Origin of the sequence: Labrys sp. (in: a-proteobacteria) (assembly GCF_047605565.1) — a bacterium.
GTDB classification, from domain to species: Bacteria; Pseudomonadota; Alphaproteobacteria; order Rhizobiales; family Labraceae; genus Labrys; species Labrys neptuniae.
Window position 1 is genome coordinate 115,344 of the sequence record NZ_JASGFM010000003.1, and the last position, 56,909, is coordinate 172,252.

A 56,909-nucleotide genomic window follows, 5' to 3' on the forward strand; every position below is an offset into this window, starting at 1 on the left:
TCGCCGTGGTCGCGGCAACTGGCAGCTTTACACTGGCAGCGGAGCAACTGAACTTGAGCCAAAGTGCGATCAGCCGGCAGATCCAGCAGTTGGAACACTATTTCAGCTGCAGCCTGTTCGAGCGGCATACGCGCAAGGTCGTCGTGTCGGCGCAGGGACAGGCGCTGCTGCCTATCGTCGAAAGCCTGATCCTGTCGTTCAAGAACTCTTTCGAAGCCTTGCGGGCCCAGTCACGGACATTGACGGTGCGCATGACGCCGACCTTCGCGCGGAGGTGGCTGCTTCCAAGACTTCCGCTTCTCAAGCAGGCTCATCCGGACCTGAGTATCAGCATCGACACGGCCTGGTTTATCAGGCCGACCTTCGGGTTGGGGGATGTCGACATGGTGATAACCTATGGCAATGGCACGTCGCCAGGCATGGATGTCATTCCCCTCCTGGAAGAACGCCTGACGCCGATGTGCGCGCCGAGCGTGGCCGCCGCGCTCGGGTCGCCAGCCAATCTGCACAACCTGTCGCAGTTCACCTTGTTGCATTCGAACGTGCGCCATAGCGATTGGGTTCTCTGGCTGCGGGCGGAGGGGCAATATAATTTCAAGGCCTTCAGCCACCAGGTTTTCGATACCCATGATTTTGCCCTTACTGCCGCCGCTGCCGGCTTGGGCGTCGTCACGGGAGATCTGGGCATGGCAGTGGAGGATCTCAGGCGTGGCGATCTGGTGACACCCTTCGATCGGGTCGTGTCGAGCGGCTACGGCTACTTTGCCTTCTATCCGGCCCAGGAGGACGCCAGAAGGAAGGTTGCGGACTTCGCCGATTGGCTGCGTAAAGCCTGCGCCAGCTTCCAGGACTAGTGCCGGCTCTGCCGCAGCCGCGATGTGAAGTCGCGACAAGGCTACGTGTTTAGTCCCGGCATTTGGTGGATTTGAAACAGGGTGGAAGGCCTTGCGGGTCATTTGCGATGCCGGGGCCGAGCGTGTTCAGCTATGAAGCAGGCGGAAAACAGATTTACGCTTGACGGCCTCCCTACTAAAAGGTAGACAAATCCCATGAGCAATCTCTCGACGACGTCTGACGATATCCTGGCCTCTGCGCGCTCCCTCATCATGAATGGGGGGTATAACGGTTTCAGCTACGCCGACATCGCTGAAGTCGTTGGGATCCGCAAGGCCAGTATTCATCACCATTTTCCAAGCAAGGTGGACTTGGTCCGTACGCTCGTGCGGCGATATCGCGAAGAAGCCGAGTCAGGTTTGGCGGGGCTTGAGCGGAATGTGCGCAGTCCTGTCGAACTCCTCAAAGCCTATGCGGGCTTCTGGGCCAAGTGCATTGAGGATGCGAGCATTCCTTTTTGCGTTTGCGCTCTGCTCGCCAGCGAGTTGCCGGCGCTGCCCCCGGAAGTGGCGGTGGAAGTGAGGGCCTTTTTCCGGTTTCTATCGGGTTGGCTGACGTCAGTCTTGGAGCGTGGCTCGAATGAGGGTGTCTTGAAGCTGTCAAGCGAGCCGCGGATCGAGGCTGAGGCGTTCATGGCGTCCGTGCATGGAGCCATGCTTTCAGCGCGCGCTTACGGAACCCCGGACGTGTTCGCCACCATTCTGGCGCCCACCTTGGAGCGGCTGTCGTCGCCTGCTGCTTGACAACGCTCGGGGCGGAATAGTCTGCCCCGCGCAGAAATTATATCCAATAAACTACCAACTAGTAGGAAGTTATTCAATGATCAAGAACTTTTTCCCGGCGCTCGCCCTTGGCCTGTCGGCTCTCTCCTCGGCGGCTGTGCTGGCATCGCCCGTGCATGCCGAAGATAAGAAGGCAGGGCAGATCCATGTCCGGGGCAGCATCCTCAATTACAGTGGGTCTATCCTCAAGGTAAAGACCCGCGAAGGAGAGACACTCGATGTGGCCCTTGCTGATGGCTGGAAAGTATCCAGCGTGGCGAATGCAAAGGTAACCGACATCAAGCCTGGCGATTTCGTCGGTATTGCATCGCTGCCCAAGAAGGGCGGTGGTGACGGCGCGCTGGAGGTGCTCATCTTCCCGCCAGCACTCAAAGGCACAGGAGAGGGCAGCTACGGCTGGGACCTCAAGCCCAACAGCAGCATGACCAATGCTACCGTGGCGGATGCGGTCAAAGGTGTCGATGGCCGGACGGTCACGGTGTCCTATCATGGCAAGGAAAAGAAGATTTCCATTCCGGACGGCACGCCGATCGTGACCTTTGCGCCGGCGACCGCGGACGATCTTGTTCCCGGCGCTGTCGTCTTCGTACCTGCCGAGAAGGCTGGAACCGGCACTATCGCCCATCAGGTTCTTGTCGGAAAGAATGGCGTAGTTCCGCCCATGTGAAGCGCCTCGCCGCCGATCGATCCGGTCACTCCGCCGGTTCGATCGGCGCGCCTGAAAATGCCGCCTGACCCGAGACCCATGAATGCCAAGAACCGAGGGCGTCTTCATGAACGGAAATGCCAGCAATGATAACGCCCGATATCGGCGAACGGTATTCATCCGCCGTCACTCCCTCAGCACGCGGCTCACGCATTGGCTGAACGCGCTGTGCCTGAGTTTCCTCCTCTTGAGTGGACTTCAGATCTTCAACGCTCATCCCGAATTGTACTGGGGCCATTATGGGGGAGACGGGGATCGTGCCGTCCTGACCATCGGTTCGGAGGGCGAGGGCGCCCAGACACGCGGTTTTTTGCGTGTCGCCGGCATGCAGTTTGCGACGACCGGGGTTCTGGGGGTGTCGGACGTGGAAGGCGAGCCGATATCGCGGGCTTTCCCGCCATGGGCCACGATACCTTCGTTTCAGGATCTGGCGGCTGGAAGGCGCTGGCATTTCTTCTTTGCCTGGCTGTTTCTCCTCAACGGCATCTTTTACCTCGGCTTCAGTGTCTTGAGCGGCCACTTCAGGCGAGATCTGGCACCGACGACGCGAGAACTTTCACCGCGCCATCTGTGGCGCGAAGTCCTTGATCACGCCCGCCTTCGCTTCCCCGAGGGCGAAGACGCAAGACGGTATAACGCGCTGCAAAAGCTCACTTATCTCGCCGTGATTGTCGTTCTGCTGCCCCTGATGGTCCTTACCGGCCTGACCATGTCGCCCGGCATCGACGCAGCTTTTCCCGCGCTGGTCGACCTCTTTGGCGGGCGCCAATCCGCCCGAACCATCCACTTCATCACGGCATCTCTTCTGGTGCTGTTCGTCATCGTCCACATCGTGATGGTCGCGCTGTCGGGCGCTTGGAACAATCTTCGCTCGATGATCACTGGCCGCTACGCCATTCACGAAAAGAGTCCCAAATCATGAACCAACTTCTCACCCGTCGCCGGTTCCTGATTGGCAGCATGCTTGGAGCCAGTGTCCTGGCTCTTCCCGGCTGTGACGCGTTGGAGCAAAATGCCGATATTGGTGCCGTCCTGCGTTCAGCGGAGAAGCTGACGATGAAGGCTCAACGGCTGCTTCAGGGGCATGATGCCTTGGCGCGTGAATTTGCCGAGAGCGATATTTCGCCCTCTTTCCGCGTCAATGGCACCAATGCTCCCGACAGCGACGAATATGTGGAACTGGCGGAGGGTAAGTTCCAGGGCTGGAGACTGAAGATAGGCGGCTTGGTGGAGCGACCCCAGGAGATATCGCTCGCGGACCTCAAAAAGCTCCCGGCGCGCACTCAGATCACCCGCCATGACTGCGTCGAGGGTTGGAGCGCCATCGGCAAGTGGACGGGTGTTCCGCTCCTGAGCCTCCTGCGCTTGGCCGGCCTGAAGCCCACGGCGCGCTACGTGGTCTTCCATTGTGCCGACGAGCTCGAGAAGACGCTCGATGGAAGTGGCCGGTACTATGAGAGCATCGATCTCATCGACGCGTTTCACCCGCAGACCATCCTTGCCTATCAAATGAATGGGCAGGACCTGAGCATAGGCCATGGCGCCCCGCTGCGCCTGAGGGTCGAACGCCAATTGGGTTACAAGCAGGCGAAATACATCATGCGCATCGAACTCGTCGACAGCTTTGCCGGCCTATGGGGCGGAAACGGCGGCTATTGGGAGGATCGAGGATACGAGTGGTACGCGGGGATCTAATCCATGCGCGCTCCGAGTCCGGCGAATGTTCTCTTCGCTTCGGTGCGACCCATGTGCGTTGCCGGCAAATGAGCCCTCGAGATCAGAAATGAGAGCAGCGATAGGGCGCGGGGACCAGCCTCCCCGATCAAACCGATCGACAGGGCATTTCAGCACGCTGACATCGACCAACAAACCAACCTTTTTCAACACTTCATAGGAAATTATCATGCCTACCGATCAAAAGAGCTTAGCGGCGAGCGACAAAGACCATTGGTTGAAGCGATATTATTTCGCCCGAGCCGTGTTTTCTGGAATCTGGGTTGCAGCGGCATTGACCGCCGGTCGTCATTCTTTTCCCGTCGCGGCGGCCCTGCTCATCCTATATCCGGCCTGGGACGCAGCGGCCAACTTCGTCGACGCAGCACGAAACGGCGGCTTGGCAAATAACCGGAGCCAAGCGATCAACGTGGCCGTCAGTTCGGTGATGATCGCTGTCGTGATTATTGCGCTCACGATGAGCATGAATTGGGTTCTCGGCGTCTTTGGTCTCTGGGCTATCTTTTCGGGTCTCCTGCAACTGGGCACGGCGCTTCGCCGCTGGAAGACGCGTGGTGGCCAGTGGGCCATGATCCTGAGTGGCGGCCAGTCTGCCGTGGCAGGTGCCTTCTTCATCGCTCAGGCGCGAATGCCGGAACTGCCGTCGATTGCCGACATTGCAGGATATGCGGGCCTCGGCGCTTTCTATTTCCTGGTTTCCGCTCTATGGCTCAGCTTCAGCGAGATGCGTCGTGCAAGAGCATAGTGCGGCCTGTCGCCCGACTATTGTGGGCGATACGAGCTCCGGACGCAAAATCGCGGCTCCGACCGGGCGATCAGTTCAGATCAGCGCCGATTAGCGTCCTGTCAGTGCACCGGGAGAGGCCGCAGGCGGAGCACGGCGATGCCTGAGCATCTCGCGACGAAATCAGGTCGCCGTGCGCCAGTCGATCGGCGCGGAGCGTCTGTCGTCAGCCCCATCCTATCATCCGATGGTCATTTCGGTAGACAGTCGGCGTTGCCTCCAAATGAGGTGAACGACTATGATAGGCAATCGACAGAAATGCATGTTGTTGACCTTGCCCTGGCCTCGATCGCCGAGTGATGCCGGATGCGCAGGCCGAGCCTCGCGCATCTTCCTTTTCTTGCTCGTGACGGTTGGCGTGAATGCTGTCGGGGTGACCGGCGATCGTCGGCAAGGCGCCTACCAGCCCTGCTCGATTGGCAGAACGAAGAGTTCCGCAACGTTGACATGGGCCGGTGCCTGGGCCGCAAACAGAATGGTCTCGGCGACGTCTTCGCCCTGCAGGAAGGTCATCTGCTTGGCAAGATCCTCCATCTGCTGGCGGTAGCCGGCGTCTGTGATCTGGTCATAGAGCTCGGTGGCGACGGCGCCGGGCTGGATGCAGGTGACGCGAATATTGTGCTTTTGCCCGACCTCCATGCGCAGGCCATCGGAGAAGGCGGTCACCGCGTGCTTGGTGGCGCAATAGACGGAGAGCCCCTTGAAGACCTTGCGGCCGGCGATCGAGGACGTATTGAAGATGTGCCCAGAATGCTGCTCGATCATCTGCGGCAGCACCGCCGCCGTCGTATTGAGCAGGCCCCCGACATTGACCTCGACCATGCGGTGCCATTCGGCGGTCTTGAACTGGTCGATATCGGAGAGCGGCATCAGTCCTGCATTGTTGAAGAGAATGTCGATCGAACCGTAGGCTTCGACCAGCATCTTGACGCCGGCCTCGACGGAGGCCGGATCGACCACGTCCATCGGGATGACGAGAGCTTCGCCGCCCTCCTTGGCGATGTCGGCTTTCAGCGCTTCGAGGCTATCGGTCCGCCTGGCGGCGATGCCGACCTTGACACCCGCACCTGCGAGCTTGAGGGCCGTTGCCGCGCCAATACCGCTCGATGCGCCGGTGATCAGGGCGACCTTTCCACTGAGGTTGGTCATGACGTGTCTCCTTGTTGACTTCGAACCCGATCCGGGGAGCGGAAGGGCGTTCGCTTTTCGGCAAGGAGGAATCTAGAAAACCTTGGTCTTTCTCTCTCCCGGCCCCTTGCGGAGGCTGTCGGGATCTTGCTCGTTTCTGACTTCTGACGAGCTTGGCGCCTCAGCCGCGACGGTAGTCGCTTGGCGACAGGCCCGTTTCACGACGGAAGATCTGCGCGAAATGGCTGGGACTGGAGTAGCCGACGGCCATGCCGATCTCGAGGATGCTGGAGTCGGTTTCCTGCAGCAATTGCTGCGCCTTGGCCACTCGCTGGCGAATGACGTAGAGCGAGGGAGAAAGGCCTGTCGCCCTCTTGAAAAGCCGACTGAAATGGAACTCGCTCATTCCCACCTCATGTGCCAGGCCGTTGAGATCAAATGGTTGATCGAGCCGGGCTGTCATCAAGGCAGTCGCCCGTCGCAGTTTCGAGCCAGGCAGGGCGTTTCTGACGCGCCTATCGGTATCTGCAACCGCATAATGGCGGACCAGATGCACAGCCAGGCCCTGGGCCAGGCCTTCAACAAACAGCGAGCTTGCTTTTTCTGCCATCGCCAGTTCGCCATGAAGGAGGCTCAGGATATGCGAGAGCGTGGTGTCGCTGCCCCCGGAGACGTCCTTCACGGTGACGTCACTGCAGGCTTTTCCGAGAATCCCTCGCACGACCCTCTCGAAGAGTGGGACCGAGAGATAGAGGTGCATCACCTGAAAGGGTTGATCGCCATCGGCCTGCCATTGCAGTTCATAGGGAGTGGGTGACCTCGTCAGGAAGAAATCGCCCACGCTCACGCGACTCGTGGCCCATTCACCGCCAAGATCCCGTTCTGCGACGGTGGCGCTGCCCGACACGACCCAAACGATCAGTGGCTCGGCGACGGCAGGAACGAGGAAAGAGTGTTGCGTGCGATTGCGCGAGAAGACCTGCACGAAAACGTCTTTCCATGCCGGTCCGTCGCCGGTGATCAACCTGATACCGCTGATGTGGTTTTCGAGCCCGATTGGAGAGGTGCGCTCAGGGGGCGGAGCGGCTACGTCCTTCAAAGTCAACATCGTCTCCGTTTTGTTGGGTATCGGATGCGGTCGCAAGCGCCGTGGGCTCATCGCATGTGTTGAAGGCTTCCCTTCCGCTCGTCGAGCGGCCATCCACCTGCTTCTTCCTGGTGCCAATGCCGGGAACACGGGAACGCTTCCTCCGGTAGTCGAGCTCGGATATCTCGCTATAAAAAACTCAAGCTCACAACGCAGCTTCGCATCAGGAATGGCGCGATCGAAAATCAGACCGCCAGGCGCGAAGGCCGATCGTGTTGCAATGCGATTTTAGAGCCGGTCACGGGACCGGTATGTCCCGATATCCAGAACACGATCGAGCTTGTCGATGAGAAGCGCAAGGTCCTGACCTCTCAAAGCACTACAGCATCGGACTTGATTTCGGAATCGAGTCCGATGCTGTAGGTTATTGTTGTCGCATCGCTTTTTATGAAAACCGGCGTCCACTTTTCGGTGCGATGCTCTAGCCAGCCAAAGCCATGTCGATGGCAGCCTCGCAATGGATCAGCGTGGTATCGAAGACGGGGGCGGAGACGTTACTCTCGTTGAGCAACATGCCGACTTCCGTGCAGCCGAGAATCAAGCAATCGGCGCCGTTCACAATTAAACGCTCTGCGATCGCCTCATAGATCGAACGGCTCTCCTCTGTCGTCATGTCCTTGCAAAGTTCATCGTAGATGATGCGATGCACCTCGGCGCGGTCGGCGTCAGGGGGAATAACAGGTTGGAGCGCGGCCGCCTTGAGGCGATCAGTGTAGAAAGTCTGCTCCATGGTGAAGGCGGTCGCCATCAGGCCAGGCTTGGTGAGGCCGGATTTGACGATCCGATTTGCGGTCGCATCCGCGATGTGAATCAAGGGGATGTTCACGCCGCTCATCATCTGGTCAGCCAGTTTGTGCATCGTATTTGTCGCCAGGACGAGAATATCCGCGCCGCCGCGTTCCAGTGCTTGCGCCTCGACGTTCAATCGGCGCCCAGCTTGATCCCATTGACCGTTGACTTGCAGCGTCTCGATCTCTGCGAAGTCGAGCGATCGGATCAAGAGTTGCGGAGAGTGCAAACCACCAAGGCGTTGCCGTGTGATCTCGCAGAGCCTGCGATAGTAGATCTGCGTCGATGCGGCAGACATTCCTCCCAATATGCCAATGATCTTCATGTGTTTTCCGAAAAAATCCGATTTATTACGAAATTCCATATATAATTTAGATATTTATACAAAATTCTTCAATCATATCTCATCTCAAGACCGCCCCATGGGAACATATTATTGTTTCTGAGCCGTTTGCGCGCGGCTGTATCGGGCTTCCAAAGGCTTCGTGTCTTGAAGCGCGGTTTCCTGCGGTGGCACGCTTGTTCAACCACCACGCAGCAACCGATTTCAGGAAGCAAGCCAGGCATGGCTACGCGGCGGATCACCTATGGAAATTGCACTACAGCACGAAACCACCTGTTTCCAGCCCGTGATGCCAGGTCCGGTAAACATCGATAGGCTAAGGGGAAACACGATGTAGGAGCAAATCCTGCCCGAGGCAATCACCGCGACGCGCAAGCCCCGTCCGGCGCAGGATTTATTGCGTTGAGGCCAGGCCTTGCCGCCGCTCCGGCCCAGCCAGCCCAGGATGGTGCCCAGGTCGCCGCGCAGCGTTGCATGGAGACCGCTCCATCAAGGGTTGGCTGTCGCCACCTGTCCCCGTGGCGCAGACGATCTCCGCCACATCCTGCAGGGCCGTAAACGTGACAAACAGCCTCCGAAAAGCAGATCGTCCATCCTTGCCAGGTGGTTTGCCCCCAGCCTCAACTCGGCTGTCGAAGCTTATAGTTGGGACGCACATAGGCGAGGGCGAAGCCAGCCTTGCCGTTGCATATTCAAATTGGCGCTTCGAGGTGCCCGCCGGTACGGCGGGTCGATGGCGCTGGAGTGCCGATGACCCCGGGGGGCTTGCTCTGACACAGGCGCTATCGCCCTGCCTTAAGGGATCTCGTGCCGAATATGGTCGCCCATGAGAGCCGCTGCTTTCGCAGGAGCATGATGGCATCGATCACCACCACGATCACGAGGACGAGACCGATCACCGAGCTTTGCCATTCGGAGGGGACCTCGAAGAGATTGAAGGCATTCGTCATCAGGCTGATGAAGCCCACACCCAGCATGGCCCCGATCAACGAGCCCTTGCCGCCGGCAATGCTGCCGCCCCCCACGAGGCAGGCGATGATGATGTTCATCTCCAGCCCGACGCCGAGATAGCGATTGGCCATGCCGATGCGGGCCGTGACCAGCACGCCGGCCAGCGATGCCATCAAGCCGGAAAAGACGAAGACGCCGATGCGCAGACGGGTGGCGTTGATGCCGATCATGCCGGCCGCTTCGGGATTGCCGCCGAGGAAATAGAGCCGCCGCCCAAGTATGGTACGGCGCAGGATGAACTCGCCGGCAATCACCAGCCCCAGCGCGAAGATGAACATGCCGTAGATCCCGAAAACCTGGCCGTTACCGAGCAAGGTGAAGGCGGCCGGAAATTCGGTGAAGCCGCCGAGGCCGGTACCGATCAGCATGACCTCGACCAGCCCGCGAACCATGTACATCATGCCGAGCGTGGCGATCAGGTGGTTGATCCTGAAGACCGCGACCAGAACGCCGTTGGCAAGCCCGATCACGGCACCGACCGCGAGGCCGCAGACGATGGCTCCGGCCATGCCGAAGCCGGCCGACAGCGCATAGGCCGTAACGATGCCGGACAGGCCCATGACCGCCCCGACCGACAGGTCGAACAGGCCGGTGATGAACAGCACCATCATGCCGATGGCGATGATCATGTTCGGTGCAAGGCTGGTCTGCAGCGAGTCGAGATTGTTGGCATTGAGGAAGGCCGGTGCGCCGAAGGCCAGCAGCAGCACGAGTGCGGCGACCACGCCCAGCGTGATCGCCTCCTGCTCCAGTCGCCAGCGCTTCAGCAAGGGCATCGTCTTGGGGGTGGCGGAACGGGTGGCCATTTCTGTCTCCCTCAGACGCGATGACGGTTGAGAAGCGTGTCGATCGCGACGGTGGCGATCAGCAGGGCTCCCACGACGAATTGCTGGAAGACGGGTTCGATGTCGTACATCGCCATGCCGTTGATGATCACGGCGAGCAGGAAGAGGCCGAGCACCGATGCGGCAGCGTTGCCGCGCCCGCCATAGAGGCTGGCGCCGCCGAGGACCGCCGCAGTGATCATGCTGAATTCGAGCCCGACCCCCATGTTGGAATCGGCATGGGTGATACGCGAGGCGGTGTAGATGCCGGCGATACCGGCCATCAGGCTCGATGCCACGAAGGCGAGCACCTTGATGCGGCCCGTGCGGATGCCGTAGATCGTCGCCGATTGCAGGTTTTCGCCGATGTAGCACATCTGCCGGAACAGCACGCTACGCCATTGGAAGAGCAGGGCGGCAATCACCAGGACGATCATGGCGATGATGGTGAGGTTGACGCCGAAGAAGGCTTGGCGGGCCAGGCTGCGAAATTCGCGCGGGAAGATGTTGCCGCGCAGCGTGGTGGTCATCACGCCGACGATGCCGCGCACGATCAGCATGGTGCCGATGGTCAGCATCAAGGAATTGATGCGAAAACGCACGACCAGGAAGCCGTTGACCAGGCCGACCAGGGCGGCGGCACCCAGGGCGAGTGCGATGGCGAGCGGCAGCGAGAGGCCCTGCAACAGGAGATAACCCGATAGGACGCCGGAAAGGGCGTAGACCGCGCCGACGGAAAGATCGATCTCGCGCAGCACCATCACATAGGTGAAGGCGAGCACGACCAGCGCCTCGATCGAGACGGCGAAGGCAAGCGAATAAAGATTGCTCGCCGTCAGGAAATTCTCACGCGTGATGGCGAGAAAGGCGCAGAGCGCGAGGGTGATCACCAGGAGCGGGATCGTCCCGAGGCGGGCGCGCCGGCGGGCAGGGGTCGAGGGCGCAGCCGCGGCAAGCGGAGCTGTCTCTTGCTGGCTCATCCGATCCTCACTTGTTGCCGGCGGCCAGGGCCATGACCTGCTCTTCGGTCATCGCCGTGCCGGTGAGCCAGCCCGCGACCCTGCGTGCGCGCATCACCAGGATGCGGTCGGCGAGAAGCAGGATCTCGGGCAGCTCGGATGAAAACACCAGGAGGCTGCGCCCCTCGTCGGCCAGGCCGGTCAGCGCCCTGTACACATCCACCTTGGCGCCGACATCGATGCCGCGCGTGGGCTCGTTGACGATCATGATGGTGGGATCGCAGGACAGGCAGGCGCTCAGCATCACCTTCTGCTGATTGCCGCCGGAGAGCTCCCGGGGCGGGACATTGGTGCCGGCGACGCGGATGGCGAAACGCCTGATCGCTTCGCCGGCCCGCGCCACCAGGCTCCTTTCGTTCAGAAAGCCCAGACGCGCGAAACGGCGCAATACCGGTGCCGAAACATTGTCGGCAATGCTGCGCTGCATGAAGAGGCCGGCATCCTTGCGGTTGGCGTTGAGATAGGAGACACCCGCCGCCATCATGCGGCGGGGTTCGAGCGAGGCGACGGCCTTGCCGGAAATTTCCATCTGCCCGCCCTCGATAGGATCGAGGCCGAAGAGGGAGCGCGAGAGCTCCGCCGTGCCGGAGCCCTCGAGGCCGTAGACGCCGACGATCTCGCCGCGGCGCAGCGACAGGGAGACGTCCTCGAAACCATCCTGCCGCCTTGCCCCCTCGACCTTGAAGACGATTGGCTCCTCGCTTGCCCTGGCCGGGCGGTCGCGGTGATGCACTTCTGCCAGCTTGCGGCCCACCATGCGGTTGACGAGATCGCTTTCCTGCAGACCCTGGTTGTCGAGCGTCTCCACCACGGCGCCATCGCGTAGGACGGTGATGCGGTCGGAGATGCGCATGACGTCGCCGAGACGGTGGGAGACGAACAGGATCGTCTGTCCCTTGGTCCGGAGCCTGGCGAGCAGGTTCAGGAGGATGCCTGAATCATGCGCGTTGAGGCCGGAGGTCGGCTCGTCGAGGATGACGATCTTGCGCTCGACATTCACGGCCCGCAGGATCTCGATGATCTGGCGCTGGCTGGGCGTGAGCTCCAGCACGCGGGTGCGTGGATCGATGTCGAGCTCGAACATCGCCAGGAGTTCAGCCGTGCGCCGATTCATTCCGGTGACGTCCACGAGACCGCCGCGCAGCGGCGGGCTGTCGACGAAGATATTCTCGGCCACCGTCATGTTTTCGAAGACGGCGAGTTCCTGGTGCACCATGGCAATGCCGTGCCTGGCGGCATTCGAGGGCAGGAACTCGGTGACGGTCTCGCCATCGATGATTACCGTGCCGGTCGTCGGGGTGACGTCGCCTTTGATGATCTTGAGAGTGGTGCTCTTGCCGGCACCGTTCTCGCCGAGGAGCGTGTGAATCTCGCCCCGTCGCACGGAGAAGCTGATGCCGCCGAGGGCCTTCACCGCACCGAACGACTTGGTGACATCCTTCAGCGAGAGGACGATGTCCGCCATGGCTGGCATTCCTGACTTGATGATCCGAAGCGGTCTTCGCGAAGGGCCTTCGCCCGCAGACGCACGCTCTGCAGGCGAAGGAGCGGGATCCTGCGAAGCCCGGGCCTATTTGAACTTCGGCATGTTGGCGGCCAGGAAGTACTGGATGTTGTCCTTATCGATCACCTGCGTTCCCATGTAGATATATTGCGGGAAGGGGATGACGCCGGCTGCCTTGTTGTCGCTGGAGATCGGCACGGTGGCGAGGCCGACCTTCTCGTCGTTGTAGGCTTCGAGCAGTTGGATCGCCATATAGGCCTGCAGTGCCGTCTTGTTGACGATGGTGGCATCGATGTCGCCGCTCTGGACGCATTCCAGGACCGGCGCCTCGCGGTCATGCACGATGACGGTGAGAGGCTTGATGTCCTTGTCGAGCTCCTCGGCCGCCAGGCAGATACCGGTCCCGGACGAGGAATCCAACCCGATGACGCCGGTCATGTCCTTATAGGTGTTGAACATGGTCTTGGCGGCGTCGATCGCGGTCTCGGTGGTCGCTTTGTCGTCGACGCGGCCGAGCAGCTCCCATTGCGAATTGGCCTTGAGGTAGTCCATCAGGCCCTTGAACTTGGCGTCCGTGTTGGAGGCTCCCCAATTGCCGGAGACCACCAGCTTGCCTGTCTTGCCCGCCCGCTTGATCAATTCCTTGGCCGTGTCCACGCCGGCCTCGTAATTGTCCAGGCCCACGAAGGTCAGGGCGCCGCTGTCGGGCGTTACCGCCTCGATCACCACCACCGGGATGCCCTGGCTCATGGCACGCTTGATCGCTGGCACGGCGCCAGGCTCCCACAGCGTGGTCACGATGCCGTCCGGCTTCTTGGCGATGGCCTGTTCTACCGCTTCGGCATGCGCCACCGGATCCCAGCTCTGCGGGCCGAGCGTGACGATGTTCACGCCGAATTTCTTGGCGGCATAGTCCATGCCAAGTAGAGAATCGAGAAGATAGGGGTGCCCCTGCAATTGGGAGGCGTAGTAATACGTCCTCTTATGCTCCTGAGCTGCGCTCTGGCCACTGAAAGTGGCGGCTGACAAGGCAAAGGCCGCTGCAGCCAGGCAGGAATATAGTCTTTTCACGAGCTTTCTCCCTCACAATTTCTTGCCGCTTCCCACTTTGCGGGGAAGTTCGATAGGCCGAAACGCTAGCATCGGCGGACCTGGGTGTCTAGAAGGAAATTTCCTTGCAAGATACAAAGAAAGAAAGTTACTTTCATAAGCGAGGGCTCCGAATGATGCTAAGCAGAGCGCCCGACGAACGGTTTTGGGAGTGACCTGTGCAGGGACCGCAAACGGAGATTACGCGACGCATCAACGCTCTGCGCGGCGGGCTCAATCCAACCCTGAGGCGCATCGCCGATTTCGTGCTCGACAAGACGGCCGATGCCAAGGCCATGAGCATCAAGGAACTGGCCGAGGAAGCCGGTGTCTCCCAGTCGTCCGTCAGCCGTTTCGTGCGCTTGGTCGGTGCCGATTCCTATCAGGAGTTCCGCATCATGCTGGCCGAAGGGCTGACGCGCAAAGCGGCCCGGGGCAGGGCGGCCGAGCACGAAGTTTATGAAGGCATCGCGCCGGGGGACGATGCCGCCGCGATCATCGCCAAGGTATCGCGCCGCCAGGCCGAGATCATCACCGGCGCCACGATGACGCTGGATCCCGCCGAATTGCGGAAGGCGGCGCTCCTGGTTTCAGAACACCACACCATCGTGTTCTTCGCGGTCGGATCCTCGCTCCTTGCCGCGGAGAATGGCGTCATGCGTTTCCTGCGCATCGGCAAGGCCTGCATCTTCAACCGCGATGCCAATATCCAGATGTTCTCGGTGGCGGGCCTGGCCGGGCGCGCCGTCGCCATCGGCATCAGTGACAGCGGCCGCACCAAGAGTACGGTCGAAGCGCTGCGCGAGGCGAAGGCCCTGGGCATGCCCACCATCGCCATCACCTCTGCCGGCGGTTCGCCTCTCGCCAAGCAGGCCGACGCCGTGCTGACCCTGCCAGGCGCCGCACCCGAACCGACGGGTGGCGAAGGCATGTATGAATCGATGGTCTCCAAGATGGCGCAGCTCACCGCCATGGATGCGCTCTACGCGCTGGTGGCCCTCCAGGATCACGACAAGGCCCTCGAGCGCCTCGATTACACCGATGGCGTCATCGCCAGAAGCCGATTGAAATAAGCGAGTATCCCATGCGCCGTACTGCCCTTTCCCAGAATGCCGTGCCCTCCGGCCTGCCGGCTCTCAACCGGAGCTGGCCCTTTGCCGGTGGCGGCATCCGCGATATCGGTATGGATGGGCGCTATGTCGATGAACCGCAGGCACCGGCCGGGCCGGACGAGGTGATTGCCCGCATTGATGCCGTCTGCATCTGCTCGTCGGACATCAAGATCATCCGCATGGGCAAGGCTCACCCCCTGTTTGCCGATCGCGACCTTGCCGACAGCCCTGCCGTGCTCGGCCACGAGATGGCGCTGACGATCGTCGATGCCGGGGCCAATTGGCGCGATCGGTTCCGGCCGGGGGACAGGCTCGGCCTGCAGCCGGCCATCATGGTCGAGGGCAGGCGCCGCACCGTCGGCATGGACCTGCCGGGTGCCTTCGCCGAATATATCCGTCTCGACGCGCGCGTGCTGGCAGGCGAAGGCCCCTATGTCTTCCCGGTGCCGGCCGATGTCAGTGCCGCCACCATCGCCATGCTGGAGCCCTATGCCTGCGTGGAGGCGGCCTATCGCCCCAATTGCCGCACGAGCCTGAAATCCGGCGGCCGCCTGCTGGTGGTGGAGGCGGTGCCGGGAACGCGCTTCGATCGACCGGCGCCGGACGGCGAGGTCGTTCTGGTCGGCGCCGGTGAGGCTGCGCGTGCCTGGGCGGGCGGCGCAGCTTCGGTGGCATGGCATGAGAGCCTGGATGCCTTTGCAGCCTCGGAAGCTGGACAGGCGAGCTATGACGACATCATCCTCGCCGGCCGCCTCGACGCGGAGGCGACAGCCCGGCTGGCGAACTGCCTTGCCAAGGGCGGCCTGATGGTCCTGGTCGGCTCAGAGTTGGGGCACGAGAGCGTCATCCTCGATGCCGCGCGCATCCACTATCACGAGCTCTCTTTTCTGGGCTCTCCCGGCCCCTCGCTGTCGGAAGCCTTCCTGCCCGCGCGCACGCGCTTCGAACTGCGCGCGGGCGGCATAGCCCTTGTGCTGGGTGCGGGTGGCGCCATGGGCCGTATCCACACGCATCGCGCCCTGGAGCTGAAGGATGGGCCGGCGACCGTCATCGCCACCTCGCGCAAGGGCGCCCGCCTCAAGGCGCTGGAGGATGACTTCGCCCCGCTCGCCCGGCAGCATGGCAAGACGCTGGTGGTGATCGAGGACGGCGAGGTCGAAGCCTGCGTCGCTCGCCTGGCCCCCGAAGGCTGCGACGACGTGGTGGTGGTTGCACCGGAGGTCGCGGTGATCGAGCGCGGCGCCCGCCTGATGCGGGCCGATGGCATGCTCGTGCTGTTCGCCGGCATGCCTTTCGGCCAGCCTTGCGCTCTGCCGCTCGGGCTGGTCTCCAGCGCCAATGCACGCATCACCGGCTCTACCGGTTGCACGGTCGCGGACCAGCTTGCCGTCCTCGATCGCGTGGTGGAAGGTTCGCTTGAACTCTCGGGCAATCTGGAGGCGGTGGCGGGGCTCGGTGCCCTGCCGGATGCGCTCGAGGCGGTCAATGCCGGCAAGGTCTCGGGCAAGATCGCCATCTATCCCGCCTTGCTCGACCTGCCGGTAACGCCGGTGCGTGACCTGCGCCAGGACGACCAGCCGGTCCGCTGGTCGCTGGAGGACGAAAAACGCCTCTTCGACGGTGGCATATCCAGCGCTTCGCAAGGCTGAGCCGATACGACTATCCACCGGCGCGAACGGGCCGGTGGCGCGACAATGGCGGGATGAAACTGCCAGGGCCAATTCAGGGAGAGACGCCATGGCAAAGGCCGTGATCGGCATCGATATCGGCACGACCGGCACCAAGACCGGCATCTACGACGAGACCGGAAAGCTGCTGGGCTCGGCTTTCGAAGAGTCGGTCCTGATCTATCCCAAGCCAGGATGGGTGGAGCAGCAGCCCGACGATATCGAAGGCTCCGTCCATCGAACCATTCGCGCGGCGATGGAAGCTGGTGGGGTGAACCCCTCCGATGTCGTGGCGATCGCCCTCGATGGCCAGATGGGCGGCGTATGCACCGTCGACGACGACTGGAATGCCCCGACGCATTACGATTCCTGGCTCGACAATCGTTGTGCCGCCTATCTGCCCCGGTTGAAGAAGCGCGGCATGGAGATCCTGCAGGCCTCCGGCTGCACACCCTGCTATAATCACGGGCCGAAGATCCTCTATTGGAAACACGAGTTCCCCGAGGCCTGGGAACGCATCCGCGCCTTCGTGCAGCCTGCTGCCTATGTCGCCGGGCGCCTGGCTGGTCTCAAGGGCAAGGATGCCTTCATCGACAGGACCTATCTCAACTTCTCGACTTTCGCCGACACGGCCAACTGTCGATGGAATGAGGATCTGCTCGCCGATTTCGGCCTCGACACGGCCAAGCTTCCCCGCATCGTCGAGCCTTGGGAAGTGGTGGGCAGGCTGACGCATGCGGCAGCCGAGGCAACCGGTCTCATGCAGGGGACGCCGATTGCGGCCGGATGCGGCGATCAGGCTGCGAATGTGCTCGGGGGCGGCATCGTCGATCCCGGCATGATCTACGATGCTTCCGGCACGGCCTCGGTGTTCTCGATCGTGCTCGATAGCTTTGCCACCGATACCACCCATCAGGCCCTGATGACCTGTCCCCACGTCGTACCCGGGCTCTACTACGCCATGGCCTATGTCGCCGGCGGCGGGCTCAATCTGCGCTGGTTCCGCGATGCCATCTGCGACGCGGAGAAGCCGCAATGGGAGAATGAGGGGCGCAACCCCTATGACGAACTTGGCCGCCTGGCCGAGTCCGCGCCGCCCGGTGCGGACAAGCTGATCTTCCTGCCGCATCTCGGGGGGCGCAATACGCCCAACAATACGGATATGCGTGGCGCCTTCGTCGGCCTGACCTGGCGTCACGGAAAGGCGCACATGGTCCGTTCGATCATGGAAAGCATCGGCTATGAATATCTGCTCTATCTGCGCTCGGTGAAGGCGCTCGCTCCCGATCTCGTGCCGACGCGTGTCACGAGTATTGGCGGAGGAGCCCGCAGCCAGACCTTTCGGCAGATCAAGGCCGACATCCTGGGCCTGGATTACGGGCGTCTCGATCGCGACGAGTTCGGAACGCTCGGCAGTGCCATCGTAGCCGGCAAGGCGGTCGGCTTGTTCAGCGACATGGCCGATACAGCCCGCCGGTTCGTAAGGGAAGAGGGGGAACCGACCCGTCCAGACCCTGGGCGGACGGAACTTTATCGAAGCTATGCGAAGTTCTATGCCGACATGCTGGACGAGTCTGCCGGCTTTTTCGGCAGGCTTTCGGCGATATGACCCGCGGTTGGTGGATCGGCCCAGATGCTCCAGGTGCTCCAGGCATGGAAGCCGCGGAGTTGGATGCGCAGGCAGCGGCACATCGCCTGCCTTGGTGATCTGCGCGCTGCGCCCCGCTTGAAATCGTCGCTGAAATGTCCAGGTGCCAGCATGGCCTCCTTGCCTCAAAATGAGGGAAGAAGTCATCCACAGACCTATAGCATCGGACTCGATTTCTAAATCGAGTCCGATGCTATAGGTCATTGTTTTCGCGTCGCTTTTTTTGAAAACCGGCGTCCCCTTTTCGGCACGATGCTCTAGATCCTTCGGTCGCCTTTCGCAGGTCGTTGCTCGCTACCGCGCGATGACGGCAAGTTTGTGCTTCCCATGGAATATTCATCCGTCGAGGCCGATTCAGTCATGTCCTTCGGTCTTCTTGGCATTGCGGGGGCCAAGGCGTTGCCGGCAGACGACTGCCAGCACAAGGAGCGCGGCGATGACTTCCGCCGGGTGGGGAGCGAGTGCGGCGCTCGCCAGGATCAGGGCGGCTGAGACGACAAGAAGCCATTGCGTGGCGCCATGATGGATTGCGCGGTCACGCACCAGCCAAAGCGACCCGAGGTAGAGCGCAATCGGAATGGCGATGGCGAAGGAAGCGATTTGCGCAGGAACCTCGACGCGTTTGGTAGCGAGAGCCAGGAAGACTGCAAAACCTGCCGCTGTCGCAGCGCCGGCCGCGAAGAGCACGTAGTGGCCATAGGCCCAGACCAGGACGGAGCCGAGGTTGCGGCGAAGCAACTGCTCCTTTCGGTCGAAATAGAGGCCCCACATGGAAAATGCGATGACGGAGCACAGGCCGGCCAGCCAGAAATGTCCGAGGTCCGGCGTCCCGGAATCCGCGATGATTTTCGCAACCGCGGCGAAGCATTCGCCGAGAACGATGATATTGAACATATTGTAGCGATCGACGATGTGACCGTGGTGCCAACTGGTGGTGGTCTGCCGCTCCGCGAACGCCGGCACCGCCAGCTCGCCAAGAACACCCAGCACGAACAAAAGCGGATATATGGAGCCCTGCGGAGGAAGGATGACGATCACCATCACCCAATAGAGCTGCATCGTGCCGATCCCCACTGCATAGCGCAGGGCCATCGAGCGGGCTGTTCGATCGCCATTGGCGGCCCCCAGCCATAATATGATCATGCCGACCCGCATGATGACAAAGCCGGCGAGTGCAAGCCAGATCGGCTGATCGCTGTAGGTGATCTGGATCCCGGCGGCCAGCACCAGCGATCCGAACATGATGATCATCGTCAGGACGCGAAACGCGGTCGACTTGTTGTCATAGGCCGAAGCGAACCACGTGTAATTGGCCCAGGCCAGCCAGGCCATGAAGAAGCTGCCCGCAAACCGGACGGCGCCCGCGGCAATATGGCCGCTGCCGACTTCCTGCGCCAGGCCGTGGGCCGCGGCAGCAACCGCCACGGCGGTCGCCAGGTCGAACATCAGTTCCAGTGAGGTCGAGCTGCGGTTCGCCTCGTGTTGATCGCGCGGGGTGAGCCGAAAGATCATCGCCGGAAATGCCAAGGGCGGCCCGATGAGACGGCCCATTGTGTCAGCTCGGCTTCTGGCCATTCTGCGGCGCATAGAAAAACCCGATCAGGAACAGCAGAAGCGTTGGCAGGAGCATCCCCGCGACACCGACAGTTTTTTGAGCAAAAGCGCCCGCGCCACATCCCGCGACAAAGCCGATGACGAGGATGATCGAGGTCAGCGACTGGGCCCATTCTTCCGGGCGCTCCTTGTAGCCGATGAGCCGGCGCGTGCCTGCGACCGCCAAGCCGGCGATGTTGCCGGTCATCAACGAGAATGGCGGCCCGAGCCGGGGATCGAGGCGCTCGATCGCCGTCAGCATGCCCATCGCCACGACAGCAAAAAGCGCACAGGCCGAGTCAGGGCCGGTCTGGGTGATCGCAAGAACCGCCGAAATCGCGAACGCACAGGCCGCGATGACGATCGTACAGCACGTGGCGCGACCCAGTGGCCGGATCCAGGCGACCAGGATCGCCGCAAGGCCGGCGCCCAGCATGAAGAGCGGGAAGGTCAAGAGTTGCAGCCCGTGCAGGCCGCCTTTCTCATGCCCGATCAGGCCCAGTCCGAGGAGGATGACATTGCCGGTGACCAGGCCGACGAAGAGCCCGCCCAGATGAATGAAGAACAACGCATCAGCGAAGCCGGAAATGAACGCCAGAATAAGTGAGTTGCCTTTGCTGCGAAGTGTTTTCAGCATGTTCTGCCATCACCCCTTTCTTTTTTGAGATGCGGCCCGGCGGGATCGGGACGCGCATTCCCTATCGATACAGATGGGCGTCAGGCGATATCCGGCTCTGGATCGAGGTGGATCGAGAGCACGGTCGCGAGCGCGATGAATGGCGGGAGGAGGAAGGCGTGAAGGCCAAACAGGATGAAGATGAGCGCCGCCGCGCCACAGCCGGCTGCAAAAGCGACAATGGCCGGCACCATCTTCCTGAGCCGACCCCGGATGTCCGAGCGCTGCTGTTGCGAAGCGCTTCCAGACAATAGGTCGGCCAGATCCAGCATGATTTGCGTGGTCGTACCCGTCATCAGCGTCGAGGGAGGGATTTTCGGCAGATGAACGCGATGAGAGGCGTTCTGAATCGCCATCGCACAGACCAAAATCATGCCGGTCAGGATGGCCCGCCAAGTGTCGCCATCTGGGAACGGCCCCCAGGCCAATGCAAGAGCCGCGGCGAGGGCGAGCAGCAGCACCTTGATGCCGAGCATGGTCTTCAAGGCGATTGAGCCCGATGCGCCGAAGCGAAGGCTGATCATCCGCGTCAGCAGGATTGTCAGGCAAAACACCGGAAGCGCGAGAAGCTTGGCAAAAGCACCGGACGTACCGTTCACCAGTGCTGCGCCGAATGTTACGAAGTTGCCTGTCACATGCGCTGTAAAGAGCCCCTGCAGTGCCAGGAAGCCGGCGGTATCGACATAGCCGCCGTTAAGACTGAGCAGGAATGACGTGCCCTGTTTCAATTGCTGGTTCCTTTTTTCCGACGGCTGCGGAACACCCCCATGCGCTTGTCGGAAGGGCTTCGCGTCGTTGCGGCCTTTGCTGCGGGATCAGAATGAAATTGCTGCCCAGGCCGCGGCGAACGATCCGGACTTTCCGCCCGCCTGCCGTATCCTCTTTCCGGGTGTGTAGTTTACATAGGTGCCGCCGAAGGTCAGATGCTTGGTTGGTGTCCAGGTAAGGGTCGTGGAAACTTGCTGACCCATATACCGGCCGGTGCCGCCCGCCGTGGATGCGACCGGGGTAATGGCCGGCCCGTAGAAGGCATCGGCCGTCGCTTCCTTCCAGAGCGGATTCCAGCCGACGTTCAACACCACGTTCTTCACCACAGTCAGCGTCAGATTGGGCTGGATGTCGATGAGGTTGGCGGGGCCGACCAGATTCGCTTCGGAGAAATAGGGCAGCTTCGGGAACAGCGGATTGAAGGTCCCAAGCGTGCCGTTGCGCAGATTGTGGTCGCCACTGATCACATCGGCGTTGAGGCCGATCCGAGGCGAGAACGGCGCGTCCTGGAGCGTGTAGCCAAGCTCGGCCGAGACGGTCCAGGCACTGATATCGGCGGTGCCGAAACGGCCGAATTGATAGGCACCTTCCAGATCCCAATCGAAATTGTCAGCCTTGCCGAACAGGCGTGCACCAACAGTGTGCCGATGTTCATTGCCGGTGCCGCGCGCGAACTTCGCATCGTCCCGGTTGAGGCCGAAATAGTAGAGATCGGCCTTTAATGCAGGGATGCCGGGAACGGGACTCGTAGCATAGACGCCCCAGAAGACCTGGCTGGTGTCCGATTTGTCGTCGAACACGCCGGAGAGCAGCGAAACCGGGCGCATGAGGAAGGCGTCGATACGTGTGTCCGGCGACGCTATCCAGGCGGCGCGGACACCATCGAAGGCGCGGCGGATGTTGGGGCTTTCGCGCACGGAGACGAGGCGCGAAGAGCCGAAGCTCATCTCCTGCCGCCCGGCCCGGACCATAAAACTTCCAGCAGCTGACGGAAGCGTCAACTCGCCATAGCCTTGCATGAGATCGAAGCGATCAAACTGCGTTGCCGGAGCCGTTCCGTTCCAGGAAGGGGCCAGCCCGCTGCCCAATTGGACAAAGGTTCTCAAATAAGGCCCGAAATGAACGTCCGCCGAGAGCAAAGAGCGGATGAGCAGGACGTCATTGTGTTCGGGCTTTGCCAAGCCGAAGACCGGGTGGTTCGAGGACTCTCCGCGAAGCCGCAACTGTCCCCCGAAATCGACATAGACGCTGCCATCCGAGGAGAGCGGGATGTTCTTCAGCGCGTCGAAGGGATCCTTGTCGGCCACGCCATTGGAATTGGTCTCCTGCGCCATTGCGGCGCCGCCAAATATCAGGCCGCACAGGGCAAGTGCGACACAAGATAGACGCGCCATGGGCAACTTCCTTTCTTTTGGCGTGAGGAGCCAAGTGGCCGATCAAGGCGCACGGCTGGATCTGTGGGCGACAGCCGGCCTAACGCTGCCCGTCACGCGCGGTGTCTTTCGTCTTGGTCAGATCGTCGATGGCCACGAGAACAAATCCGCCGATGAGGCCGAGATGCTCGAAGAAGGCGTTCATCGCCATCATTCGCCCCTGCCCGGCCGGGATTTCCCAAAAGCGCAGGGCGACGAAGGTCGCGATCAGCGTGAACCCTGCCAAAGCGAGGGCCGCGAGCCAGCGCCAGAGGCCGAACAGCACCATCGCACTGGCCACGAGCTCGAAGGCGATCACCGCCACCGCGAATGGCGGTGCCGGCGATAGTCCGAAATGCGTCATCTCCGCGATCGCGCCGTCGAAATCGAGGATCTTGGTGACAGGGCCCTGGATGTAGGCCGCGCAGAGGCCGAGATAGGCAAGACTTCGCATGGTGGCCGATCCGAAGACCGGACGCGCGGCCGTGGCCAACCTCGCCATGACGGTCGTTGGAGCGTTCGATGAAGAGGCCACGTCACACCGCCCAGCAGGAGCATCCGAGCGCTCCCCAGAAGCTCTTGAGGTCGGAGATCGGTAGCTTCGATCCCCAGGCGCTGGCATGGTCGTGACCATGCACGCCGCAGGACGATTGACACCCGCACAAGGCGATCGCCATGCGCTGCAGCGAATTCTTGCCTGCACCCTCCGGTTCGCCCCAGGCCGCATAGCCCTTGAAGCTGCGTACCGGCGACCAGTTTGGCATCGCCGGCGGGACAGGATTCTCGTCGAGCTTGGAGAAATCCCCGGCGCCGTAGACGATCTTGCCGCCCACCATCGTCAGGTCCGAGGTGAGGAAGGAGATTTCGTCGTCGGGGCAGGTGAAGAAGTCCTTGTTGGGCACGCATGCGTCCGCGAACTGGCCCTTCTCGATCCGCCCCCGCTTGCCTTCGTCGTTGGAGAACCAGGTGACGTTTTCGGTCCACATCCGCAGGGCGGTCTCGCGATCGAGGCAATTGCGTTGCGGATAGAGGCGCAGGCCGCCGACCGTCTTGCCGGTGATCATCCAGCTGAGCGAGACCCAGGGGTTGTAGGACGCTACGCGTGTCGCATCCGTACCCGCCGAGACCTTCACGCCCTTTTCGAGCATGCGGGCGACCGGCGGCGTCGCCTCGGCCGCGCCGGCACCATAGCGCTCGACGAAATATTCGCCCTGATAGGCCATGCGATGCTGGACGGCGATGCCACCGCCAAGTGCCGAGATGCGATCGATGGACTTTTCCGAAATCGTCTCGGCGTGGTCGAAGAACCAGTTCAAGCCCTGGAGCGGGATATCCCTGTTGACCTTCTCGAACACGTCGAGCGAGCGCGAGATCGTCTCGTCATAGGTCGCATGCAAACGCCAGGGCCAGCGGTTCTGCGCCAGCACGCGCACGACCTCCTCGAGTTCGCCCTCCATCTCCGGCGGCATGTCGGGCCGTGGCTGGCGGAAGTCCTCGAAATCCGCTGCCGAGAACACCAGCATTTCGCCGGCGCCGTTGTGGCGGAAATAGTCGTCGCCCTGCTTGTATTTTACCGAGGAGGTCCAGTTGAGGAAGTCTTCCTTTTCCTGCTTCGGCTTCTGGGTGAACAGATTGTAGGCGAGACGGACGGTCAGCTGGTTGTCGTTCGAGAGCTTCTGGATGACGGCATAGTCTTCCGGATAGTTCTGGAATCCGCCGCCGGCGTCGATGGCGCCGGTCACGCCGAGGCGGTTGAGCTCGCGCATGAAGTGGCGGGTGGAATTGACCTGATAGTCGAAGGGGAGCCTTGGGCCCTTGGCCAGCGTCGCATAGAGAATGGCGGCGTTCGGCTTGGCGAGCAGGAGACCGGTCGGATTGCCGTTGGCGTCACGCGTGATTTCGCCGCCGGGCGGCTCGGGCGTGTCCCTGGTATAGCCGACCGCGCGCACCGCCGCTGCATTGAGCAGGGCGCGATCATAGAGATGCAGCAGGAAGACCGGCGTGTCGGGCGCTGCGGCGTTGATCTCCTCGATCGTCGGCAGGCGCTTTTCAGCGAATTGATGCTCGGTGAAGCCGCCGACGACACGGACCCATTGCGGAGCGGGGGTCACCGCGACCTGGCGCTTCAGCATGTCCATCGCGTCGGCCAGCGAGCGAACGCCGTCCCAGCGCAGCTCCATGTTGAAGTTCAGCCCGCCACGGATGATGTGGAGATGGTTGTCGATCAGGCCGGGCAGCAGGCGCCGGCCCTTGAGGTCGATTTTCCTGGTCTTGTCGTCCGCAAGTGCGAGTACGTCCTTGTCGCTGCCCACGGCGAGGAACTTGCCATCCTTGATGGCGACGGCACTCGCGACCGGGTTTGTCCGATCAAGCGTGGTGATCTTGGCGTTGTGGATGACGGTATCGGCATTCATCGCGGCATCTCCGTTTGAATTGCTGTCGCCGGCGCGGGCCCGCGAGACGATCGTCGGGAGTGCGAGGCCGGATACCCCGCCGAGAAAGGCGCGACGGGTGGTCTTCATCAGGTCTTTTCCTTCGATGTTTCGGAGGCCTGCGCGATGTGGCGGCCCGGCAGCTGGCCGAAGACATGGGTGACGGCATGGCTCTTGTCGCAGGCGGAGGCGAAGGCCTTGCCGGAGATCAGCTGCTTGCTGACCGGGATGATCTGTTCGCCAACCAGAATGCCCAGGAGACCGACGAGCGCGACGACCGGAGGCGCGGGCGAGCGGACATCCAGAAGGCTGTAGATCAAACCGACCAGCAGGCCGGCGCCCAAAGAGACGAGATAGAGTTTCATCAGATAGCTTCCCTGAGACCGGAGCCGTGCATGAGCCTTGGGCGACGGCGCGGTGCGCGCTCCGTCGCCCATGACCCTCCGACCCTTCCGGATTGCAGCGGGGAGGGGCGGGTGGTTCAGGCCTGCTTTGCGGGATTGGGGCCGATGCGCTCGCCGTGCTTCACGCGCTCGGGCGCCTTGTGCACCATGGTGTAGGCGTAATCGACGCCCATGCCGTAGGCACCGGAATGCTCCTTCACGATGTTCATCACCGCGTCATAGGTGTCCCTGCGCGCCCAGTCGCGCTGCCATTCCAGCAGGACTTGCTGCCATGTCACCGGCACCACGCCCGCCTGGACCAGGCGATCCATGGCGTATTTCTGGGCATCGGCGGAGGTGGCGCCGGAGGCGTCGGCAACCATGTAGATCTCATAGTCGGTGTCACGCATGCAGGAGAGCGCGAAGGTCATGTTGCAGACCTCGGTCCACAGGCCCGAGCAGACGATCTTCTTGCGGCCGTCCTTGGCGTTCTTCGCCAGGGCGTCGCGGACGTTCTGGTCGTCCCAGGAGTTCATCGACGAACGCTCGAGGAGCTGGTTCTCGGGAAATACGGCGAGCAGTTCGGGATAGGTGTTGCCGGAGAAGGACTCGGTCTCGACCGTCGTGATCGTGGTCGGGACCTTGAACGCCTTGGCGGCCTTGGCCAGGCCGACGACATTGTTCTTCAGCACTTGCCGGTCGATCGATTGCACGCCGAACGCCATTTGCGGCTGCTGATCGATGAAAATGACCTGGCTGTTTTGAGGCGTCAGAACTTCGTGAAGTTTGCTCATGTCTAGTCTCCGTTAAAAGCTCGGGATGGGTTGGCCGGCTGCGCGTCGCGCGCCATGAACCGCGGGATCAGGGCGCCGCGACGAGGGCGGACAAGAGCGCACGGACCTGATCGACTTCGTCGTCGTTGATCTCGTGGCCCATGCCCGGATAGATCCTCTCGACGACTTGGCCGCCGAGGGCCGACAACACGCGGCTGCTTTCACGCACCCGTTCAACAGGGATGTGCGGGTCGATGTCGGAGCTGCCCAGAAAGACGGGCGTATCCGCGAGCGAGCCGGCATAGTCCCGAGGCGCCCTGTCCGGGCCGATGAGACCGGCGCTCAGACCGATGACGGCGCCGTAGCGGCGTGCGTTGCGGGCCGCGAACTCCAGCGCCAGGCAACCGCCTTGGGAAAAGCCGAGCAGCGCGATCCGGGCCAGGTCCAGCTTCTTGTCCTGCAGCCATGAGACGGCATTGCCGACCTCGGCGAGAGAACTGGAGAGATGGGGTTCGTTGCGATCGAGCGCGGCCAGGAATGAGTACGGATACCAGGTGCCGCCCGGCGCCTGCGGCGCAAAATAGGCGATATCGGGCTGCTCGAAGATATCGGCCAGACCGAACATGCTCTCGGCGGCGGCGCCGCGCCCATGCAGGAGAATGACAGCCGCTTTGGCCTTGTCCAGCGAGGCCCCCGTCGTTGCAATGGAGTAGTTTTTGCTCATGTTTCTCTCCATCCATCAAACGAAGTGGCTGCGCGTGCGGAAACAGCCGTTATTCGCGGCTGGTCGCGTTCGACGAGATGATTGTCGGTATGTCGTTAGCGGAAGAAAGTTCAGATCGGTGGGCGCAATACGTCACCGTTACTTGAGATCAGCAGAAATCATACTTCTGATCCCAAGCGTATGTGCCGCACCGCCTTGCGAATGCAATCTTCATCTCATGCAGCGGACGATAGTTTCGTTCCGGAGCATTGACAATATCAAATCGTATGGCGTATTTGTCCACGATATGGCGACAAGCTGACGGGCGCCGACCGAGCGCCGATAGTTTGCGCGGCCGGTGTGGCAACCTGCGGAGGCACGCTTGGACAAACTGACCAATATGAAGGCGTTCACAAGGGTCGTGAACCATGGCAGCTTCAGCGAAGCGGCGAGAGAGCTGCGTCTTTCCCGGTCCGCCGTCAGCAAATATGTCATCGATCTTGAGATCGAGCTCGGTGTGCAGCTGCTTAATCGCACCACGCAGAGCGCGGCACCAACCGAAGTCGGGATGCGTTATTACGAGCGCTGCCTGGCCATCCTCGCCGAGATCGAAGACGCCGAAACCTCGCTATCGCAGTTTCAGGTCGAAGCTCGGGGGCTGTTGCGTGTCAATGCGCCGATGTCGTTCGGGACGATGTTTCTGGGACGGTTGATCGGCCAGTTCATGGCCCGGCATCCCGACCTCCAGATCCAGCTGGTCCTGAGCGATCAGCAATTGGATACGGTGCAGGAAGGCTTCGACGTCACGATCCGCTTGACGGATTCGCCGCCGCCCAATCTCGTGACCCATGAAATCGCGTCGGCGCCGCGGATCATATGCGCATCCCCGGCCTATCTGGAAGAGAGGGGTATACCTCAGCATCCAAGGGACCTGCGAGACCATGCTGGTCTGCACTATGGCTATCTCGAAACCGGTGCGCAGTGGAAGCTCACCGGCAAGGACGGTGATCATTGGGTCCCGGTGTCGTGGTGCCTGTGCAGCAACAACGGGGAAGTGTTGCGCGACATCGCCGTCGAAGGGCGCGGCATTGCGCTCCTTCCCAGTTTTATCGTCGACTCCTGCTTGCGCGACGGCACTCTCAGGGAGGTATTGTCGGATTATCATGCGCCTGAAATGTCGATCCACGCGATGTTTCCGCCGACGCGCTACCTGCCGTACAAGCTCAGGGTCTTCATCGATTTCCTCATGAAATCCCTCCCCGACGGTTTCAACTTGCCAACAGGCATCATGCCCGAGCAAGGGCGTAGCGAGCATCCCTGATTGCCGGACGCGCGCTCACTGCGATTGCATGTTCTCCGTTCGCCCGGTTCTGATGGCCCATACGGCGCGCCGTCAGCGCGCATTCGTTCCTGTCCCCTGCATTGCATCCTCACCAATTTCGCTCGCCTGGTGCGATAGTCGAGTATACGTTCGATATTCGAACGAGGGTGCCTATGACGAAAATGGAGAAGGATGGCGACATGATGGGGGGCTTCGCCAAGGGGCTCTCGGTCATCGAAGCTTTCGACGAAGACCATGAAGCCCTTTCGATCGCCGATGTCAGCCGCCTGACCGGACTCGACAGGGCAACGGCGCGTCGCTGCCTTCTTACCCTGCTCAAGGGGGGCTATGCCAGCACGGATGGCCGCTTGTTCGCCTTGACGCCGCGCGTGCTGCGCCTGGGCTATGCCTATCTTTCCGCCGCGCCATTGCCAAGGCGCCTGCAGCCCTTCCTCGAAAGGCTATCCGAAACCACGCAGGAAAGCGCTTCCGCCGCCATCATGGACGGGAGCGACGTAGTCTATGTCGCGCGTGCTGCCCAAAAGCGGGTGATGTCTGTCGCCCTCAATATCGGCAGCCGCTTGCCGGCCTATTGTTCATCCATGGGCCGGGTCCTGCTCGCCGCCCTGCCACCCGAAGAAGCGCGGGCCTTGCTCGAGGGCAGCGAACGGCCGGCGATGACGCCAAGGACACTGACCGATGTCGACGATCTCATGGCCGAGCTCGGAAAAGTACGCCGGTGCGGCTACGCCCTCGTGGATCAGGAGCTCGAACTCGGCCTGCGCTCGATCGCCGTGCCGATCGTCACGACGGGCGGGCGGGTTGTCGCGGCCCTGAACACCGGCGCCCAGGCCGCCCGGGCCTCCACTGCGCGCCTGAAGGCGGAAGTCCTGCCGCTCCTGCTCGATGTGCAGGCGCAATTGCGGCAGGTGTTGGCCTGACTGGCGCGGCAGCAAGTCCCGTGTTCACGTTCGCGCGCGTTCGCGCCATGCCAACGGCGTCAGCCCCAGCCGCCGGCTGAAGGCACTCGTCATGTGCTGCTGGGAGGCAAAGCCGCAACTGGCGGCGATCTCCCGCAGCGGCGCTGAGGTCGCGGTGAGCTGATGCTGCGCGATCTGCACGCGCCGCTCCAGGACGAACTGGTGCAGGGGCAGGCCGGCTTTGCGCTGGAAGCGACGCCGCAATGTGATCACCGGCAGGTCGAGCAGATCGGACAGCTCGACCAGGCTCAGCCGTTCGGCGATATTGGCGTCGATGTGCTCGCGAAGACGGGCATATTCGCGGTCCGAAAGTGGACCACATGCCGTCCTGCTGGCAAATGCGCGCAGCGAGCGGAAGACATCCACCAGGGCAAGTTGCGAAACGGCCTCCACGGCGATGCTGTCGGGCTGCGACGAGGCATTGAACAGGGTGCGCGCATAGGCCACCAGGCCGGCAATCGATGGGGAGGCGATGTTGTCGATGCTGGTGGGGATGGGGGCGAGGCGATAGTCCGCGCCCAGCAGTTTGTGCTGGAGTTCGGGCGCAAAGCGGAAGGCGGCAAAGCCCGCGGACACGGCGCTGGCCTCGACCGCCACGCGGCCGCCGGCGGGATGGAAGGCAGCCGTCAGGGCATCGAAACGCATCGCGGATGGGCTGCGCCCGTCATAGCCCGTCTTCGCCTCGATCGCGCCGAGCAGGAGGCAGACCACATCGGCCTCGTTCTCGAATGACAACCGATAGGGCTTGGCGGGCTCCAGATGCCAGAGCGCGCATTCTGCTTGGGCGCCGCCGGTGTTCATCGTGGCGGCGAGGCATTGCGGGGTGTCCATGGCGTCCCCCATCCGGCGTGCCCTCGCGGGCGCACCTGCGTTTCGAGCGCTTCCCGGCAGCCATCCGATCTTGATGCCGGACCGGCTACATTCAAACGCGCGGATACTGCCAGGAAATTGCGCCGGGTGCAATATTCGCACCTTTGTACGATATTCGCACATTTGTCTTTTCGTTGACCTGATCAGTTTTTGTAACGCCCCGATCGTGAAAGACGTCGGCGCCCGATTTCCGGCAGCCTGTACGCAACGGTCGAGCGGCTTGTCCGCGACAGACCTCGATGTTCGGCGGCCCAGCGCTTCAAGCGGGCCGGGAGAGGGGAGGACGCGCATGACTGCATCCATGAAACTGCCGGCCCGTGCCAGCGCCAAGCCGGTGACCGCGGCCGATTTCGATATCGAAACCGATATCGTGGTGGTCGGCGGCGGTGCCGGCGGGCTCGCTTCCGCGCTCTTCGCGCGCTGGGAGGGCAATGAGGTCGTCCTGCTCGAAAAGGCGCCGGAACTCGGTGGCACTACGCGCAAGGCGGCCTTCTGGTACTGGGTGCCCAACAACAAGGCGATGCAGGCGCTCGGCATTGCCGACCCCAAACCCGATTGCATCCGCTACATGGCGCGCCTGGCGCGGCCGGAGCGCTATGTCGCCGGTCATCCGACCTTCGGCCTCGACCCATGGGAATACGCCATGTGCGAGGCCTTCTACGACAACGCCTCGACGGCGACCGAGCTTCTGGCCGAGAAGGGCGCGCTCGAATATCGCCATTGCCCCGACGTGCCGGATTATTGGGCCGAGTTCGGCGAGGACAAGGCGCCGAAAGGCCGGGTGCTGCTGCCCAAGGGCGCCAAGGACAGCATGTCCGACGGCGGCGAGGTCGCGATCCGCACGATGTCCGCTGCAGCCAGGCGCGACGGCATCGAGATCCGCACGGGCATGCGGGTCCAGCGCCTCACCCGAGGCGATGACGGAGCGGTGAACGGCGTGCAGGCAACCGACATCGACGGGCGCCTGACCACCGTGAGGGCTCGCAAGGCCGTGATCTTCGCCAGCGGGGGTTTTACCCATGATGCCGAGATGCGGCGCAATTTCCTCGCCGCCCCGGTTTTCGGCGGCTGCGCCGCCGTTTCCAACGAGGGCGATTTCGTCCGGATCGGCGCGGCGGCGGGCGGGCAGTTGCGCAACATGAACTATGCCTGGATGTGCCCGATCGTGCTGGAAAAGGCGCTCAATCGTGATCCTGGCCTGATCGGCACCTTCTCGCCCTCGGGAGACTCGATGATCTATGTCGACCGGCAGGGCCGGCGCGTCACCAATGAGAAGCTGGCCTACAACGAATCCGCCCAGGCCTTCTTCCAATGGGATGCCGCCAAGGGCGAATATCCCAATCTCGTGCTGTTCGCGATCTGGGACCAGCGCAGCCAGGACCACAGCGCCAGCGACGAATATGGCCGCTTCATCGTGCCGCCCGGTGCCGATGATGCCCATGTCGTCAAGGCCGATACGCTGGAAGGGCTCTCAGCCGGCATCGCCGAGCGCTTGGCCCGCCACGCCGACAATATTGGCGGCCTTGCCCTCTCCGCTGATTTCGCCGCCACGCTGAGCGCCACCATCGACCGCTTCAACGGCTTTGCCGAGAGCGGCCGGGATCTCGACTTCCGGCGCGGGGAGCGGCCGGTCGAGCAGCTCTTCAACGGCCCGGTGGCCGAGCCGGCCGGCAAGAACCCGACCATGTATCCGATTGCCAAATCGGGTCCGTTCTATGCGGCGCTGCTGAGCGGCGGCAATCTCGATACCAAGGGTGGGCCGAAGACCTCGCCGCAGGGGCAGGTACTCGACGACGAGGACCAGCCGATCCCCGGCCTTTACGGCGTCGGCAATTGCGTCGCCTCGGCCTCGGCGCGGGCCTATTGGGCCGGCGGCGGCACGCTCGGCCCGATCCTGGCCTACGCCTATCTTGCCGCAAGGCGAGCCCATCTCGAACCGATCAAGACGGCGGTCGGCAAGATCGCAGCCGAATGAAGCATCGACAAGGGAGAAAACGCCGATGGCCCTGACCCGGCAGACCATGACCGACGAGCAGCGCAAATCAGTCGCTCTCGAATATCTCAAGGCCTTCGACAAGGCCGGCGTGACCTCGGATGGCGGCTCCATCCTCGACCTCTTCGCCGAGGATGCGCAGGTCTATTTCCCCAAATGGGGCCTCGCCGACGGCAAGGAGGCAATCGGACGCCTGTTCGGCGATGTCGGCGGCACGCTGAAGAGCATCGTCCACCATTATGCCGCCTTCAACTGGGTGTTTTCGGGCGGCGACGTCATCGTCTGTGAGGGCACCAGCCACGGCGAGCACACAGACGGCCCCTGGCGAGCTGGCGTGCCCGATTGGGGTGCGGGGCGCTGGTGCGACGTCTTCGAGATCCGCGACTGGAAGATCCAGCGCTGCTTCATCTATCTCGATCCCGATTACGCCGGGAAGGACAGTGCCCGCTACCCCTGGCTTGGCCGGTAGCGTCGGACGTCTACTTTTGGACTTAACGATCAAATTTAGGAGGAAGGGCCATGCGGCTCAAGGACAAGGTCGCCCTGGTTTCGGGTGCAGCCCGCGGCATGGGCTATGAGATTGCCACGCTCTTCGCCCGCGAGGGCGCAATCACCTATGCCGGCGACATCGCCGGCCCCGATCACCCGCACGCCGCCGGCGTGGAAAACGTGCGCCTCGATGTCAGCCGCGAGGAAGATTGGGCCGGCACCGTCGATACGATCCTCGCCAGGCACGGCCGCATCGACGTCCTGGTCAACAATGCCGGCATCATCGCCTATGAGCCCTTGGACGAACTCGATCTTGCCGCCTGGCAGCGCGTCATCGCCGTCAACCAGACGGGAGTGTTTCTCGGCATGCGCGCGGTGGTGCCGGCCATGCGCCGGCAGAAAAGCGGCTCGATCGTGAACTTCTCCTCGATCTGGGGCAATGCCGCCGTCGGTGGTGCCCATGCCTATCACGCCACCAAGGGCGCCGTGCGCAACATGACCAAGAATGCGGCGATGAGCTATGTCGCCGACGGCATCAGGGTGAATTCCGTTCATCCCGGTTTCATCGACACGCCACTCACCCAGGCGCAGGCCTCCGACATCAATGCCTTCGTCATCGCCTCTACCCCGATGAAGCGGGCCGGCAAGCCGATCGAGGTGGCGAACGGCGTGCTGTTCCTCGCCAGCGACGAAGCGAGCTACATGACCGGGGCGGAACTGGTGATCGATGGCGGCTATCTCGCCCAATAGTCCGCTCTGACAGGCGGCCGATCCCGTGCCGATCCAGACCTTTAGCTAACAAAGATCGAAAGCAGAGCGCGTTCAGTCATGAGCGCGCTCTTTCCTTTCATGCCGATGGCATTGATGCCTGACCGATCAAGCACTGTCATTGCAAAACGATGCAGTGACGCCTGGATCAAACATCGTAGCCGTTGGCGATAAACATTTGTTTTGTATATGATTCTACTCGAAGAAGCTGCGCGGGGTGGTTGCTCACTCCGTCAAGGTCGGCACTGCCCCTCACCCTTACCCTCTCCCCGCAAGAGGCGGGGCGAGGGGGACTTCAGCCGCTTGTTTCATTCCTAAAACGGTCATCTCGCCCACCGATCGAGCAAGATGACGGCCCCGAGGTGGATCGCGACGCTTGCCGCCCCCTCGCCCCGCCTCTTGCGGGGAGAGGGTAAGGGTGAGGGGCGGCACCACGTAAGCAATTATGGCGCGGGCAGTGGCTTGCGATCGGAAGGGGTGAGCAATATACCCGTGCGGCTTTTTGCTCCCTTCGATCCATCCTCCTCAGGCTCCGGCCGTGTCGGGCGCCATGATGAAGTCGAAAGGTGAGCGCCACAGCGTCTTTTCGCCTTCGAGCCTGTCGAACGGTGCGATCAGCGATTTCTTCACGCCGAATACGGCATCGGATTCGAGATATTCATCGCCGCCCACGAAGGTATGGGTGACGATTGTCTTGAACCCGGGCGCCGTTACCAGATAGTGCATATGGGCTGGGCGATAGGGGTGGCGCCCCACTGCCGCCAGCATCTTGCCGACCGGGCCGTCGTCCGGGATCGGATAGGAAACCGGCTTGATGCCGATAAAGCTGTATTTGCCGTCCGGCCCGGTGATGAAGATGCCGCGATTATTGCCTTTGGGTTGAATGCCGGGCTGCTGCACATCGTAGTAGCCGTCGGCATTGTCGGACCAGACATCGACGCGCGCTCCCTCGATGGGGTTGCCCTCCAGATCCAGCACGCGGCCCTCGAACAGGCAGCTCTCGCCCTTGCCGTCGAGCGTGATGGTCGCCCCCATCTCGCGCACCGGGGCATCGGCGACATGGAACGGCCCGTAGACCGTATTCTCCGTGGCGCCCGAGGGGCGGCGATTGTTGATGGTGTCGACCAGCATGGACAGGCCCAGCGTATCGGACAGCAGAATGAATTCCTGCCGTTCGCCCGAACAGATCTGTCCCGTGCGGGTGAGGAAATCGATGCCGAAATTCCACTCCTCCTGCGTCAGCTCGACCTCCTTGGCGAAGGCGTGCAGATGCTTGACGAGGGCTGACATCACTATGGCGAGACGCGGGTCGATATCCCGGCCCATGCGGCCATTGACCGTTTCTATGGAATGGTCTTCGGAAAAATAGCTCACGGCTTACCTCGTTCGAGCTTGCGATCACCGAGCTGGCCCGGTGTCGATAAGGGGAGGGTGGCGCGCTCGGGCCACCCGACCGGAATTGACGGGACGGTGTCAGGCCAGCGCCAGGACGTCCTTCAGCACGCGGCGCAATTCCGCGTCCGGTTTGGTCGGCAAGGTCTTGGCGCGCCAGGCGACATGATGATCGGGGCGCACCAGGACGGCGCCGTTCTCCTCGATCTCGCTGACCCGCGCCCATTCGCCGGCCAGGTCCTGCCATTTCTGGCGGGGCCCGATGACGTGAACCGCGATGTCGAGGCCGAGTTCCTGCCCGACGGCCTGGGCTTCCTTCACCCAGTCCTGCCCGCGAATACCGGTCAGGATGGTGAACTTGCCATGACCGGTGAGGTCGAGCGTCGAGGTCTTTTCGCCGCGTGCCCCGAACAGCCAGGCATGCGGGAGACGGGCGCCGGGCCATGTCGTCTGCTGGAAATGCAGTTCGGCATCCCGCTGGAAGGACGGCTCCTCCTGCCCGTCCGGCTGGACGGCCTTCGACCGGTAGCGCTGGTTCATCTCCACGCCATGGGCGTCGAACTCATAGACCTTGGCGGCAATTGCCTCGCGGATGGCCTTGCGCTGGGCCTCGCCCGCCTCGTTCGGATTGCAGCGGGCGTCCATGTTTTCCTGCATCTTCACCGGATCGATCGAGTCGAGCAGGCCGAGCGCCTTGAAGATCGGTCCGAATTCCTCGATCGACTTGTTGGCGCGGGTCACGATCTGCCTGGCGACGGGCGCGCGTTCGGCCTGATAGCTGTCGAGCAACTCCTTGCCCGCCTGGCCTTTCAGCACGAAAGCGAGCTTCCAGGCCAGGTTGAATGCGTCCTGAATGGAGGTGTTGGAGCCGAGGCCATTCGATGGTGGGTGGCGGTGGATGGCGTCGCCCATGCAATAGACCCGGCCGTTCGATACCGTCTCCGCATACATGTTGTTGACCGTCCAGGTGGAGACCTGATCGATCTCGACATCCAGCTCAGGATCGCCGACGAGTTCACGCACGACCTTGGTGGCGAAAGCTTCGTCGACCTTGGGCGCGGGCTGGTTGATGTCATAGCCCCAGACGATCAGCCATTCGTTCCAGGGGCGCACCATACGCACCAGGCCCATGCCGATGCCACCGACATCGGCGCCCGGCTGCACCACCCAGTAGAGCACCGAGGGACGGTGCGCGACATATCGGGACAGGTCGGCCTTGAACAGGATGTTGATCGAGCCGCCGAGACCCATCTTGCCGCCATATGTCAGGCCGGCATGCTCCGCCACCTTGGAGTTGGAGCCGTCGGCGCCGATCAGATATTTCGAGCGGATGGTGAACTGCTTGCCGGTGAGCCGGTCGAGACAGGTGGTGGTGACGCCGTCCTCGTCCTGCACATGCGCTATATATTCGGTCGACAGCCGCGCCTGGGTGCCGCGCGAGCAGGCGGTCTTGAACAACAGCGGCTCCATGAAGGTCTGCGGCAGGTCGTTCATCAAAGTCGGCGAAGACAACAGGTGCTCGGCCTTGGAATGCGGGCTGGTGCCCCAGCTCTTCATGCGGCCGATCTCCTCGCCGGTCAGCGAGGTGCAGAACACGTTCTCGCCCATCAGCTCCTGATGCGCCGCGAACAGATAGGCCTCATCCTCCACCTCACGACCGAGATCGCGCAGCACTTCCATCGTGCGCTGATTGGTGATGTGAGCCCGCGGCGTGTTGGCCAGCCAGCGATAGCGATTGATCGCGATGTTCTCGATGCCATAGTTCGAGAGCAGTGCTGCAGTGGCGGATCCTGCCGGTCCGGTGCCGATGACGAGAACGTCTGTGGTGATGTCGGCCATGTTCCCTCTCCCTGTCTAGTTGTCGGATTGTCTGGGCGTGAGTATGCGGCGAACCGGGAAGAGCTGAATGCCGGTCCGTTCGGTAAACAGTCCCCACAGGCCGCGTGGGGCGAACAGCATGACGATGATGCCGATCAGGCCCAGGACGAGCAGATACCAGGAGCCGAAATCGGCCAGCAGGCTCTGCAGGATGTAGAGGACGATGACGCCGACGATCGGTCCTTCGATCGACCCGATGCCGCCGATGACGACGATGAAGATCACATAGGCGGTCCAGTCGGTCACGGCGAAGGCCGCATCGGGCGAGATGCGCGCCTTCTGCACGTAGATCAGGGCGCCGGCGAGGCCGGTGATGAAGGCGACGATGACATAGGTCGCTGCCTTGACCTTCAGCGCATCGACGCCGACGGCACGGGCCGCCTGGGCGTTGTCGCGCACCGCTGCAAGACCGAGGCCCTGTCGCGAGCGCAGCAGGCGATAGATGAAGACGATCGAAGCGACGGCGAGGGCCAGCGCGAGCCAGTAGCACAGAATATCGATGGCCTGGGCCGAGCGCACGCCGAAGAGGTTCTGAACCAGATTGACGCCGACCATGTCGCGGGGCGCGCGCGAGGGCAACGAGGTCCCGGTGCCGCCACCGAGTGTCTTCACTTGCGCCATCGCAAGGCGCACGACCTCGGCGATGACCCAGGTGCCGATGGCAAAATAGGCGCCCTGCAGGCGGAACACGAAGAACCCGGTGGGAATGGCGAGCAGGAAGGCGGCCAGCCCGCCGGCGACGACGCCGACCAGCGGGTCGAGGCCGAACAGGATGACGACGGCGAACATGGCATAGGCGCCAAGGCCGACGAAAGCTTGCTGGCCCACCGAAACCAGGCCGGCATAGCCCGCCAAGAGGTTCCAGCATTGCGCCAGCACCAGCATGGTCAGGATGAAGAACAGGTCCTGTATGCCGCTGCGCGGCAGAAACAGGGGTGCGGCGAAACCGAGCGCCACGACCAGGAGCGCGGCGAGGAAGAAGATCGAGGAGGCGCGGGTGCGCGTCTCGACTTTCCAGGCGGTTGGGGCTTGCAGGTTCATCTCGGCTCCCCTCAGTCGACGGCTCTGGGGAACAGGCCACGCGGCCTGAACAGCAGCACGGCCAGGAAGGCGATATGGCCGGCCAGGATCTGCCATTCCGGATTGAGGCTGGCGCCGAGCGCCTGCGCCACGCCGATGACGCAGCCGCCGGCGAGCGTGCCCCAGAAGGAGCCGAGCCCGCCGATGATGACCGCCTCGAAAGCGTAGATCAGGCGTGCCGGGCCGATGGTCGGGTCGAAATTGGCGCGGGCACCGAGATAGAGCGCGGCGATGGTGGCGACCACCAGTGCCAACCCTGTCGCGACGGCGAAGATGGCGTCGGGGCGAATGCCCATCAGGCCGGCCGTGACGCGATCATCCGAGGTGGCGCGGAAGGCGCGGCCGAGCGACGTGCGATAGAAGATGAGGTTCAAGGCCAGGATCACGCCGACCGCCGAGAGAAAGGTGACGAGGGGCATCACGCCGATGGTGGTGAAGCCCAGGTTGAGCGAGGCGGTTTCGATCGAGCCGAGTGCGATCCGGCGGCTGTCGGCAGAGAAGGTCTCGAGCAGCCCGTTCTGGATGACGATGGAGAGCCCGAAGGTGACCAGCAGCGGCGGCAGGATGTCTGGCCCCAATGTCCGGTTGAGCACGAAATATTGCAGGGCCCAGCCAATGGCAAACATCAGCGGCATGGCGATCAGCGCCGCCAGGAACGGGTTCAGGCCCAGCGATGAGACCAGGAACAGGATCGCGAATGCGGCCATGACGATGAGGTCGCCATGCGCCAGGTTGACGAGGCGCATGATGCCGAAGACCAGCGCCAGGCCGGCCGCGAACAGGGCGTACAGGCCGCCCAGCAACACGCCTTGAATGATCGTGTCGATGAGGTTCATGCATGCGCTCCGAAATAGGCGGCGTGGATCTGGTCCCGGCTGATGTCCGAGGGCTTGCCCGACAGCGTGATGCGGCCTTCCATCATGCAGTAGACATGGTCGGCCACTTTCAGCGCCTGGCCGATATCCTGCTCGACGATGACGATGGATGCGCCGCTGTCGCGGATTTTCGGGAAGGCGGCGTAGATGTCCTTGATCACGACCGGGGCAAGGCCGAGGCTCAACTCGTCGCACAGCAGCACGCGCGGATTGGACATCAGGGCGCGGCCGATGGCGACCATCTGCTGCTGTCCGCCCGAGAGGGCGGTGCCGGGATTGTGGCGGCGCTCCTTCAGGATCGGAAACATCTCGTAGATCGCATCGAGCGACCAGAAGCCCTCGGCCGCGCGCCCATATTTGCCGATCAGCAGGTTTTCCTCGACGCTCAGCGAGGGAAAGAGCTTGCGGCCCTCCGGGACCATGGCGATGCCCAAGGCCAGCATATCCGGTGCGGCCCGATCGCCGATCGGGCGTCCGTCGAACCTGATCTGGTCGGCCGCGTTCCTGAGCACGCCGGCGATCGAGCGCATCAGCGTCGTCTTGCCAGCCCCGTTTGCGCCGATGATGGCGACGGTCTGTCCTTCGGCCAGCGCCATGTCGACGCCGAACAGTGCCTGGAAGTCGCCATAGAAGGCCGTGAGGGATCTTGTTTCGAGCAGGGCCATCACACGTCGATCCCGAGATAGATTTCGCGCACGGCCTTGGAGGCCATGATCTCGTCGGGCTGGCCGATGCCGATGACCTTGCCGAAATCCAGCACCAGCAGGCGGCCGACGACAGCGGTCAGGGCATGCAGCACATGCTCGATCCAGACGATGGAGATGCCTGTCTCGTGCACCGCGCGGATCGTGTCGACGAGCTGGCCGCATTCGCCTTCGGTGAGGCCGCCGGCGATCTCGTCGAGCAGCAGCAGCGTGGGCCGGGTGGCGAGGGCACGGGCAAGTTCGAGCCGCTTGCGTTGCAGGAGGCTGAGGCCACCTGCCATGTCGTTGGCCCGGGGCGAAAGCCCGGTTCGCCACAGAATGTCGGCGCAGCGGTCGGTGGCTTCGCTCTCCGACTGGCTTGCGCCGAAGGTGCCGGCGACCAGCAGGTTTTCGAACACCGTGAGCTTGTCGAAGGGCTGCGGGATTTGGAAGGTGCGGCCGACGCCGGCTAGGCACCGCGCCATCGGCGGCGTGCTGGTGACGTCACGGCCCTCAAAGATGATGCGGCCGCCGCCGACGTCCACATTGCCGGTAATGAGGTTGAACAGCGTCGATTTGCCGGCGCCGTTCGGGCCGATGATGCCCAGGGCTTCGCCCTTCTCCAGCGCGAAGGAGACGTCCTGCGTCACCTTCAAGGCGCCGTAGCTCTTCGAGACGTTTTGCAGGGCAAGGATCGTCATGATCTTCTCCTGTCCCTCTCCGCGTCGACGGGGAGGAGGGAGCCGCGATGGCACCGGATAAGGAATGGCCTCTAGGCGATCGCTTCCATCTTGCCGCCGGTCGGGATGTTCGGCGCGGTCTGGTTATCGGTGATGACGAGATCGTAGCCGCCGCCATCCCTAAGCCGCCACTGGCCGCCGACCAGCGGCGTCTTGGCGACGTTCTTCGCCGCGAAGGGCGGGAGGTTGGCACCGTCCCAGGCGACCCTGCCGACGATGGTGTCGAGCCTGGTGGCGGCGATGGCTGCGATCACCGCCTCGGCATTGGTGGGATCGGCGCGTTTCATCACGTCGGCGGCCAGTTCGAACAGGGCATGTACGAAGCCGATGGGCTGGGTCCACGGACGGTTCGTCGCCTTGGTGAAGCCCGCCGCCAGGGCCGCCGAGCTGTCGCCGGTCAAGGAAGACTTGAACGGATGGTTGGGCGTCCACCACACCTCGGACGACAGGTTGTGCCCGGCCTTGCCCAAGGCTTCGACGGCCTGCGGGAACAGGATAGCCTTGCCGATCGAGGCGATTTTCGGCTTGAAGCCCTGCTGCTGCGCCTGGTTCCAGAAGGTGGTGAAATCCGGCGGGATCATCACGCCGGTGATGATCTCCGCCTTGGCTGTCTTGAAGGCGTTGATCTGGGCGGAGAAGTCGTCGGTCAGGTTCTGGTAGCGGCCCGGATCGGTGAGGGTGAGGCCCTTCTTCTCGAGCACCGGTGGAAAGCCGACTTTCGGATCCCCCCAGGCATTGCCGTCGCCGTCATTGGGGAACAGGCCGCCGACCTTCTTGTTGGTTTCGAGCTGGCCCCACATGTTGGTGAAGACGGCGATGACGTCTTCCAGGCCCCAGAAGAAATGGAAGACGCTCTCGAACGGCTTCCAGGAATCCGGCGCGCCGGGATTGCCCTGCTGGCCGATGAACCAGGGTTGCCAGGGCGCCACGGTCGAGATGCAGGGCATGCCCTCGGCCTCGCAGATCGTCGCCACCGGATTGGTCGTCTCGGGCGTCGAGGCGACCAGCATCAGGTTCACCTGGGAATCGACCACCAGTTCCTTGGCGACTTCGGCGGCACGGTTCGGATTGGACTGGCTGTCCTTGACGATGACCTCGAAGTTCGCGCCCGCGGCCTTGGTCGCCGCGAGGAAGCCGTCGATGATGAACTTGTCGGCTTCGGCGAAGGCTGCCAGCGGCCCGGTCTGCGGGCTGACATAGCCGAGCTTGATCGCGGCGCCTGCCGCGATGGCCGGGCTGGCGACCCCGCCGAAGGCGGCGGTCGTGCCGAGCATGGCGGAAGTCTTCAGGAAATGGCGACGCGTGATCATTGCTTTCCTCCCCAGGAAGATCGTCGTGAAACCAGAGAAAAGTGCGACTTCTACGGATCGCATCTTTTTCTCTAACCCATTGTTTTGGTACGTTTTCTTACCCGGAAGCTATCGGGCCTAAAGTGGCGGTCGGCTTCCCTCCCAGGCATCCTGGAGCAGGGCGCGGATGGAAGCGCGGTCGATGGGTCGAGGGTTGGCGTAGGGGTTTCTGGTCGCAATCTCGGCGGCACGGTCGAGATCGATTTCTTTCAGGCCGAAATCCTTCAGCGCCATCGGTGATCCGACGGACCTGGCGAAATCGTAGAGTGCCTGGCCGGGCGTGCCGCCAAAGATGTCGGAAACCGGTTGCAGCTCTTTTCCAGCGGCGCCTGCGTTGAAGCCGATGGTGTGCGGCAGCATGATGGCATGGGTTTCGGCATGGGGCGTGTCGAAGCTGCCGCCCAGCGTGTGGCAGATCTTGTGGTGCAGCGACATCGCGACCTGGCCCAGCACCGAGCCGCAGAGCCAGGCCCCGTAAAGCGCATCGGTGCGAGCCGGCCTGTCCCTGGCCGAGGCGGTGATGACCGGCAGCGCCTGCCGGATGGCACGCATGCCTTCGGCGGCCATCAGCGCGGTGATCGGGTTGCCGTCCGGCGCATAGAGCGCTTCGGCGGCGTGGGCAATGGCATTCAGGCCGCTGGTCACGCTCATGCCCACCGGCAGGCCCAGCGTCAGATCGGGATCGTAGATCACCACCTCGGGCAGGACTTTCGGGCTGCGCAGCGTGGTCTTCTCGCCGCCTTCGGTCTGGCCGAGAATGGGCGTCACCTCCGAGCCGGCATAGGTGGTGGGCACCACGATCTGTGGCAGATCGGTGCGATAGGCGATTGCCTTGCCGAGGCCCGTGGTCGAGCCGCCGCCGAGCGCCACGACCATGTCGGCCTTCAAGTCCAGAACACGTGCAACGGCCGCTTCGGTCACATCGACCGGGGTGTGCATCGTGGCGTTGTCATAGGTTCCGACCGCAAGCCCGCCAAGGGCCGTGGCCATGGCCTCGCCCTCGGCTTTCTGGTGCGGCGTGGTCAGCACGAGCGCCCTGCTGGCACCGAGCTTTTCAACCCACTCGCCGACATGCCTGGACGAACCTTCGCCGAAGACGATATGCGCGGGGCTGCCTTGATAGACGAATGAGAGGTTCATGCTGCACGCCTTTCCTGCCTGGCCCGGGCCATGACGAACGTGAAGTCGAGCGCCCAGCCATCGCCGTCGCGCCTGATGTCTCCGATGAGCTCGGGCTTGACGCCGAACAGGGCATCCTGCCCCAGGCCTGGATCGCTACCGTCGAAGACATGCGTGGAGATGGTCTCGAAGCCGTCGGCGCTGATGATGAAGTGCAGATGTGCCGGCCGCCGCAGCGAGACACCGAGGCCCGCCAGCATCCGGCCGACGGGGCCGTCGGTCGGTGTCGCATACCCGGCGGGGCGCACCGTGCGGTAGAGAAAACCGCCATGGCCGTCGGTTTTCAGGATGCCGCGCAGGTTGAATTCCGGCTGCCGATCGGGCTGCTGGTTCTCGTAATATCCGTCGGCATTGGCCTGCCAAGTCTCGACAACGGCGCCCGGGATGGCCACGCTGTCAAGGTCGACGACACGGCCACGAACCAGAAGGGCCTCGCCGGCACCATCGAGCGAGATCGATCCGCCATTGGCAATGGCGGGTGCGTCCGGACGATAGAACGGCCCGCGCACCGTATTGGGCGTGGCGCCCTTGTGGCGCTGGGCATTGATCTCTTCGACGAGGGCGGTGACACCCAGCAGATCCGAGGCCAACACCCACTCCTGGCGCCGGTCATCGGTGGCGTGACCAATGTCGGTCAAAAGCTGCATGGCGGAGCGCCACTGGTCCCTGGTCGGCCGGGTTTCGCGCACAAAGGCATGCAAATGCCTCACCAGCGAATTGAGGAATGAAGCGGAGGTTTCCTTTACGCCGGGGCCGACGCGCTCCATCACGACATCAGCCGAGTTCTGTGCGTTCAACGACCTGATAGCCACCGGCTGTTCCTCCCGAGGAGCAACATACCCGGCACCAGCCTGCATATTGATCATTTCTCAATTAAACAATATAGCAAATTGCTATGAAGCTTGACGAGCGCCACCTGGTCCAACTTGCCGCCGTGGTCCAGGCCGGCGGCGTGACGGAGGCTGCGATCCTGCTCGGCATGACGCAGCCGGCCGTGTCACGAACGATTGCGATGATGGAGCAGCGTATCGGCGAGCCTCTTTTCGTCAAAGGGCGGCGGCCCCTGCAACCGACGGCCTTGGGACAGGCGCTGGCGAGCCACGGCCAGACCATGCTTGCGGCTTCGCGCAAGGCATCGGCCCTCGTCGCCGGATTTCAGAAAGGCGCGTTTGGGGTCGTCAGGGTGGGCGGTTCTCCCTTCTTCTCCGACGCACTGATCTCGGGCATGATCGCCGAATTCCAGGACAGGCGTCCCGATGTCCGTGTCGAGCAGAGCTATGGCTATCTGGGGCAATTGCGGGCGGCGCTGGACGCGGACCGCATCGATATTGCGATCTGCCCCATCGACGTGCTGAAGGAAGGATCGGGCCTGCGTTTCGACGTGGTGTTGCCCGGACGCAATGTCGTCGCCTGCCGCACGACTCACCCCTTGCTGATGAAGCGCCGTCTCGATCCGGCAAGCCTGCTCGACTATCCCTGGGTCGGTCCGCCGGAGGGCAGTCCCCTCTATGCCGACCTCAATAGCATGGCGCTGTCACTGGGGGCCACGGAAATCAAGATCCGCTATTCCGGCGGCTCGCTGTCCAGCGCCATCAACTACCTGAAATCAAGCGATGCGCTCACCGTGCTGCCCCACAGCGTGGTCTTCGCCTATCGCAACGAGAAATCGATCACGGCGCTGCCGGTCAGAATTCCCCACCCCGAGCGCGCCTTGGGCATATTGCAGCAGAGCAACGCGACGCGAGCTCCGGCCGTGGATGCTTTCGTCGCTCATGTCACCAAGCGCTTCAAGGATCTGGCGCTGCTGATAGAACGCCATGAGAAGGCCATCGTGTGGGGCCTATAGCCATTTGGTCGTCACCTTGCGTATCGTGGGCATGCAAGCAAGAGAACCCATCTCTTCACTTGTTCGTTTGGAGATGCGCGATCACTGGTTTCGACAGACTGTACCAATTGGGCTGCAGTACGAAATAACCCGCCGGAACCGTCGACGCGCATAATTTGTAGCATGCCGTGACGTGTCTGTGATGACCGCCAATAATGATCAAATCCTGCCACCACAACCAGTTCTGGCATAGATCAACTGCCGTCCTGGTCTGATCGGCAGGACGGTCTTTGCATTTTATAGCCGGGATTCGGAGGAGTTTGGCCGCACTGCGTCCGGCGGGCACAAAATTGGATGACGAGCCGACATCTCAACTTTTGCGTTGGCGATAAAATGCCTCCAAAAGGCAGTCTTGGACCACCACCCCGTCATGCCATCAGAGCTTGTTCACAAAACCTAGTCCATCATCAGATCGCGCAGTAACCCTTTGAGAGTTTCCGCTTTGTCACCCCGCAGGCGATCGATGATATGACGCTGTTGGTCACCGACGATCTCGTCGAGCTTGATGTGCAGAGCCGTGCCCTTGCTTGCGAGATAGATGAGAACCTTGCGGCGGTCGTTCGGATCCGGGCCCCGATATACCAGCGCGTCAGCCACCATGCGATCGATGATCTTTGTCAGGGTGGTCGCATCGACCAGCACCAGCTCGGCGAGATGGCCCATCGACAGGCCGCTCCGCGCCGCCAAGGCAGTCAGGATGCGGAACTGCTCGATCGGAATGCCCTCGGGCCTCAGCCTGTCCTCTAGATCCTCCTCAAGCTGGCGGTTCACGCTCGCAATGAGATAGGCTAGTTGATCTTCCATCTTGTCGGAGCGTGCCAAGCCGAACTTCTCATCTTCAATATTCGCAATTTCAGATAATTACCCTACTCGGCCCGTGCCGTTCAAGCGTCCAAACCAAAATTGTCGTCATGATGGTTCGGTCATACCGCGCATAGCCTTCGCAGTTGTTTCTGCGATGAGAAATCCACCAATTGCCCAAGAATACGGCGTTGGACCAGCGCGCTCGACAGCATCCTGCTTTTGCACATCGCGGCTCTCGGCAGTTTGGGGACGAAAACACGGTCCGCTACCGGTGGCATGGTTTGTGCATGCGGATCCGGTGACTTGGATGGACCTCAGACGGCTGTAATGTCCGAACGTCGACCGAGATGATCAAGATTGGCTTGCTCACGCCGCGGCAGGGTCCCGCCGGCATTTGGTCCGCGTCCGCCGAAGCGAGCGCAATTCTCGCGGTTGCCGAAATCAACGTCGCGGGAGGCCTGATCGGTCAGGAACTTGAACTGGTTCTCGCCGATGCCGGCACGACCGGGCGCTCGGCCGCGCTGGCGGCGGCAGACATCGTCGATATCGATGAAGTCGATGCGGTCGTCGCCCTTGTGCCCAGCTATGCGCGCAGGGCCATCTCCCACGCTGTCGCCGGTCGCGTACCCTATATCTACACGCCGCAATTCGAAGGCCATGAAAGCGATCGCGGTGTGGTCACGGTCGGTGAAACTTCGAAGGAATTGTTGCATCCGGGCATTGCATGGCTGGCAAACAAGAAGGCGGTGCGACGCTATTACCTGGTCGGCAACGACTATGTCTGGCCGCGTGCCACCTTCGAAGAGGCGCGGCACATCATCCAGTCGGCAGGCGGCATCGTCGTGGGTGAAACGATCTTGCCTTTCGGCTTTGACGACTATGAACCGCTGCTCGACAAGATACGTCGCGCGCAGCCGGATGTGGTCATGCCCTACCTGCTCGGCTATGAGGCAATCGGCTTTAACCGCGCCTTTTCAGAGGCCGGCCTGGCGAGGAAGATCTTGCGCTTCTCCTCGGCGATCGACGAGACCATCCTTTATGGCCTGGGTGCCGACTGCACCGAGAACCTTTTTGTGACCTCGGCTTATTTCTCGGCTCTGCGCTCTCGCAACAACGATGCGTTCCTCGAGCGCTATCACAGTTGCTTCGGTGAGACGCCGCCGCCGATGAACGGGTTCGGCCAGTCCTGCTACGAAGGGATTCATTGTCTCGCCTGCCTTGTCGCGTCGGCTGGGGGGCTGCGTCCGGGAGATCTGCGCCGCAGGGTGGGCCGCGCCATGCAGGTGCGGACAGCACGTGGCTTCAAGGCACGGATCGTTGCCGGGGGCAGCCAGCCCGTCCATTTCGCCGAGGTCGACGGCCATGAGTTTCGTGTCAGGGACCCGTGGTGAAGTCTTCCATATTGCGGTGCAAAAAGTTATTGCAATTTCATATATTGTAATTTCATATAACTCTCATGGGCGGCCGAACACGCCCTTGAGGGGACCAATCTATGCCGACGTCGCGCCGCAGCTTTCTCAAGACGACCCTTTCCGCATCCGTTGCCGCCATCGCAGCACCGGCCCTGATTTCCAGAAGTGCTTTCGGCGCGGAGGCGCCGATCCTGGTCGGCAGCCTGCACGACCAGTCGGGGCCCATCGCCGCTTCGGGCGTTCCGATGGTCGACAGCCTCAACGTTGCTATCGACGAGGTGAACGCCTCCGGCGGACTGCTCGGCCGGCCGCTGAAGCTGGTGCATTACGACACCCAGTCGAATATCCAGATGTATTCACAATATGCCCAGGCTCTGGCGCTCAAGGACAAGGTTGCGGTCGTCCATGGCGGGATTACTTCCGCCTCGCGCGAGGCGGTCCGGCCGACCTTCGATCGCTTCAAGATCCTCTACTTCTACAACACGCTTTACGAGGGTGGCGTCTGCGATCGCAATACCTTCTGCACCGGCACGACTCCGGCGCAAACGGTGGAGAAACTCGTCCCCTATGCGATGAAGAAATGGGGCAAGAAGGCCTACATCATCGCCGCCGACTATAATTACGGCCAGATCACCGCAAAGTGGATGACGAAATATGTCAAGGACAATGGCGGAGAAGTCCTGTCGATCGATTTCTTCCCGCTGGACGTCACCAATTTCGGTCCGACCATCAGCAAGATCCAGGCCGCCAAGCCGGACATCGTGCTGTCGGCGCTCGTTGGCGGCAACCACACCTCCTTCTACCGGCAATGGACCTCGTCCGGCATGAAGGGGCAGATCCCGATCGCCTCCACCACGTTCGGCCTGGTCAACGAGCCGACGACACTGGACGCAACCGAAAGCGAGGGAGTGCTGGGAGCTTATGGCTATTTCGAGGAGCTGACGACGACCGCCAGCACAACCTACGTCAAGAAACTCAAGGATAAGTATGCTGATATTCCCTATATCAGCGAGCTCGCTGCGGCGACCTATGAGGGCTTCTATTTGTGGATCGCGGGGGTCAAGGCCGCCGGTTCGATCGATCGCATGAAGGTGATCGCTGCCCTCGAAAGCGGCGTGTCCTTCGACGGCCCGAGCGGCAAGGTCGTTCTCGACCACGCCACCCATCATGCTATGCGCAACGCCTATCTGGCCGATGTGAAGGCTAAGAAATGGTCTGTACTCGAAACCTATGAGCAGCAAAAACCGCTGGATACGGCCGGCGTCTGTGATCTGATCAAAACCCCGGCCGACAACCAGCAATACGTCATCAAGATCTGAAGACGGCGCCATTGCCTCGGTGCCGCGACCTGGCGTGGCACCGCCTTTCCGTTTGACGAACCCGGCGGAGCCTGCCCCATTCATGGAACTTGTAATCATTCTCGCACTCGATGTGCTGAACGGAGCGGCGTCCCTCGTCCTGCTCTGCCTCGGGCTGGCGATCATCTTCGGGATGATGAAGATCATCAACCTCGCTCATGGCGAGTTCGTGATGCTCGGTGCCTATGCCACCGTCATCTCCGCCAATGCCGGTGTGAACATCTGGATTGCCATGCTGATCGTCGCGCCGGTTTTCGTCGGTCTGGTCGGCATCATCGTCGAACGTTGTCTGATCCGCTTCCTCTATGGTCGCCTGGTGGACACGATGCTGGCGACCTGGGGATTGAGCCTGTTCATTGTCGGCCTGGTCACCACGATCTACGGCAATACCATCAAGGGGGTTCCAACTCCCCTCGGCGGCTTTTCGATCGGGGAGTACAAGTCGAGCTACTATACGTTGTTCCTGGTTGCTGTGGCGCTGATCATGCTGGCGCTGATCTTCGGCATGCTGCGTTACACGCGTTTTGGCCTGGTTTCCCGTGCCACGATGCAGAATCCCGGCATGGCTGCGGCGCTCGGTGTCAATCCGAGCCGGATCTACATGACGACCTTCGGCATCGGCGCAGCCATTACGGGCCTGGCAGGCGGCGTATTGGCTCCGGTCTCCGGCGTGGTGCCGACCATGGGCGCCGCCTATGTTGCCAAGGCCTTCATCACGGTGGTCGGCGGGGGGAGTGCCATTCTGGCGGGGACTGCCTCGGCCTCGGGGCTCTTCGGCCTGATCAACCAGATGGGTTCCTACCTGACCACGCCGGTCTTCGGTGAGGTCATCCTGTTCATATCGGCCATCATCCTCATCCGCCTGCTGCCCCAGGGCATCTCCGGCCGCTTCTTCAAGGGAAGGCTGTGATGTCGGCAAAAGCCAAGCTATTCCTCCAATTCATCGCCTTGGCCGCCGCCATTGCAGCAACGGCGATGGCGCCACAAATATTCGAGGTCTTCGATCTCATGCAGCTGACGCTGTTTGCGGCGATGGGTGTCCTGGCACTCAGCCTCGGCTTCATCTGGGGCTTCGGCGGTATTCTGTCCTTCGGGCAGACCGCCTTCTTCGGCCTCGGCGGTTATGCCTATGCGGTTGCTGCAATCAACTATGGCGACTCCACCGGTGCCATCCTGCTGGCCATGATCGTGCCGGCAATCTTTGCCACGGTCCTGGGCTATTTCGTTTTCTATGGGCGCATCAGCGACGTCTATCTTGGCGTCATTACGCTGACCGTCACGCTGATCCTGTTCAACGTCGTCAATTCGACGGCGGGCGACGAATACCGCATCGGCACGGCTCCACTGGGCGGCTTCAACGGCATGCCGTCGGTACCGACCTTCAACATGCCATTCGATCCTGAGACAGTGCTCGATCCCGTCCAGGGCTGGTATGCCACGGGTGGGGGGCTCATCCTGGTCTATATGTTCCTGCGCCTGCTGTTGTGGAGCCCGTTCGGGCGTGTCGCCGTCGCTGTCCGGGAAAACGAGGTTCGCGCCTCGCTGCTGGGTTATGATCCGCGCCTGATCAAGCTTGCCGTCTTTGTCGTCGGCAGTGCCATTGCCGGTCTCGCCGGCGCTCTTTACGTCAATTGGGGTGCGTTCGTCAGCCCGACGATCTTCGCCCTGTCCCTTTCAGCCGAGATCATCATCTGGGTGACGGTCGGTGGCCTTGGCACACTGATCGGGCCGGTGGTCGGCTGCTTCCTGATTCAATATCTCGTGGCACAGATCGGATCGCAGCAGACATTCAACTCCAACCTCATCCTCGGCGTGATCCTGATCGCCTTTGTGCTGCTGCTCCCCAAGGGGCTGATCCCGGCGGTGCGCGATCTCCTGCTGCAGGTGCTGCGAGCCTTGCCACGCCGTGCGGCGTCTATCCGCGACGCCGATCAACCCGTGGAGGCCGAGTGATGGCAGATCTCGTTCCGCTGCTGCGCACGCAAGGCCTGACCATGCGCTTCGGCGGTGTGGTGGCCGTCAACACGGTCGACTTCACCCTCGGGGAGGTGGAGTTGCGCTGCCTGATCGGACCCAACGGTGCCGGCAAGAGCACATTCTTCAAGATGCTGACCGGCCAGCTGACGCCCACGTCCGGTCGTATAGCGTTTCGCGGCAGTCCCATTGCCGGCGCGCCCTCGCATGAAATCGCGCGCCTCGGCGTCGGCATCAAGACACAGGTCCCGAACGTGTTCAACGGACTGTCCGTGCGGGAGAACATCTGGCTGGCGGCACGTCGGCGCAACCCGCCAATGCGTACCAAGGCACTGGTGGAGGAAGTGTTGGACAAGATTCATCTTGCCAGGCGCGCCGATGACATCGTGGGCCAGCTCTCGCATGGCCAGCGGCAATGGGTTGAAATCGGCACGGTGCTGGCGGGCGAACCCGAGCTGATCCTGCTCGATGAGCCGGCAGCCGGCATGACGGACGAGGAAACTGTCCGCACAGCCGAGATCATCCGCGAAATCAACCTCACGCGTGCGCTCATCGTGGTGGAGCATGACATGCAGTTCATCAAGATGATCGCCAAGACCGTCACGGTCTTTCATCAAGGCCAAATCCTGATGGAGGACACAATCGATGTCGTCATGCGAGACCCGCGTGTACGCGACGTCTATCTCGGCAAGAAGGTGGCCGCCTGATGCTCGTCGTCAAGAACCTGCACGCCGCCTATGGCCGCATTCCCATCCTGACAGGCGTCAGCTTCGCGCTCGAGCCCGGCGAATATCTCGGCATCCTCGGTCACAACGGCATGGGCAAGACGACGTTGATGCGCGCTCTCATGGGCTCTCTGCCGACCACCGCCGGCTCCGTCACCTTCGACAATCGCGATGTAACGCGACTGGCGGCCCATGCCCGCTCACGGCTCGGAATCGGCTTGGTACCGCAGGGGCGCGAGATCTTTCCCAGCCTCACGGTCATGGAAAACCTGCGGATGGGCCTGGCCAGCGCCAAGCGGGAAGATCCAGTCGTCATCGACGACGTTCTGAGTGAATTTCCAAGGCTGGTACGCCTGCTCGACCGGCGCGGTGGCGCACTGTCCGGGGGCGAGCAGCAATTGCTCGCCCTTGCCCGCTGCCTGTGCACACGTCCGCGCCTTGTTTTGCTCGATGAACCGACCGAGGGCATTCAGCCCTCGATCATCGAGGAGATCATCGAGACGCTGCTCCGTCTCAAGCACAAGCACAGCATCGCCATGATCCTGGTCGAGCAGAATCTCGACTTCATCACTTCGCTTTCGCAGCGCGTCCTCACCATCCAGAAAGGGCGGATTACTGGAGAGATCAATCCCAATGATCTCAAGGACAGCGAGGCCGTCGCCAGTTACGTCGGTATGACCATGAGCTAGCGACCGCGGTCTTGCGAGGCCACTGTCGGCGGCCTCTCCCCCAATACACTCCAAACTTCTTGATTTCCCTTGCTTGCGAGAAAGGAAAGACGATGGCTATTACCCGACCGACCGCCCTGCAGATTGTCGAGGTTGCTGCAGAGCTCGGCATGACCCTGTCGGCAGAACAGGCGGCCGGCTATCTGACGTTGATGCAGCCCAATTTCGACGCGTACGATATCATCGACGCCATGCCCGACAACGTGCCGGCTGTGAAATATCCGCGTACCCCCGGTTATCGCCCCGGTCCGGACGAAAACACCTATGGCGCCTGGTACTACAAGAGCGTGGTCAAGGGGGCCGCCCGCGGCAAGCTTGCCGGCAAAACGGTCGTGCTGAAGGACAATGTCAGCCTGGCTGGCGTACCAATGATGAATGGCGCGTCCACGCTCGAAGGCTTCGTGCCGAGTGTCGATGCTACCATCGTGACCCGCATGCTCGATGCCGGTGCTACCATTCTCGGCAAGGCCACCTGTGAGCATTTCTGCCTGTCCGGAGGCAGTCACACCTCGGATCCAGCTCCCGTCCACAACCCCCATAAGCCCGGCTATTCGGCCGGCGGCTCATCGTCGGGCAGTGCCGCGCTGGTTGCAGCCGGCGAAGTCGACATGGCGATCGGTGGCGACCAGGGCGGATCGATCCGTATTCCCGCATCCTATTGCGGCATCTATGGCATGAAACCGACACACGGGCTGGTGCCCTACACCGGTGTCATGCCGATCGAGACCACAATCGATCACACCGGCCCAATGACGGCGAACGTCAAGGACAACGCCTTGCTGCTCGAAGTTCTCGCCGGGGCGGACGGGCTCGATCCACGCCAATACGCGCCCAAAAAAGCGCCCTATACCAGGGCTCTCGACAGGGGCGTAAAGGGCCTGAAGATCGGGGTCCTGAAGGAGGGCTTCTCGACCGCCGGCATGCAGGCCGATGTCGTCGACAAGGTCAAGGCGGGGGCCGAGCGGTTCCGCGAACTTGGCGCTACGGTGGAGGAAATCTCCATTCCCGAGCATCCTCTCACGGCGGCGGTATGGCAACCGATCGGCCTGGAAGGCCTGACCGCCCAGATGATGTTGGGCAATGGCATGGGCTTCAACTGGAAGGGCCTGTACGATGTCAGTCTGATCGACGCCCATTCGGCCTGGCGCGAACGTGCAGACGATCTGTCCCCAACTCTCAAACTGTCCATGATCGTCGGCCAGTATTTCCTCACGCATTATCGTGGGCGTTACTACGGCAAGGCCCAGAATATCGCCCGCCGCATGAAAGCGGCTTATGACAGCGCCTTCGCCTCCTACGACTTGCTGCTGATGCCCACGCTGCCGATGAAGGCCACCCCTCTTCCGGGACCCGACGCTCCACTGGCCGAGATCGTCGCGCGTGCCTTCGAAATGATCGGGACGACCTCCCAGTTTGACGTAACCGGGCACCCGGCAATGTCGATCCCGTGCGGCTTGAGCGAAGGGCTGCCGATCGGCCTGATGTTGGTGGCCGGAGACTATGGCGAGAGCACCATCTACCAGGCAGCGAGTGCCTTCGAATCGCTTGGCGACTGGAAGACGATGTGAGGTGTCGCCATGGTAACGATCACGGCGATCATTCAGGTCCGCAAGGGCTCGGAGGCGGCGATGCGGCAGGCGCTTCTGGAGGTTGCTGCCCATGTCGAGGCACACGAGCCGCGAACCGTCAGCTTTTTCGTCTCACAAGATAGCAGCGATCCCGCCCTGTTCACGACCTATGAACGTTTCGTTGACCGGGCCGCGATGGACACCCACAACGGTTCCGCGGTCGTTGCCCGCTTCTTCGCCACGGCCGATCCCCTCCTGGAGGGAAAGGTCACGCTCGTCATCGCAGACGAAATCTCGGCAAAGGCCTGCGGTGGTGCAAGTGGCGTCACCGGTGGTCCTGGCTTGCTCTGAGGCGGCCTCCAATTTCAAAGACGTCCATTCCCGGCAGAGGAGACCGGCATTGAACCAGGACAGGATCGGTCGCGTCGTCATTGGCGCCATCTTGGGCAATCGCGCCGAGGCTGCCATGGCAGCCCAGCTACATGACATCAGTCATGACGGAGGTCTGGAAACCTTGATGCTCGCCCCTGTCGACCTGCCGCGCCGCCGCTTCCACGCGGTGACACAGACAGGGACGCAGTGCTTCATTCAACTTCCTCGGGATAGCGTGCTGTTCGATGGCGCCGTGATCTACCTGGAGAACAGGCGGGCAATCGTGGTGCATGTCGGCGAGCAGCGGTGGCTGAGACTGCGTCCCGCCGCCGGAGCCGAGCTGGAACTGGGTTATCTCGCCGGCAATCTGCATTGGCGTGTTCGGTTCGAAGGCGGCGTCCTTTTGGTGGCACTCGATGGCCCGACCGAGTCCTACCAAGCGCGGCTGCTGGATTTTTTGGAGCGAGGCAAGGTGACTATCCTTGAGTGAAATCGAGAGACTTCTGACGGCTCTCCAGTTCGGGGACGGGCAATTCCCGGCGGGCGCTTTTGCCTTTTCCTGGGGACTCGAATCCTTGATCGCCGACGGAGCGGTCGCCCGGGCCGACTTTCCCGCCTTTCTGCTGGCTCAATTGGCGTACCGATGGGCCTCGTTCGATCGTATCGTCGTCATCCGAGCCCATGAGGCGGCCCGGGACATCGGGCAATTATGCGAGCTCGACGACTTCGTCGATGCGGCGACCACGGTGGATGCCGGCCGCCTCGGTTCGAAGCGCGCGGGCCGCGCCCTTCTGAGTACCCACCACCGGTTGGGCATTCCCGGTGCGGCTGCCCTCAGACAGGCTGTCACGACAGGCCGGGCTGCAGGTCATCTGGCGGTGGTTCAAGGTTGCGTGCTGGCCGGCCTCAGACTGGACCGCATGACGGCGTTGACGGTTAGCGCCTACTCGACCGCGTCGGCCCTTTCCACCGCGGCCATCCGGCTCGGATTGATTGGCCATCTCGATGCTCAGCGGGCCCTGCTTGCGGCCCACCCCTATCTGTCCGGCGCCATCAAGCGGGACGACGCGGATCTTGACGGCGCCTCGAGCTTTGTACCAACCGCCGACATCGCCATGATGAGGCATGCCCTCCAGACCCAGCGGCTCTTTTCCAACTGACAAGGCAGCGCCATGAATCTGTCCCCGACCGAGATCGAGCGCCTGACCATTTTCATGGCGGCCGAATATGCCCGCAAGCTGCGCACAGCCGGGATAGCTTTGTCGCATCCGGAAGCCGTGGCCCTGATCGCGGACGAGATGCTGTTTTCAGCCCGGCGAGGCCTGACTTACGAAGTCATCGTCGACATGGCGTCCCGGCTCCTCACCACCGACGACGTCGAACCGGGTGTCGCCTCCATGGTGGAATTCGTGGCGGTCGAAGCGAGTTTTTCAGAAGGCACCAAGATGGTGATCGTTTTTCGGCCGATCGAGCAAGGACAGAAGCCGGTGGCCGATCCGCTCGAGCCCGGCGAACTCATCGTGCCGGACGGCGATATCGAGCTCAATGCAGGCCGGGCCGCCATCATGATCGAGGTCCTCAACACTGGCGACCGCGATATCCAGGTCCGAAGCCACAGCCATTTTTTCGAAACCAACAGGGCATTGGACTTCGACCGCGCCGCGGCTTTCGGTTACCGGCTCGATGTCCGATCGGGAGGTGGGGAGCGGTTCGAACCGGGCCTGCGCAAGACTGTCACGCTCGTCCCCATGGCAGGTGCCCGCATTGTGCGTGGCCAAGCCGGATTGACCAATGGCCCGCTGGACGATCCGGACGTGCGGCGACGTGCTTTCGCAGCGGCAAGCAGTTTCGGCTATCGCGGCCTCTAGAGCAAAACGCGTTCAGGCGGAAACGCGGTTTGGCTCTGGCTCATCATTCCGACGCGTCTTTGCGCTTCTCGCGGGTTCGGCAAAGCGCAAGATGCTTCGGGCTTCAACCCACCAGGCGGGACCACCATGGCAAGAATTTCACGGCGTGACTATGCAGATGCCTATGGCCCCACCACGGGCGATATGGTTCGTCTCGGCGACACCACATTGCTGGCCGAGATCGAGCATGACTACACCGTCTATGGTGAGGAACTCACCACCGGCGCCGGCAAGGCGATGCGCGACGGCGAGGGCCTGCAGACCACCGGCACCGCGGCCTCCGGTGCGCTCGATTCCGTCATCCACAACGCAACCATCATCGATGCCGTCCTCGGCATCGTGAAGGCGGATATCGGTATTCGTGACGGTCGTATCGCCGGTGTCGGCAAGGCGGGCAATCCGGACATCATGGCGGGCGTCGATCCTGCCTTGCGCACAGGTCCCAACACGACGATGTATCATGGCGAGCATGTGATCGTGACCGCCGGCGCCATCGAGGCCCATGCGCATTTCCTGTCGCCGGAGCAATGCGAGCATGCGCTGGCCGGCGGAACGACGACCATGATCGGCATGTCGCCGGGACCGCATTTCGACACCAGCTGCGCGGGCCCCAATGTTGTAGGGCAGCTTATCCAGGCGGTCGACCATTCCTGTCTGAATTTCGGTTTCCTGGGACGCGGGGCTTCTGACCCAGGCGCGGTGGAGGAATCGGTAGCGGGCGGCGCTCTGGGCGTGAAGATTCATGAAGATCTGGGTGCCTCGGGCGCCGTGATCGACGGATCGCTGGTCGCGGCCGAACGAAACGATTTCTCGGTCAACGTCCATACCGACACCATCAACGAATTCGGCTTTTGCGAGGATACCCTGCGGGCAATCGCCGGCCGCACGGTGCACATGTTCCATACCGAGGGCGCAGGTGGTGGCCATGCGCCCGATCTGCTCGTGGTCAACGGCCAGTCCAACGTATTGCCCTCCTCCACCAACCCCACCAATCCTTTCACCGCCTATGCCCTCAACGAGGGCGTTCCCATGACCATGCTGGCCCATGCGATGAACTGGCGGCTGGCCGAGGATCTTGCCTTCGCCGAATCCCGTATCCGGCCGCAAAGCATGGCGGCTGAAGATTTCCTGCACGACATGGGTGCGATCTCGATCTTCGCAACCGACAGCCAGGGAATGGGAAGGCTTGCAGAGAATGTCGCAAAATGCTGGCAGCTCGCTTGCGTGATGAAACGGCGGGCCGGACGCTTGCCGGAAGAAACCACGGCCCGCGCCGACAATGAGCGGATCAAGCGCTACATCGCCAAGCTGACCATCAACCCGGCGATCGCCGCAGGCATAGATCCCCATGTCGGTTCGATCGAACCGGGCAAGATGGCCGATCTCGTCTTCTGGTCTCGCGCTTCCTTCGGCATCAAGCCGCGCATGGTGATGAAGAGCGGCTTCGTGGCCTGGGCCGCGATGGGAGACGGCAATGCAAGCCAGATCGACAGCGAACCGATCATACAGCGCCCCATGTGGGGGAGCACCGGCCTGTCACCTCAGCATCTCGGGGTGACCTTCGTGTCCCGCCTCGCTTTGGAAGCGGATGTCCATCGCAAGCTGAAGGTCGCCAAGGCATTCGTGCCGATCCGCTCGGTGCGGGCCCTCACAAAGCG

At 62.3% G+C, this 56,909-nt stretch carries 54 protein-coding genes (2 of these 54 cut by a window edge); 27 read left to right on the top strand and 27 right to left on the bottom strand.

Annotated elements, in window-relative coordinates:
* The 6 genes from QM672_RS04325 to QM672_RS04350 all read left to right on the top strand — a co-directional run.
* Nucleotides 1-854 carry the 3' portion of a LysR substrate-binding domain-containing protein gene (locus QM672_RS04325; RefSeq protein WP_415080837.1) on the top strand. The gene continues 55 nt to the left of window position 1, outside the view, so only the last 854 of its 909 coding nucleotides appear in the window; the start codon falls outside the window, past its left edge; it ends in the stop codon at nucleotides 852-854.
* A gap of 195 nt (nucleotides 855-1,049) precedes the next feature.
* Nucleotides 1,050-1,637: a TetR/AcrR family transcriptional regulator gene (locus QM672_RS04330; protein WP_415080839.1), complete on the top strand. Its 588-nt coding sequence runs from the start codon at nucleotides 1,050-1,052 to the stop codon at nucleotides 1,635-1,637.
* 76 nt (nucleotides 1,638-1,713) lie between these two features.
* Nucleotides 1,714-2,343, top strand: a complete 630-nt coding sequence (locus tag QM672_RS04335) for a hypothetical protein (protein ID WP_311937252.1) — start codon at nucleotides 1,714-1,716, stop codon at nucleotides 2,341-2,343.
* Nucleotides 2,344-2,449: 106 nt separating this feature from the next.
* On the top strand, nucleotides 2,450-3,304 hold the full coding sequence (locus QM672_RS04340; RefSeq protein WP_311937249.1) for a cytochrome b/b6 domain-containing protein: 855 nt from the start codon (nucleotides 2,450-2,452) through the stop codon (nucleotides 3,302-3,304).
* Nucleotides 3,301-4,077, top strand: coding sequence for a molybdopterin-binding protein (locus QM672_RS04345; protein ID WP_415080841.1), 777 nt, complete (start codon nucleotides 3,301-3,303; stop codon nucleotides 4,075-4,077). Before QM672_RS04340 ends, QM672_RS04345 begins: the two co-directional genes overlap by 4 nt.
* Nucleotides 4,078-4,285: 208 nt before the next feature.
* Nucleotides 4,286-4,861: a DUF308 domain-containing protein gene (locus QM672_RS04350; RefSeq protein WP_311937244.1), complete on the top strand. Its 576-nt coding sequence runs from the start codon at nucleotides 4,286-4,288 to the stop codon at nucleotides 4,859-4,861.
* 438 nt (nucleotides 4,862-5,299) lie between these two features.
* Here the strand turns inward: QM672_RS04350 and QM672_RS04355 are convergent, their stop codons facing one another.
* The 7 genes from QM672_RS04355 to QM672_RS04385 form a co-directional block, all read right to left on the bottom strand.
* Nucleotides 5,300-6,049, bottom strand: a complete 750-nt coding sequence (locus tag QM672_RS04355) for an SDR family oxidoreductase (RefSeq protein WP_415080843.1) — start codon at nucleotides 6,047-6,049, stop codon at nucleotides 5,300-5,302.
* Nucleotides 6,050-6,209: 160 nt separating this feature from the next.
* Nucleotides 6,210-7,136 (bottom strand): helix-turn-helix domain-containing protein, encoded by a 927-nt coding sequence (locus QM672_RS04360; protein WP_394311620.1) that lies wholly within the window; start codon nucleotides 7,134-7,136, stop codon nucleotides 6,210-6,212.
* A 460-nt stretch (nucleotides 7,137-7,596) separates the two neighbouring features.
* Nucleotides 7,597-8,289, bottom strand: coding sequence for an aspartate/glutamate racemase family protein (locus tag QM672_RS04365; RefSeq protein ID WP_415080846.1), 693 nt, complete (start codon nucleotides 8,287-8,289; stop codon nucleotides 7,597-7,599).
* Between the two features lie 800 nt (nucleotides 8,290-9,089).
* Complete coding sequence (locus tag QM672_RS04370; RefSeq protein WP_415080848.1) at nucleotides 9,090-10,124, bottom strand: ABC transporter permease; 1,035 nt, start codon at nucleotides 10,122-10,124, stop codon at nucleotides 9,090-9,092.
* 11 nt (nucleotides 10,125-10,135) lie between these two features.
* Nucleotides 10,136-11,122 (bottom strand): ABC transporter permease, encoded by a 987-nt coding sequence (locus QM672_RS04375; RefSeq protein WP_311937231.1) that lies wholly within the window; start codon nucleotides 11,120-11,122, stop codon nucleotides 10,136-10,138.
* 7 nt (nucleotides 11,123-11,129) lie between these two features.
* Nucleotides 11,130-12,626 carry a sugar ABC transporter ATP-binding protein gene (locus QM672_RS04380; protein WP_415080850.1) on the bottom strand — a complete coding sequence of 499 codons (1,497 nt, stop codon included), beginning with the start codon at nucleotides 12,624-12,626 and terminating at the stop codon, nucleotides 11,130-11,132.
* 105 nt (nucleotides 12,627-12,731) lie between these two features.
* Nucleotides 12,732-13,736, bottom strand: a complete 1,005-nt coding sequence (locus tag QM672_RS04385; protein WP_415080852.1) for a substrate-binding domain-containing protein — start codon at nucleotides 13,734-13,736, stop codon at nucleotides 12,732-12,734.
* Between the two features lie 197 nt (nucleotides 13,737-13,933).
* On the opposite strand from QM672_RS04385, the gene QM672_RS04390 reads away from it, so the two are divergent.
* From QM672_RS04390 to QM672_RS04400, 3 genes are all read left to right on the top strand, one after another.
* Nucleotides 13,934-14,827: a MurR/RpiR family transcriptional regulator gene (locus QM672_RS04390; RefSeq protein ID WP_311937225.1), complete on the top strand. Its 894-nt coding sequence runs from the start codon at nucleotides 13,934-13,936 to the stop codon at nucleotides 14,825-14,827.
* A gap of 11 nt (nucleotides 14,828-14,838) precedes the next feature.
* Nucleotides 14,839-16,515: an alcohol dehydrogenase catalytic domain-containing protein gene (locus tag QM672_RS04395; protein WP_415080855.1), complete on the top strand. Its 1,677-nt coding sequence runs from the start codon at nucleotides 14,839-14,841 to the stop codon at nucleotides 16,513-16,515.
* A gap of 88 nt (nucleotides 16,516-16,603) precedes the next feature.
* Entirely contained in the window at nucleotides 16,604-18,142 is a 1,539-nt protein-coding gene (locus tag QM672_RS04400; protein ID WP_415080857.1) for an FGGY-family carbohydrate kinase, read from the top strand.
* A 393-nt stretch (nucleotides 18,143-18,535) separates the two neighbouring features.
* Here the strand turns inward: QM672_RS04400 and QM672_RS04405 are convergent, their stop codons facing one another.
* From QM672_RS04405 to QM672_RS04445, 9 genes are all read right to left on the bottom strand, one after another.
* On the bottom strand, nucleotides 18,536-19,732 hold the full coding sequence (locus tag QM672_RS04405; protein ID WP_415080859.1) for a low temperature requirement protein A: 1,197 nt from the start codon (nucleotides 19,730-19,732) through the stop codon (nucleotides 18,536-18,538).
* Between the two features lie 4 nt (nucleotides 19,733-19,736).
* Entirely contained in the window at nucleotides 19,737-20,411 is a 675-nt protein-coding gene (locus QM672_RS04410) for a YoaK family protein (protein ID WP_415080861.1), read from the bottom strand.
* 80 nt (nucleotides 20,412-20,491) lie between these two features.
* Complete coding sequence (locus tag QM672_RS04415; protein ID WP_311937208.1) at nucleotides 20,492-21,178, bottom strand: YoaK family protein; 687 nt, start codon at nucleotides 21,176-21,178, stop codon at nucleotides 20,492-20,494.
* 87 nt (nucleotides 21,179-21,265) lie between these two features.
* The gene (locus QM672_RS04420; protein ID WP_415080863.1) at nucleotides 21,266-22,552 is read right to left on the bottom strand and encodes an alginate export family protein; all 1,287 of its coding nucleotides are present in this window, start codon (nucleotides 22,550-22,552) and stop codon (nucleotides 21,266-21,268) included.
* A gap of 139 nt (nucleotides 22,553-22,691) precedes the next feature.
* Entirely contained in the window at nucleotides 22,692-23,084 is a 393-nt protein-coding gene (locus QM672_RS04425; RefSeq protein ID WP_367624804.1) for a DoxX family protein, read from the bottom strand.
* Between the two features lie 82 nt (nucleotides 23,085-23,166).
* Nucleotides 23,167-25,152: an amidohydrolase gene (locus QM672_RS04430; protein WP_415080865.1), complete on the bottom strand. Its 1,986-nt coding sequence runs from the start codon at nucleotides 25,150-25,152 to the stop codon at nucleotides 23,167-23,169.
* Entirely contained in the window at nucleotides 25,152-25,427 is a 276-nt protein-coding gene (locus tag QM672_RS04435; RefSeq protein ID WP_149250343.1) for a XapX domain-containing protein, read from the bottom strand. The genes QM672_RS04430 and QM672_RS04435 overlap by 1 nt, the downstream gene beginning before the upstream one ends.
* A gap of 116 nt (nucleotides 25,428-25,543) precedes the next feature.
* Complete coding sequence (locus QM672_RS04440) at nucleotides 25,544-26,239, bottom strand: hydrolase (RefSeq protein WP_311937193.1); 696 nt, start codon at nucleotides 26,237-26,239, stop codon at nucleotides 25,544-25,546.
* 67 nt (nucleotides 26,240-26,306) lie between these two features.
* Nucleotides 26,307-26,954, bottom strand: coding sequence for an alpha/beta hydrolase (locus tag QM672_RS04445; protein WP_415080868.1), 648 nt, complete (start codon nucleotides 26,952-26,954; stop codon nucleotides 26,307-26,309).
* A 349-nt stretch (nucleotides 26,955-27,303) separates the two neighbouring features.
* Here QM672_RS04445 and QM672_RS04450 point away from each other — a divergent pair, with 349 nt between their 5' ends.
* Nucleotides 27,304-28,242 (top strand): LysR substrate-binding domain-containing protein, encoded by a 939-nt coding sequence (locus QM672_RS04450; RefSeq protein WP_415080870.1) that lies wholly within the window; start codon nucleotides 27,304-27,306, stop codon nucleotides 28,240-28,242.
* Nucleotides 28,243-28,424: 182 nt separating this feature from the next.
* Nucleotides 28,425-29,183, top strand: a complete 759-nt coding sequence (locus tag QM672_RS04455; RefSeq protein ID WP_367624894.1) for an IclR family transcriptional regulator domain-containing protein — start codon at nucleotides 28,425-28,427, stop codon at nucleotides 29,181-29,183.
* A 24-nt stretch (nucleotides 29,184-29,207) separates the two neighbouring features.
* On the opposite strand, the gene QM672_RS04460 is transcribed toward QM672_RS04455, so the two are convergent.
* Nucleotides 29,208-30,053, bottom strand: coding sequence for a helix-turn-helix domain-containing protein (locus QM672_RS04460; RefSeq protein WP_415080872.1), 846 nt, complete (start codon nucleotides 30,051-30,053; stop codon nucleotides 29,208-29,210).
* Nucleotides 30,054-30,381: 328 nt separating this feature from the next.
* Between QM672_RS04460 and QM672_RS04465 the strand changes: the two genes are divergently transcribed.
* From QM672_RS04465 to QM672_RS04475, 3 genes are read left to right on the top strand one after another with little or no spacing between them, the layout of a single operon-like run.
* Nucleotides 30,382-32,067, top strand: a complete 1,686-nt coding sequence (locus QM672_RS04465; RefSeq protein ID WP_415080874.1) for an FAD-dependent oxidoreductase — start codon at nucleotides 30,382-30,384, stop codon at nucleotides 32,065-32,067.
* A 25-nt stretch (nucleotides 32,068-32,092) separates the two neighbouring features.
* Entirely contained in the window at nucleotides 32,093-32,554 is a 462-nt protein-coding gene (locus QM672_RS04470) for a nuclear transport factor 2 family protein (RefSeq protein ID WP_415080876.1), read from the top strand.
* 50 nt (nucleotides 32,555-32,604) lie between these two features.
* Nucleotides 32,605-33,324: an SDR family NAD(P)-dependent oxidoreductase gene (locus tag QM672_RS04475; RefSeq protein ID WP_415080878.1), complete on the top strand. Its 720-nt coding sequence runs from the start codon at nucleotides 32,605-32,607 to the stop codon at nucleotides 33,322-33,324.
* A gap of 543 nt (nucleotides 33,325-33,867) precedes the next feature.
* Here QM672_RS04475 and QM672_RS04480 read toward each other — a convergent pair.
* The 9 genes from QM672_RS04480 to QM672_RS04520 form a co-directional block, all read right to left on the bottom strand.
* A complete protein-coding gene (locus QM672_RS04480) occupies nucleotides 33,868-34,668 on the bottom strand; it encodes an intradiol ring-cleavage dioxygenase (protein ID WP_311937514.1) in 801 nt (266 codons plus the stop codon).
* Between the two features lie 147 nt (nucleotides 34,669-34,815).
* A complete protein-coding gene (locus QM672_RS04485; protein WP_415080880.1) occupies nucleotides 34,816-36,573 on the bottom strand; it encodes an FAD-dependent oxidoreductase in 1,758 nt (585 codons plus the stop codon).
* Between the two features lie 15 nt (nucleotides 36,574-36,588).
* Nucleotides 36,589-37,653 carry a branched-chain amino acid ABC transporter permease gene (locus QM672_RS04490; RefSeq protein WP_415080882.1) on the bottom strand — a complete coding sequence of 355 codons (1,065 nt, stop codon included), beginning with the start codon at nucleotides 37,651-37,653 and terminating at the stop codon, nucleotides 36,589-36,591.
* Nucleotides 37,654-37,664: 11 nt separating this feature from the next.
* Complete coding sequence (locus QM672_RS04495) at nucleotides 37,665-38,528, bottom strand: branched-chain amino acid ABC transporter permease (protein WP_415080884.1); 864 nt, start codon at nucleotides 38,526-38,528, stop codon at nucleotides 37,665-37,667.
* Nucleotides 38,525-39,232 (bottom strand): ABC transporter ATP-binding protein, encoded by a 708-nt coding sequence (locus tag QM672_RS04500; RefSeq protein ID WP_311937164.1) that lies wholly within the window; start codon nucleotides 39,230-39,232, stop codon nucleotides 38,525-38,527. The genes QM672_RS04495 and QM672_RS04500 overlap by 4 nt, the downstream gene beginning before the upstream one ends.
* Entirely contained in the window at nucleotides 39,232-39,951 is a 720-nt protein-coding gene (locus QM672_RS04505) for an ABC transporter ATP-binding protein (protein WP_415080886.1), read from the bottom strand. The genes QM672_RS04500 and QM672_RS04505 overlap by 1 nt, the downstream gene beginning before the upstream one ends.
* A gap of 71 nt (nucleotides 39,952-40,022) precedes the next feature.
* Nucleotides 40,023-41,300 carry an ABC transporter substrate-binding protein gene (locus QM672_RS04510; RefSeq protein ID WP_415080888.1) on the bottom strand — a complete coding sequence of 426 codons (1,278 nt, stop codon included), beginning with the start codon at nucleotides 41,298-41,300 and terminating at the stop codon, nucleotides 40,023-40,025.
* A gap of 117 nt (nucleotides 41,301-41,417) precedes the next feature.
* On the bottom strand, nucleotides 41,418-42,479 hold the full coding sequence (locus tag QM672_RS04515; RefSeq protein WP_415080890.1) for a maleylacetate reductase: 1,062 nt from the start codon (nucleotides 42,477-42,479) through the stop codon (nucleotides 41,418-41,420).
* On the bottom strand, nucleotides 42,476-43,285 hold the full coding sequence (locus tag QM672_RS04520) for a dioxygenase (RefSeq protein ID WP_415081142.1): 810 nt from the start codon (nucleotides 43,283-43,285) through the stop codon (nucleotides 42,476-42,478). The genes QM672_RS04515 and QM672_RS04520 overlap by 4 nt, the downstream gene beginning before the upstream one ends.
* Before the next feature lie 128 nt (nucleotides 43,286-43,413).
* Between QM672_RS04520 and QM672_RS04525 the strand changes: the two genes are divergently transcribed.
* Nucleotides 43,414-44,364 carry a LysR family transcriptional regulator gene (locus QM672_RS04525; protein WP_415080892.1) on the top strand — a complete coding sequence of 317 codons (951 nt, stop codon included), beginning with the start codon at nucleotides 43,414-43,416 and terminating at the stop codon, nucleotides 44,362-44,364.
* A gap of 435 nt (nucleotides 44,365-44,799) precedes the next feature.
* On the opposite strand, the gene QM672_RS04530 is transcribed toward QM672_RS04525, so the two are convergent.
* Nucleotides 44,800-45,225, bottom strand: coding sequence for a MarR family winged helix-turn-helix transcriptional regulator (locus QM672_RS04530; RefSeq protein ID WP_311937140.1), 426 nt, complete (start codon nucleotides 45,223-45,225; stop codon nucleotides 44,800-44,802).
* Nucleotides 45,226-45,554: 329 nt separating this feature from the next.
* Between QM672_RS04530 and QM672_RS04535 the strand changes: the two genes are divergently transcribed.
* The 12 genes from QM672_RS04535 to ureC form a co-directional block, all read left to right on the top strand.
* A complete protein-coding gene (locus tag QM672_RS04535; RefSeq protein WP_311937139.1) occupies nucleotides 45,555-46,598 on the top strand; it encodes a substrate-binding domain-containing protein in 1,044 nt (347 codons plus the stop codon).
* Between the two features lie 101 nt (nucleotides 46,599-46,699).
* Nucleotides 46,700-47,938, top strand: a complete 1,239-nt coding sequence (locus QM672_RS04540) for an ABC transporter substrate-binding protein (protein ID WP_415080895.1) — start codon at nucleotides 46,700-46,702, stop codon at nucleotides 47,936-47,938.
* An 82-nt stretch (nucleotides 47,939-48,020) separates the two neighbouring features.
* The gene (locus tag QM672_RS04545) at nucleotides 48,021-48,887 is read left to right on the top strand and encodes a branched-chain amino acid ABC transporter permease (protein ID WP_415080897.1); all 867 of its coding nucleotides are present in this window, start codon (nucleotides 48,021-48,023) and stop codon (nucleotides 48,885-48,887) included.
* Nucleotides 48,887-49,930 (top strand): ABC transporter permease subunit, encoded by a 1,044-nt coding sequence (locus QM672_RS04550; RefSeq protein ID WP_415080899.1) that lies wholly within the window; start codon nucleotides 48,887-48,889, stop codon nucleotides 49,928-49,930. The genes QM672_RS04545 and QM672_RS04550 overlap by 1 nt, the downstream gene beginning before the upstream one ends.
* On the top strand, nucleotides 49,930-50,658 hold the full coding sequence (locus tag QM672_RS04555; RefSeq protein ID WP_311937127.1) for an ATP-binding cassette domain-containing protein: 729 nt from the start codon (nucleotides 49,930-49,932) through the stop codon (nucleotides 50,656-50,658). Before QM672_RS04550 ends, QM672_RS04555 begins: the two co-directional genes overlap by 1 nt.
* Complete coding sequence (locus QM672_RS04560) at nucleotides 50,658-51,365, top strand: ABC transporter ATP-binding protein (protein ID WP_415080901.1); 708 nt, start codon at nucleotides 50,658-50,660, stop codon at nucleotides 51,363-51,365. Before QM672_RS04555 ends, QM672_RS04560 begins: the two co-directional genes overlap by 1 nt.
* 92 nt (nucleotides 51,366-51,457) lie before the next feature.
* Entirely contained in the window at nucleotides 51,458-52,972 is a 1,515-nt protein-coding gene (locus tag QM672_RS04565) for an amidase (RefSeq protein ID WP_415080903.1), read from the top strand.
* Between the two features lie 9 nt (nucleotides 52,973-52,981).
* The gene (locus QM672_RS04570; protein ID WP_415080905.1) at nucleotides 52,982-53,323 is read left to right on the top strand and encodes a putative quinol monooxygenase; all 342 of its coding nucleotides are present in this window, start codon (nucleotides 52,982-52,984) and stop codon (nucleotides 53,321-53,323) included.
* 49 nt (nucleotides 53,324-53,372) lie between these two features.
* Entirely contained in the window at nucleotides 53,373-53,834 is a 462-nt protein-coding gene (locus QM672_RS04575) for an urease accessory protein UreE (RefSeq protein ID WP_415080907.1), read from the top strand.
* On the top strand, nucleotides 53,827-54,504 hold the full coding sequence (locus QM672_RS04580; protein ID WP_415080909.1) for an urease accessory protein UreF: 678 nt from the start codon (nucleotides 53,827-53,829) through the stop codon (nucleotides 54,502-54,504). Before QM672_RS04575 ends, QM672_RS04580 begins: the two co-directional genes overlap by 8 nt.
* Nucleotides 54,505-54,516: 12 nt before the next feature.
* Nucleotides 54,517-55,212, top strand: coding sequence for an urease subunit beta (gene ureB / locus QM672_RS04585; RefSeq protein ID WP_415080911.1), 696 nt, complete (start codon nucleotides 54,517-54,519; stop codon nucleotides 55,210-55,212).
* A gap of 126 nt (nucleotides 55,213-55,338) precedes the next feature.
* Nucleotides 55,339-56,909, top strand: partial view of an urease subunit alpha gene (gene ureC, locus QM672_RS04590; protein ID WP_415080913.1) — the 5' portion only. The gene runs 136 nt beyond the window's last position; the window shows 1,571 of its 1,707 coding nt (coding positions 1-1,571); its start codon is at nucleotides 55,339-55,341; its stop codon lies beyond the right edge, outside the window.

Bases quoted from the DNA above. Each gene is read 5' to 3' on its own strand.
- QM672_RS04440 (WP_311937193.1), bottom strand. From the start codon at position 26,239: ATGAGCAAACTTCACGAAGTTCTGACGCCTCAAAACAGCCAGGTCATT.
- QM672_RS04400 (WP_415080857.1), top strand. From the start codon at position 16,604: ATGGCAAAGGCCGTGATCGGCATCGATATCGGCACGACCGGCACCAAG.
- QM672_RS04460 (WP_415080872.1), bottom strand. From the start codon at position 30,053: ATGGACACCCCGCAATGCCTCGCCGCCACGATGAACACCGGCGGCGCC.
- QM672_RS04495 (WP_415080884.1), bottom strand. From the start codon at position 38,528: ATGAACCTCATCGACACGATCATTCAAGGCGTGTTGCTGGGCGGCCTG.
- QM672_RS04445 (WP_415080868.1), bottom strand. From the start codon at position 26,954: ATGGAGAGAAACATGAGCAAAAACTACTCCATTGCAACGACGGGGGCC.
- QM672_RS04540 (WP_415080895.1), top strand. From the start codon at position 46,700: ATGCCGACGTCGCGCCGCAGCTTTCTCAAGACGACCCTTTCCGCATCC.
- QM672_RS04350 (WP_311937244.1), top strand. From the start codon at position 4,286: ATGCCTACCGATCAAAAGAGCTTAGCGGCGAGCGACAAAGACCATTGG.
- QM672_RS04545 (WP_415080897.1), top strand. From the start codon at position 48,021: ATGGAACTTGTAATCATTCTCGCACTCGATGTGCTGAACGGAGCGGCG.
- QM672_RS04405 (WP_415080859.1), bottom strand. From the start codon at position 19,732: ATGGGCCGTCTCATCGGGCCGCCCTTGGCATTTCCGGCGATGATCTTT.
- QM672_RS04525 (WP_415080892.1), top strand. From the start codon at position 43,414: ATGAAGCTTGACGAGCGCCACCTGGTCCAACTTGCCGCCGTGGTCCAG.
- QM672_RS04505 (WP_415080886.1), bottom strand. From the start codon at position 39,951: ATGACGATCCTTGCCCTGCAAAACGTCTCGAAGAGCTACGGCGCCTTG.
- QM672_RS04470 (WP_415080876.1), top strand. From the start codon at position 32,093: ATGGCCCTGACCCGGCAGACCATGACCGACGAGCAGCGCAAATCAGTC.
- QM672_RS04345 (WP_415080841.1), top strand. From the start codon at position 3,301: ATGAACCAACTTCTCACCCGTCGCCGGTTCCTGATTGGCAGCATGCTT.
- QM672_RS04455 (WP_367624894.1), top strand. From the start codon at position 28,425: ATGGAGAAGGATGGCGACATGATGGGGGGCTTCGCCAAGGGGCTCTCG.
- QM672_RS04515 (WP_415080890.1), bottom strand. From the start codon at position 42,479: ATGAACCTCTCATTCGTCTATCAAGGCAGCCCCGCGCATATCGTCTTC.
- QM672_RS04340 (WP_311937249.1), top strand. From the start codon at position 2,450: ATGAACGGAAATGCCAGCAATGATAACGCCCGATATCGGCGAACGGTA.
- QM672_RS04335 (WP_311937252.1), top strand. From the start codon at position 1,714: ATGATCAAGAACTTTTTCCCGGCGCTCGCCCTTGGCCTGTCGGCTCTC.
- QM672_RS04430 (WP_415080865.1), bottom strand. From the start codon at position 25,152: ATGAAGACCACCCGTCGCGCCTTTCTCGGCGGGGTATCCGGCCTCGCA.
- QM672_RS04565 (WP_415080903.1), top strand. From the start codon at position 51,458: ATGGCTATTACCCGACCGACCGCCCTGCAGATTGTCGAGGTTGCTGCA.
- QM672_RS04520 (WP_415081142.1), bottom strand. From the start codon at position 43,285: ATGGAGCGCGTCGGCCCCGGCGTAAAGGAAACCTCCGCTTCATTCCTC.
- QM672_RS04370 (WP_415080848.1), bottom strand. From the start codon at position 10,124: ATGGCCACCCGTTCCGCCACCCCCAAGACGATGCCCTTGCTGAAGCGC.
- QM672_RS04485 (WP_415080880.1), bottom strand. From the start codon at position 36,573: ATGGCCGACATCACCACAGACGTTCTCGTCATCGGCACCGGACCGGCA.
- QM672_RS04535 (WP_311937139.1), top strand. From the start codon at position 45,555: ATGATCAAGATTGGCTTGCTCACGCCGCGGCAGGGTCCCGCCGGCATT.
- QM672_RS04555 (WP_311937127.1), top strand. From the start codon at position 49,930: ATGGCAGATCTCGTTCCGCTGCTGCGCACGCAAGGCCTGACCATGCGC.
- QM672_RS04510 (WP_415080888.1), bottom strand. From the start codon at position 41,300: ATGATCACGCGTCGCCATTTCCTGAAGACTTCCGCCATGCTCGGCACG.
- QM672_RS04490 (WP_415080882.1), bottom strand. From the start codon at position 37,653: ATGAACCTGCAAGCCCCAACCGCCTGGAAAGTCGAGACGCGCACCCGC.
- QM672_RS04425 (WP_367624804.1), bottom strand. From the start codon at position 23,084: ATGCGAAGTCTTGCCTATCTCGGCCTCTGCGCGGCCTACATCCAGGGC.
- QM672_RS04560 (WP_415080901.1), top strand. From the start codon at position 50,658: ATGCTCGTCGTCAAGAACCTGCACGCCGCCTATGGCCGCATTCCCATC.
- QM672_RS04375 (WP_311937231.1), bottom strand. From the start codon at position 11,122: ATGAGCCAGCAAGAGACAGCTCCGCTTGCCGCGGCTGCGCCCTCGACC.
- ureB (WP_415080911.1), top strand. From the start codon at position 54,517: ATGAATCTGTCCCCGACCGAGATCGAGCGCCTGACCATTTTCATGGCG.
- QM672_RS04465 (WP_415080874.1), top strand. From the start codon at position 30,382: ATGACTGCATCCATGAAACTGCCGGCCCGTGCCAGCGCCAAGCCGGTG.
- QM672_RS04330 (WP_415080839.1), top strand. From the start codon at position 1,050: ATGAGCAATCTCTCGACGACGTCTGACGATATCCTGGCCTCTGCGCGC.
- QM672_RS04480 (WP_311937514.1), bottom strand. From the start codon at position 34,668: ATGGGCCGGGATATCGACCCGCGTCTCGCCATAGTGATGTCAGCCCTC.
- QM672_RS04435 (WP_149250343.1), bottom strand. From the start codon at position 25,427: ATGAAACTCTATCTCGTCTCTTTGGGCGCCGGCCTGCTGGTCGGTTTG.
- QM672_RS04355 (WP_415080843.1), bottom strand. From the start codon at position 6,049: ATGACCAACCTCAGTGGAAAGGTCGCCCTGATCACCGGCGCATCGAGC.
- QM672_RS04570 (WP_415080905.1), top strand. From the start codon at position 52,982: ATGGTAACGATCACGGCGATCATTCAGGTCCGCAAGGGCTCGGAGGCG.
- QM672_RS04360 (WP_394311620.1), bottom strand. From the start codon at position 7,136: ATGTTGACTTTGAAGGACGTAGCCGCTCCGCCCCCTGAGCGCACCTCT.
- QM672_RS04550 (WP_415080899.1), top strand. From the start codon at position 48,887: ATGTCGGCAAAAGCCAAGCTATTCCTCCAATTCATCGCCTTGGCCGCC.
- QM672_RS04380 (WP_415080850.1), bottom strand. From the start codon at position 12,626: ATGGCGGACATCGTCCTCTCGCTGAAGGATGTCACCAAGTCGTTCGGT.
- QM672_RS04475 (WP_415080878.1), top strand. From the start codon at position 32,605: ATGCGGCTCAAGGACAAGGTCGCCCTGGTTTCGGGTGCAGCCCGCGGC.
- QM672_RS04500 (WP_311937164.1), bottom strand. From the start codon at position 39,232: ATGGCCCTGCTCGAAACAAGATCCCTCACGGCCTTCTATGGCGACTTC.
- QM672_RS04420 (WP_415080863.1), bottom strand. From the start codon at position 22,552: ATGGCGCAGGAGACCAATTCCAATGGCGTGGCCGACAAGGATCCCTTC.
- QM672_RS04410 (WP_415080861.1), bottom strand. From the start codon at position 20,411: ATGCTGAAAACACTTCGCAGCAAAGGCAACTCACTTATTCTGGCGTTC.
- QM672_RS04395 (WP_415080855.1), top strand. From the start codon at position 14,839: ATGCGCCGTACTGCCCTTTCCCAGAATGCCGTGCCCTCCGGCCTGCCG.
- QM672_RS04365 (WP_415080846.1), bottom strand. From the start codon at position 8,289: ATGAAGATCATTGGCATATTGGGAGGAATGTCTGCCGCATCGACGCAG.